Source organism: Variovorax boronicumulans (genome assembly GCF_009811375.1).
GTDB classification, from domain to species: Bacteria; Pseudomonadota; Gammaproteobacteria; order Burkholderiales; family Burkholderiaceae_C; genus Variovorax; species Variovorax boronicumulans.
Genome location: NZ_BKDH01000006.1, coordinates 165,168 through 221,532, shown reverse-complemented (window position 1 = coordinate 221,532; position 56,365 = coordinate 165,168). Strand labels below are relative to the sequence as shown.

At 65.7% G+C, this 56,365-nt stretch carries 54 protein-coding genes and 1 tRNA gene (1 of these 55 running past the window's edge); 45 read left to right on the top strand and 10 right to left on the bottom strand.

The window, feature by feature from the left end:
* Positions 1-1,097 (bottom strand): type VI secretion system Vgr family protein (locus tag VHAB30_RS30040; protein ID WP_174250309.1); only part of this gene is annotated, 1,097 nt, incomplete at its 3' end.
* Positions 1,098-1,122: 25 nt separating this feature from the next.
* A complete protein-coding gene (locus VHAB30_RS30035) occupies positions 1,123-1,848 on the bottom strand; it encodes a hypothetical protein (RefSeq protein WP_159279617.1) in 726 nt (241 codons plus the stop codon).
* Positions 1,849-2,114: 266 nt separating this feature from the next.
* Here VHAB30_RS30035 and VHAB30_RS30030 point away from each other — a divergent pair, with 266 nt between their 5' ends.
* The 6 genes from VHAB30_RS30030 to VHAB30_RS30005 all read left to right on the top strand — a co-directional run bounded on the left by VHAB30_RS30030 (position 2,115) and on the right by VHAB30_RS30005 (position 10,613).
* Positions 2,115-2,957 (top strand): M15 family metallopeptidase, encoded by an 843-nt coding sequence (locus VHAB30_RS30030; RefSeq protein WP_370681903.1) that lies wholly within the window; start codon positions 2,115-2,117, stop codon positions 2,955-2,957.
* Positions 2,958-3,017: 60 nt separating this feature from the next.
* Complete coding sequence (locus VHAB30_RS30025) at positions 3,018-3,311, top strand: PAAR domain-containing protein (protein WP_062481115.1); 294 nt, start codon at positions 3,018-3,020, stop codon at positions 3,309-3,311.
* Between the two features lie 108 nt (positions 3,312-3,419).
* Entirely contained in the window at positions 3,420-4,892 is a 1,473-nt protein-coding gene (locus VHAB30_RS30020) for a hypothetical protein (RefSeq protein ID WP_159279616.1), read from the top strand.
* Between the two features lie 24 nt (positions 4,893-4,916).
* Positions 4,917-8,783 carry a type VI secretion system membrane subunit TssM gene (tssM, locus tag VHAB30_RS30015; RefSeq protein WP_159279615.1) on the top strand — a complete coding sequence of 1,289 codons (3,867 nt, stop codon included), beginning with the start codon at positions 4,917-4,919 and terminating at the stop codon, positions 8,781-8,783.
* Positions 8,780-9,763, top strand: coding sequence for a type VI secretion system-associated protein TagF (gene tagF / locus VHAB30_RS30010; protein ID WP_095950376.1), 984 nt, complete (start codon positions 8,780-8,782; stop codon positions 9,761-9,763). Before tssM ends, tagF begins: the two co-directional genes overlap by 4 nt.
* A 7-nt stretch (positions 9,764-9,770) precedes the next feature.
* Positions 9,771-10,613 carry an OmpA family protein gene (locus VHAB30_RS30005; protein ID WP_159279614.1) on the top strand — a complete coding sequence of 281 codons (843 nt, stop codon included), beginning with the start codon at positions 9,771-9,773 and terminating at the stop codon, positions 10,611-10,613.
* Positions 10,614-10,661: 48 nt separating this feature from the next.
* On the opposite strand, the gene tssA is transcribed toward VHAB30_RS30005, so the two are convergent.
* The 4 genes from tssA to tssJ all read right to left on the bottom strand — a co-directional run bounded on the left by tssA (position 10,662) and on the right by tssJ (position 14,679).
* Positions 10,662-11,822 carry a type VI secretion system protein TssA gene (gene tssA / locus VHAB30_RS30000; protein ID WP_159279613.1) on the bottom strand — a complete coding sequence of 387 codons (1,161 nt, stop codon included), beginning with the start codon at positions 11,820-11,822 and terminating at the stop codon, positions 10,662-10,664.
* Positions 11,819-12,616 (bottom strand): type IVB secretion system protein IcmH/DotU, encoded by a 798-nt coding sequence (gene icmH / locus VHAB30_RS29995; protein WP_062481127.1) that lies wholly within the window; start codon positions 12,614-12,616, stop codon positions 11,819-11,821. Before icmH ends, tssA begins: the two co-directional genes overlap by 4 nt.
* Positions 12,617-12,632: 16 nt before the next feature.
* Entirely contained in the window at positions 12,633-13,979 is a 1,347-nt protein-coding gene (tssK, locus tag VHAB30_RS29990) for a type VI secretion system baseplate subunit TssK (RefSeq protein WP_062481129.1), read from the bottom strand.
* A 79-nt stretch (positions 13,980-14,058) separates the two neighbouring features.
* Positions 14,059-14,679 carry a type VI secretion system lipoprotein TssJ gene (gene tssJ, locus VHAB30_RS29985; protein ID WP_159279612.1) on the bottom strand — a complete coding sequence of 207 codons (621 nt, stop codon included), beginning with the start codon at positions 14,677-14,679 and terminating at the stop codon, positions 14,059-14,061.
* A 217-nt stretch (positions 14,680-14,896) separates the two neighbouring features.
* Here tssJ and VHAB30_RS29980 point away from each other — a divergent pair, with 217 nt between their 5' ends.
* The 21 genes from VHAB30_RS29980 to ubiA all read left to right on the top strand — a co-directional run bounded on the left by VHAB30_RS29980 (position 14,897) and on the right by ubiA (position 43,784).
* A complete protein-coding gene (locus VHAB30_RS29980; protein WP_159279611.1) occupies positions 14,897-15,565 on the top strand; it encodes a tetratricopeptide repeat protein in 669 nt (222 codons plus the stop codon).
* 119 nt (positions 15,566-15,684) lie between these two features.
* Positions 15,685-16,200, top strand: a complete 516-nt coding sequence (gene tssB / locus VHAB30_RS29975; protein WP_070062960.1) for a type VI secretion system contractile sheath small subunit — start codon at positions 15,685-15,687, stop codon at positions 16,198-16,200.
* A gap of 2 nt (positions 16,201-16,202) precedes the next feature.
* Positions 16,203-17,693 (top strand): type VI secretion system contractile sheath large subunit, encoded by a 1,491-nt coding sequence (tssC, locus tag VHAB30_RS29970; protein WP_062474765.1) that lies wholly within the window; start codon positions 16,203-16,205, stop codon positions 17,691-17,693.
* An 84-nt stretch (positions 17,694-17,777) separates the two neighbouring features.
* Positions 17,778-18,290: an Hcp family type VI secretion system effector gene (locus VHAB30_RS29965; protein WP_062474768.1), complete on the top strand. Its 513-nt coding sequence runs from the start codon at positions 17,778-17,780 to the stop codon at positions 18,288-18,290.
* A gap of 109 nt (positions 18,291-18,399) precedes the next feature.
* Positions 18,400-18,891, top strand: coding sequence for a type VI secretion system baseplate subunit TssE (gene tssE / locus VHAB30_RS29960; protein ID WP_062474770.1), 492 nt, complete (start codon positions 18,400-18,402; stop codon positions 18,889-18,891).
* 26 nt (positions 18,892-18,917) lie between these two features.
* Entirely contained in the window at positions 18,918-20,768 is a 1,851-nt protein-coding gene (gene tssF, locus VHAB30_RS29955) for a type VI secretion system baseplate subunit TssF (RefSeq protein WP_159279610.1), read from the top strand.
* Positions 20,732-21,853 carry a type VI secretion system baseplate subunit TssG gene (gene tssG, locus VHAB30_RS29950; protein WP_159279609.1) on the top strand — a complete coding sequence of 374 codons (1,122 nt, stop codon included), beginning with the start codon at positions 20,732-20,734 and terminating at the stop codon, positions 21,851-21,853. Before tssF ends, tssG begins: the two co-directional genes overlap by 37 nt.
* 41 nt (positions 21,854-21,894) lie before the next feature.
* On the top strand, positions 21,895-24,621 hold the full coding sequence (gene tssH / locus VHAB30_RS29945) for a type VI secretion system ATPase TssH (RefSeq protein WP_159279608.1): 2,727 nt from the start codon (positions 21,895-21,897) through the stop codon (positions 24,619-24,621).
* A gap of 38 nt (positions 24,622-24,659) precedes the next feature.
* Positions 24,660-27,461, top strand: coding sequence for a type VI secretion system Vgr family protein (locus VHAB30_RS29940; protein ID WP_159279607.1), 2,802 nt, complete (start codon positions 24,660-24,662; stop codon positions 27,459-27,461).
* On the top strand, positions 27,449-28,444 hold the full coding sequence (locus VHAB30_RS29935; protein ID WP_159279606.1) for a hypothetical protein: 996 nt from the start codon (positions 27,449-27,451) through the stop codon (positions 28,442-28,444). The genes VHAB30_RS29940 and VHAB30_RS29935 overlap by 13 nt, the downstream gene beginning before the upstream one ends.
* Positions 28,441-31,845 carry a T6SS effector BTH_I2691 family protein gene (locus tag VHAB30_RS29930; protein WP_159279605.1) on the top strand — a complete coding sequence of 1,135 codons (3,405 nt, stop codon included), beginning with the start codon at positions 28,441-28,443 and terminating at the stop codon, positions 31,843-31,845. The genes VHAB30_RS29935 and VHAB30_RS29930 overlap by 4 nt, the downstream gene beginning before the upstream one ends.
* A 6-nt stretch (positions 31,846-31,851) precedes the next feature.
* Positions 31,852-32,766: a DUF6708 domain-containing protein gene (locus VHAB30_RS29925; protein WP_159279604.1), complete on the top strand. Its 915-nt coding sequence runs from the start codon at positions 31,852-31,854 to the stop codon at positions 32,764-32,766.
* Positions 32,767-32,804: 38 nt separating this feature from the next.
* Positions 32,805-33,323: a hypothetical protein gene (locus VHAB30_RS29920; RefSeq protein ID WP_159279603.1), complete on the top strand. Its 519-nt coding sequence runs from the start codon at positions 32,805-32,807 to the stop codon at positions 33,321-33,323.
* Between the two features lie 153 nt (positions 33,324-33,476).
* Positions 33,477-36,389 carry a type VI secretion system Vgr family protein gene (locus VHAB30_RS29915; RefSeq protein ID WP_159279602.1) on the top strand — a complete coding sequence of 971 codons (2,913 nt, stop codon included), beginning with the start codon at positions 33,477-33,479 and terminating at the stop codon, positions 36,387-36,389.
* Positions 36,386-38,203 carry a hypothetical protein gene (locus VHAB30_RS29910; protein WP_159279601.1) on the top strand — a complete coding sequence of 606 codons (1,818 nt, stop codon included), beginning with the start codon at positions 36,386-36,388 and terminating at the stop codon, positions 38,201-38,203. Before VHAB30_RS29915 ends, VHAB30_RS29910 begins: the two co-directional genes overlap by 4 nt.
* Positions 38,200-39,306, top strand: coding sequence for a PoNe immunity protein domain-containing protein (locus VHAB30_RS29905; RefSeq protein ID WP_159279600.1), 1,107 nt, complete (start codon positions 38,200-38,202; stop codon positions 39,304-39,306). Before VHAB30_RS29910 ends, VHAB30_RS29905 begins: the two co-directional genes overlap by 4 nt.
* A 36-nt stretch (positions 39,307-39,342) precedes the next feature.
* A complete protein-coding gene (locus VHAB30_RS29900) occupies positions 39,343-40,311 on the top strand; it encodes a PoNe immunity protein domain-containing protein (protein WP_159279599.1) in 969 nt (322 codons plus the stop codon).
* A 22-nt stretch (positions 40,312-40,333) separates the two neighbouring features.
* On the top strand, positions 40,334-41,077 hold the full coding sequence (locus VHAB30_RS29895) for a hypothetical protein (protein ID WP_159279598.1): 744 nt from the start codon (positions 40,334-40,336) through the stop codon (positions 41,075-41,077).
* 67 nt (positions 41,078-41,144) lie between these two features.
* On the top strand, positions 41,145-42,110 hold the full coding sequence (locus VHAB30_RS29890) for a LysR substrate-binding domain-containing protein (RefSeq protein ID WP_062474802.1): 966 nt from the start codon (positions 41,145-41,147) through the stop codon (positions 42,108-42,110).
* A 136-nt stretch (positions 42,111-42,246) separates the two neighbouring features.
* Complete coding sequence (locus tag VHAB30_RS29885; RefSeq protein ID WP_159279597.1) at positions 42,247-42,831, top strand: Dps family protein; 585 nt, start codon at positions 42,247-42,249, stop codon at positions 42,829-42,831.
* Positions 42,832-42,920: 89 nt separating this feature from the next.
* Positions 42,921-43,784, top strand: coding sequence for a 4-hydroxybenzoate octaprenyltransferase (ubiA, locus tag VHAB30_RS29880; RefSeq protein WP_159279596.1), 864 nt, complete (start codon positions 42,921-42,923; stop codon positions 43,782-43,784).
* Positions 43,785-43,798: 14 nt separating this feature from the next.
* Here the strand turns inward: ubiA and proC are convergent, their stop codons facing one another.
* Together proC and VHAB30_RS29870 are read right to left on the bottom strand one after the other, a co-directional pair.
* Positions 43,799-44,656 (bottom strand): pyrroline-5-carboxylate reductase, encoded by an 858-nt coding sequence (gene proC, locus VHAB30_RS29875; protein WP_159279595.1) that lies wholly within the window; start codon positions 44,654-44,656, stop codon positions 43,799-43,801.
* Positions 44,653-45,789 carry an esterase-like activity of phytase family protein gene (locus tag VHAB30_RS29870; protein WP_235926966.1) on the bottom strand — a complete coding sequence of 379 codons (1,137 nt, stop codon included), beginning with the start codon at positions 45,787-45,789 and terminating at the stop codon, positions 44,653-44,655. Before VHAB30_RS29870 ends, proC begins: the two co-directional genes overlap by 4 nt.
* A 257-nt stretch (positions 45,790-46,046) precedes the next feature.
* Between VHAB30_RS29870 and rplN the strand changes: the two genes are divergently transcribed.
* The 18 genes from rplN (at position 46,047) to VHAB30_RS29780 (ending at position 54,979) form a co-directional block, all read left to right on the top strand.
* Positions 46,047-46,415: a 50S ribosomal protein L14 gene (rplN, locus tag VHAB30_RS29865; protein ID WP_009124801.1), complete on the top strand. Its 369-nt coding sequence runs from the start codon at positions 46,047-46,049 to the stop codon at positions 46,413-46,415.
* A gap of 12 nt (positions 46,416-46,427) precedes the next feature.
* Positions 46,428-46,760: a 50S ribosomal protein L24 gene (gene rplX / locus VHAB30_RS29860; RefSeq protein WP_062474813.1), complete on the top strand. Its 333-nt coding sequence runs from the start codon at positions 46,428-46,430 to the stop codon at positions 46,758-46,760.
* Positions 46,761-46,771: 11 nt separating this feature from the next.
* Complete coding sequence (rplE, locus tag VHAB30_RS29855) at positions 46,772-47,311, top strand: 50S ribosomal protein L5 (RefSeq protein ID WP_056576993.1); 540 nt, start codon at positions 46,772-46,774, stop codon at positions 47,309-47,311.
* A gap of 8 nt (positions 47,312-47,319) precedes the next feature.
* Positions 47,320-47,625, top strand: coding sequence for a 30S ribosomal protein S14 (gene rpsN / locus VHAB30_RS29850; protein WP_056576989.1), 306 nt, complete (start codon positions 47,320-47,322; stop codon positions 47,623-47,625).
* Positions 47,626-47,645: 20 nt separating this feature from the next.
* The gene (rpsH, locus tag VHAB30_RS29845) at positions 47,646-48,041 is read left to right on the top strand and encodes a 30S ribosomal protein S8 (RefSeq protein WP_062474816.1); all 396 of its coding nucleotides are present in this window, start codon (positions 47,646-47,648) and stop codon (positions 48,039-48,041) included.
* A 24-nt stretch (positions 48,042-48,065) separates the two neighbouring features.
* On the top strand, positions 48,066-48,599 hold the full coding sequence (gene rplF, locus VHAB30_RS29840) for a 50S ribosomal protein L6 (RefSeq protein ID WP_062474819.1): 534 nt from the start codon (positions 48,066-48,068) through the stop codon (positions 48,597-48,599).
* Between the two features lie 14 nt (positions 48,600-48,613).
* Positions 48,614-48,979, top strand: a complete 366-nt coding sequence (gene rplR / locus VHAB30_RS29835; protein ID WP_056577252.1) for a 50S ribosomal protein L18 — start codon at positions 48,614-48,616, stop codon at positions 48,977-48,979.
* An 18-nt stretch (positions 48,980-48,997) separates the two neighbouring features.
* On the top strand, positions 48,998-49,516 hold the full coding sequence (rpsE, locus tag VHAB30_RS29830) for a 30S ribosomal protein S5 (RefSeq protein ID WP_056576983.1): 519 nt from the start codon (positions 48,998-49,000) through the stop codon (positions 49,514-49,516).
* A 35-nt stretch (positions 49,517-49,551) separates the two neighbouring features.
* Positions 49,552-49,734, top strand: a complete 183-nt coding sequence (gene rpmD, locus VHAB30_RS29825; protein WP_019653974.1) for a 50S ribosomal protein L30 — start codon at positions 49,552-49,554, stop codon at positions 49,732-49,734.
* Between the two features lie 11 nt (positions 49,735-49,745).
* A complete protein-coding gene (gene rplO / locus VHAB30_RS29820) occupies positions 49,746-50,177 on the top strand; it encodes a 50S ribosomal protein L15 (protein WP_056576982.1) in 432 nt (143 codons plus the stop codon).
* A gap of 27 nt (positions 50,178-50,204) precedes the next feature.
* Positions 50,205-51,518: a preprotein translocase subunit SecY gene (gene secY, locus VHAB30_RS29815; RefSeq protein ID WP_056576979.1), complete on the top strand. Its 1,314-nt coding sequence runs from the start codon at positions 50,205-50,207 to the stop codon at positions 51,516-51,518.
* Between the two features lie 66 nt (positions 51,519-51,584).
* Complete coding sequence (rpmJ, locus tag VHAB30_RS29810; protein ID WP_013544106.1) at positions 51,585-51,698, top strand: 50S ribosomal protein L36; 114 nt, start codon at positions 51,585-51,587, stop codon at positions 51,696-51,698.
* 23 nt (positions 51,699-51,721) lie between these two features.
* On the top strand, positions 51,722-52,087 hold the full coding sequence (gene rpsM / locus VHAB30_RS29805) for a 30S ribosomal protein S13 (RefSeq protein ID WP_013544105.1): 366 nt from the start codon (positions 51,722-51,724) through the stop codon (positions 52,085-52,087).
* Positions 52,088-52,099: 12 nt separating this feature from the next.
* Positions 52,100-52,504, top strand: coding sequence for a 30S ribosomal protein S11 (gene rpsK / locus VHAB30_RS29800; protein ID WP_009124825.1), 405 nt, complete (start codon positions 52,100-52,102; stop codon positions 52,502-52,504).
* Positions 52,505-52,634: 130 nt separating this feature from the next.
* Entirely contained in the window at positions 52,635-53,258 is a 624-nt protein-coding gene (gene rpsD / locus VHAB30_RS29795) for a 30S ribosomal protein S4 (RefSeq protein ID WP_056576976.1), read from the top strand.
* 142 nt (positions 53,259-53,400) lie between these two features.
* Positions 53,401-54,390: a DNA-directed RNA polymerase subunit alpha gene (locus VHAB30_RS29790; protein ID WP_056576973.1), complete on the top strand. Its 990-nt coding sequence runs from the start codon at positions 53,401-53,403 to the stop codon at positions 54,388-54,390.
* Between the two features lie 95 nt (positions 54,391-54,485).
* Positions 54,486-54,884, top strand: a complete 399-nt coding sequence (rplQ, locus tag VHAB30_RS29785) for a 50S ribosomal protein L17 (RefSeq protein WP_056576970.1) — start codon at positions 54,486-54,488, stop codon at positions 54,882-54,884.
* A gap of 18 nt (positions 54,885-54,902) precedes the next feature.
* Positions 54,903-54,979: transfer RNA gene (locus VHAB30_RS29780), tRNA-Met, on the top strand.
* Between the two features lie 202 nt (positions 54,980-55,181).
* On the opposite strand, the gene VHAB30_RS29775 is transcribed toward VHAB30_RS29780, so the two are convergent.
* Positions 55,182-55,580 (bottom strand): RidA family protein, encoded by a 399-nt coding sequence (locus tag VHAB30_RS29775; protein WP_056576966.1) that lies wholly within the window; start codon positions 55,578-55,580, stop codon positions 55,182-55,184.
* Positions 55,577-56,365, bottom strand: the end of a protein-coding gene (locus tag VHAB30_RS29770) for an AMP-binding protein (RefSeq protein WP_159279593.1). Its footprint extends 840 nt past the window's final position; only the last 789 of its 1,629 coding nucleotides appear in the window; its start codon lies off the right edge, out of view; it ends in the stop codon at positions 55,577-55,579. The genes VHAB30_RS29775 and VHAB30_RS29770 overlap by 4 nt, the downstream gene beginning before the upstream one ends.

Sequence of the window (56,365 nt, the reverse complement as noted above, 5' to 3'; positions counted from 1 at the left end):
ATGCCCACGTGTTCGACGGTGTCCAGCAGCAGTGCCGGCTTGGCCTGCAGCCCGAGTGCAGGCGCGTCGTCGATCTCGAGGCGCGTGCCCGCGCGCAAGGTGCGCACGGTGCTGTGGCCCAGCATCACGTCGGCGCGGCATTCGGCCGCTTCCATCATCAAGGCGGCATAGCGCTCGACGGTGCGGTTGGTGTCCCAGCCGCGGCTGCGGTCGTTCAGGCCGAGCACGTCGTCGTATTCCAGGCGCGGGGCGTTCTTGCCGCCGACCGGAAAGCGCGCGGGGGCGCTGCCTGTGAGCTGGCGTTTGCCGTCGACGTTCCAGGCGCTCAGGTGCACCTGGGCCACCGACTGGCGCATGCGGCGCACCAGCGCCTGCACGGCGTCGCTGCGCTCCTGCGAGCTTTTGCGGTGAAAGCGAACAGGCGAGCCTGCATCGGCGGGCTGGGCGTCGTTCGACGAGAAGATGACGAGCTTGTGGCCGGTCGGGGCCTGGGCGTCTTCCTCGATGCGCCAGGCCAGGCCTTCTTCGGCCAGCAGGCGTGAGAAGAAGTCGTAGTCGCTCTCGCGGTACTGGGTGCAGTAGGTGCGAACGGGGGCGTCGGCCAGGAAGCTGTTCACTTCGGAGGAGAAGGCCCAGCTGCCCGCATCCGCATACGGCGCGAGCACGCGCTCGATGATGTCTGCCACGCTGCGCTGCTGGAAGACCTGGCTGCGCCCTTGCTGGGTGGCCAGCCAGAGCCAGGGCACCAAGGTCAGGCGGTAGCGGGCCAAGCCGCCATCGGAGCCGAGCGACTCGACGGCGCGGATCAGGCCGGTGCGATGGCCCACAGAGCCATCGGCCAGCACAGTGACCAACGTCAGCGGCTGGTCGATCAGCGAAGACAGCGCCAGGTCCGCGCGCAAGCTCAGGCACACGATGCGCAACTCGAACAGCTGTGACACCGCTTCGCGCTGCACCCAGCCCTCCACGCGCAGGGCGTCGATGCTTTCGCGCGCAGCGGACGAAGACGATGAAGCAGCACTCGGCGCTTCAAGGCGATACAGCCGCGCCGTCTGGCTCAGCTCGGCCCACAGGGCGCTGCGGTCAGCGGAAGGCATCGGGAATTCGCTCAGGTTCGGATGCTCAAGGCTTGCAAGGTGCGCCCGGCTTGCAGTCCGCCGTTGCGGCAGGGGCCTGCGCCGACGGTGCGGGGTCGGAGGTCTTGCTGCGCTTGAGCAGCGCGGTCAGCAGGTCGGTGTCGGGATCGGGTCCCTTCGGCCGTGCCGCCGTTTGCGTGAGGTCGGAACGCGCGGCGGGCTTTGCTGCCTTGCTGGTGTTGGCAGCGGTCTTGACCGGCTTGCCGTTCGCGGCCGTGCGCACGGGCTTCTTCGAGCCCGACGCGATGCGCTCCGGTTTCTTTGCAGCAACGGCGCTGGCCTTGCTGTCGGCGCCTGTCTTCTTCGCGGGGGATGTTGCCGCTGCAACGCGCGCAGGCTTCGCGGCCGGCGGTACGGCCATGGGCTGCGCACCGATGGCTGCGAACGGCGTGGAGGCCTGTTGTTGTTGCTGTTGCTGCTGTGGTGCCGGCGGCGGCGTGCTGTCGCCTTCGATGATGCGCGCGGGCGTGGGCTCCGGTGCCGCGGCTGCAACGGGCGCGTCGGGCTTCGGTGGTTCCTTGGCGACAGGCGCTGCAACCGGCGCAGGCGTTGCTGCCGCCACGGTCGTGGCTGCCGCATCCGCGCGCTTCGATTGAAGGTGGTAGGTCGTGGCACCCGCCACACCGAGCAGCACTGCGAGCGAAGCCCACACGCCGGGCCGTGCGAAGAAGGAGCGCGCGCCGCTCTCGCGGCCACCGAACTGTGCGAGCACCCGCGTGGATTCGCCTCCGGGTGCGGCGGTAGATGTGGCTGCGGTGGGTGCGCTCGAACCAAGCAGGCTCGGGCGATCCTTGTGGGCGTCTGACGCGCCCATCATGGATGGGTGGTCCGGCTGGCTGCGGGCATGTGATTTCTCCCCTCGGCTTTATGTGGCGTGATCAACGCGATATCGCAATTGGGATGCAACAAGGTGCTGCGTGCGATGGGGTTCAAATTTTTATGCGACTCATACAATTGAGTGGCTCTCATTGAACACCGTTGATCTTCTTCACTCTCTTTTGTTATTTTGCCTTGATGGTGGCAGCACTTGCCATCTTCTTGTTCCCTTCTTTTCGTGACCGTGTGTTGCGAGCGACGGTCTCCATTTCTACTGCTATTGCATTCTTTTTTATTGGAATAGGACGCCGCCTCGGCTTTGTGTCCGAAGCAAGTTTTCAGTTGATGCGAGACAGCGGCTCAGGGGTGCGTACTTTTGCCGTAAGGCATCGCTATTTGTTGCTGTCGGGCATGGGCCTGCTTATCGTTCCGGTGTTGTTAAGTGTGACTTTCGGAAGTGGCCGGGTTCTGTTCTTCGACGACTGGGCCGCCACAAGCGATCCGAAGATCGAGGCCTTGCTCAAGGGCGAGCAGCTGGTGCCGCCACAGCCGTTGCCGCCCGAGGTGTTTGCCACTGCAGAGGTCGAGCAGATTCGTCCGCTCACGAAAGAAGGCAGTCGGGACTGGGCTGTTCTCGATGTGGACTTTCGTAATCGTTTGCTGCTCGTCTACAAGATCATGAAAGAAAAGCACGGCTACGACCTCGCATTGCTCGAGGGTTATCGCAGCCCCGAACGACAAGCCAAACTCGCTGCATTGGGCAATACAGTGACCATGGCGAAGGCCAATCAAAGCTATCATCAGTATGGACTTGCGGCAGACAACGCGTTCTATCGCAATGGCAAGCTGGTGATCTCTGAAAAAGATCCATGGGCCATGGAAGGCTATCGCCTCTATGGCGAAGCGGCCGAGTCCGTGGGCTTGGTGTGGGGTGGTCGATGGTCCTTCAGGGATTACGGTCACGTGGAGTACCGCAAGCCGGGATTTAAATTGTCACGCAACTGAATGCCGAGACGACATCTGTCGCACCGGCACACCACGAGGCAATCAAGGGGGAGAGTTCAAATGGGTGAGGATCAACCCGAGGCGGACAACGACCGCCCGTGGATCGTTCTGCATGACAAGACCGACCACGGTGGCTTCGTGATCACCGCGTCCGAAAACACGCACATCGATGAACGGCGTGTGGCGCGCATCGGCGACATGGTGTCGTGCCCGCGGCCCGGCCATGGCATCAACCCCATCGTGACGGGCAGCGACTGCGTGTCGATCGATGGCCGTCGCGTGGCGCGCCACGGCGACCGGGCGGCCTGCGGTTGCAGGCTGTTGTCGAGCCAGATCGCTTCCGCGTCCGAATGACGGCGGTGCACCCTTCTCCGGCTGCAGGCATGGCATGCGGTCACGCGAGCGCGTGGGCCGCTGCCATCGCTATCGCCCTCGCGTGACCCAGGCGTTCGAAAACTCCGGATGCTGTCGCGACTGATCAAGCCCGTTCTTTTGGCCTGCGCCGTGTTCATCACGGTGTGGGTGCTCGTGATCGTCTACTGGCAGTACACGGCGCGCATGCCGAGCACGAGCGACATCGTGCTCTACCTTGTCGTGCTGCCGCTGGCATTGATGCTCTTCTATGTGGTGCTGCGTCGCATCTTCACGGCCGCACCCGCTGCTGCGTTGCCCGCAGCCGGGGCGACAGTGGTCGCAGGCGCCGCCGCCTCATCGAATGCCGCGGCACCCGAAGCCTCGCAAGAGCGCCAGCAGATGGCCGTGCTGGCCTTCGCCCTTCGCACGCCGCGCGGCAGCGATGCCGACACGGTGGCCACCGCGATCGGCCAGGCGCAGACGCCCGAGCTGGTCCCGGAGCTGCGTGATGGCGAAGGCTTCCCCGTCATCGCGGGCCGCGTCGATGGCATCGACGAGAACGAGCTGCGCGAGCACTTGCGTGAAAGCCTGCAACCGGCCGGCGAATCTTTCGATGTCGATGCGCTGCCCGACGACCGGCTGCGCGCCATCCACCTGATGTCCGACGTGCTGCAGGAGCTGCTGGCGTCCGCGGCCGAAGCCATCGCCAACGCGGGCGATGCGCTCGCGGTGCGTGCGCCCGGGCGCTTCGTGTCCAGCGGCGGCGTCATCCCGGGGCCGGCGGCGGCGCCGCAGCTGAACCTCTCGCTGCTGTTGCCGGGCGCATGGAGCGAGAGCGAACGCGCGATCGCCACGCAGTGGGTGCAGCAGCGCGTGCGCGAGGGCGATGCGTCGCAGCGTTGGCTCGTCGACTGCTTCAAGAGCGAAGACGGCGTGTCCGGCATGGCGCTGCTCGACCGCATCAGCCTGTCGCTGCATCGCGAGCAAAGGCCCGCGCTGTGGATCGCGCTGGCGGCCGACTCCTCGGTGTCCGAAGCCAGCATCGCGCGCTGGGAGGCCGACGGCCTGCTGTACACCGCCACGCGCCGCAAGGGCCGCGTGCCCGGCGAAGCCGCCGCGGGCCTGCTGCTCGTGCGCGCCGGCGATGCACTGCTGGCACCGGCCGAGGCCGTGCGCCTGTCGCGCAGCGCAAGCGGCCAGCGCGAGGCCTCGGCCGACACGGCACGCACGCCCGATGCCAGCCTGCTCGATCGCTTCGCCCAACATCTGATGGCTACGTCGGCTCTCGAGACCGCCCAGGTCGACTGGGTCGTGAGCGACGCCGACCACCGCACCAGCCGCGTCACCGAAGTGGCCAAGCTTGTGCAGGAGCGGCTGCCGCACGTGCCCTTCGAAAACAACCTCTCCGTCTGCGCCACCCTGGGTCACCTGGGGGCCGCGGCCGACATGAGCGCCGTCGTGCTCGCGTGCCACCTGGCCGCGCGCGATGCACGGCATGTGCTCGCCATTTCCGTGCAGGACGCGCTCGCGCGGACGGCCTTGCTGGCCGGCCCGGCGAGCCCCGCGTCACCCGCTACTTAAACAGGACCGATTCCAGAAACTTCTATGCGGCGATTCTTCAGTTTCCTGGCCGATCCGCGCACCTTGTCGGTGATCGGCGCCATCGCGCTCGGCGCGTTCCTGCTGCTCGGGGCGCAGACGCTCGAAGTCGGCGCGATCTGGGCCGTCGGCATCTTCGTGGTGCTGCTGCTGTTGTGGCTGCTGGTGTGGTTCGTGCGGCGCATGCGCACGCGCGCGGCCAACCGCAAGCTCGGCGACATGCTCGAGGACCAGGCCGATGCCGCCGTGCGCGACAGCGACCCCGAGCGCAAGGCCGAGATCGACGAGCTGCGCGGGCGCATGGTCGAGGCGGTCAAGACCATCAAGACCTCGAAGATCGGGCAGATGTCGGGCAGCGAGGCGCTGTACGAGCTGCCCTGGTACATGGTCATCGGCAACCCGGCCGCGGGCAAGAGCAGCGCCATCCTGAACTCGGGCCTGCAGTTCCCGTTCGCCGACAAGGGCAACGCGGTGATCCAGGGCATCGGCGGCACGCGCAACTGCGACTGGTTCTTCACCACCGAAGGCATCGTGCTCGACACGGCGGGGCGCTATTCGATTCACCAGGAAGACCGCAAGGAGTGGTTCGGCTTCCTCGACCTGCTCAAGAAGTACCGGCCGAAGGCGCCCATCAACGGCATCATCATCACGGCCAGCATTCCCGAGCTGATCGGCAGCCGGCCCGACTTCGCCATTCAACTCGCGAAGAACCTGCGCCAGCGCATGCAGGAACTCACCGAGCGGCTCGAGGTGTTCGCGCCGGTCTACGTGATGTTCACCAAGGCCGACCTGATCACCGGCTTTGCGGAATTCTTCGGCGACAGCGACAAGATGGAGCGCGACCGCGTGTGGGGCGCCTCGCTGCCCTACGACGGCGACGAGAAGCAGGACGCGGTGGCGCTGTTCGACAAGCGCTTCGACGAGCTCTACATGGGCCTGAAGGAAATCAGCGTCTCGCACTTCGCGAACCACCGCAGCAGCGACCCGTCGCCTGAGCTCTTGATCTTCCCGCTCGAGTTCGCGGCCATCAAGCCCGCGCTGCGCGCCTTCCTGGCCACGCTGTTCGAGAGCAACCCGTTCCAGCACAAGCCGGTGTTCCGCGGTTTCTACTTCACCAGCGCCTTGCAGGAAGGCACGATGCGCAGCCTGTCGACCGAGCGCATCGCCAAGCGCTTCGGTCTCACGCTGAGCAACGCGGCCACCAAGTCCAAGGAAATCTATTCGCAGAACGGGTTCTTCCTGCGCGACCTGTTCTCCAAGGTGATCTTTGCCGACAAGAAGACGGTGCGGCAGTTCTCCAGCCCCGTGAAGGCGCGCGTGCGCTACGTGAGCTTCTTCGCCTTCGTCGCGGTGCTGGGCCTGCTGCTGGGCGGCTGGACCTGGTCGTACCTGGGCAACCGCCAGCTGGTGGAGAACGTGCAGGCCGACCTGGACAAGGTGGTCAAGCTGCAGGCCAGCGACAACGGCCTGCGCACGCGCTTCGAGGCGCTGGGCATCCTGCAGGACCGCATCGAGCAGCTCGAGAAATTCCGCAACGACCGGCCGCTGTCGCTGTCGCTGGGCCTGTACCAGGGCAACCAGCTCGAAGACAAGCTGGTGGCCGAGTACTACGGCGGCGTGAAGCAACTGATGCTCGCGCCGGTGTCGGACAACCTGCAGGCCTTCCTGCGCGAGGTGAACGCGCACCCCGACCGCCTGAAGCGCGCCGACGCGGTGGCCGCGCTGACGGGCGGCACGGCGCCCGCGCCGCTGCCGGTCGCCGGTGCCGCGACCACCACGGCACCCGCCGCAGCGCCGGAAGGCGGCGGCCTGTATGCCGGCTCCTCGCCGGCCGACGTGCAGGACGCCTACAACGCGCTCAAGACCTACCTCATGCTGTCCGACAAGCGGCAGGTGGAAACAGCGCACCTCACCGACCAGATCTCGCGCTTCTGGCGCGGCTGGCTCGAGAGCAACCGCGGCGACATGCCGCGCGCGGCGGTCATCCGCGATGCCGAGCGCATGATCACCTTCTACCTGCGCCGCGTGGGCGACGACAACTGGCCCGCACTGGCCGACACCAACCTGGCGCTGGTCGAGCAGACGCGCGACAACCTGCGCCGCGTGGTGCGCGGCATGCCGGCGCGCGAACGCGTGTACGCCGAGATCAAGGCGCGCGCCTCCACGCGCTTCGCGCCGATGACCGTGGCGCGCATCCTCGGGGCCACGGCCGGCGGCGCCGAAGCCGAAGGCACCCTCGCCGGCAGCGTCGCCATCTCGGGCGCGTTCACGCGCGAGGCCTGGCAGCAGTACGTGGACGACGCGATCCGCGACGCTGCGAACAAGGAAACCTCGAGCAAGGACTGGGTGCTCAACGTCGCCGGCAACGACGACCTGACGCTCGAAGGCAGCCCGGAGCAGATCCGCAAGACGCTGGCCACCATGTACAAGCTGGAGTACGCCAAGGAGTGGCAGCGCTTCCTGCAGGGCATCGCGGTGAAGGACATGGGCAGCTTCGAACAGGCCGTGGTGGCGATGAACCAGCTGGGCGATCCGCAGAACTCGCCGATCCGCAAGGTCTTCGACACCGTGTACGACCAGACCTCGTGGGACAACCCCTCGCTGGTCAACGCCGGCCTGCAGCAGGCGCGCACCGGGGCCTTCAACTGGTTCAAGCGCCTCTTCAGCCGTGCCACGCCGTCGCAGGTGAACGTGAACGTCGACCTCAACGGCGGCGCCACCGAAATCCCGATGGGCCCGATCGGGCGCGAGTTCGCGGGCGTGGCGCGCCTGGTGGTCGAGCGCGACAACACCTCGCTGCTGCGCGGCTACCTGGGCACGCTGTCCAAGTTGCGCGGGCGCTTCAACCAGATCAAGAACCAGGGCGACCCCGGACCGGGCGCGCGCCAGCTCATGCAGCAGACGCTGGAAGGCAACGGCTCCGAGCTGGCCGACGCGCTCAAGTACGTCGACGAGCAGATGCTCACCGGCATGGACGCCGCACAGCGCCAGGCGCTGCGCCCGCTGCTGGTGCGGCCGCTGCTGCAGGCCTACGCGGTGACGGTGCAGCCGACGGCGGTGGAGGTCAACAAGATCTGGAGCGCGCAGGTGCACCAGCCCTTCCAGCAGTCGCTGGCCACCAAGTACCCGTTCTCGGCGAGCGCGAAGATCGAGGCCTCGCCGGCGGAGATCGCGCAGTTTTTCGGGCCTGAAGGCGCCATCGGCAAGTTCGTGACGACCACGCTGGGCTCGCTGGTGATCCGCCGCGGCGACCTGCTGTCGCCGCGCGCCTGGGGCGACCAGGGCCTCACGCTGAGCCCCGACTTCGTGAACGGCTTCGCGCAGTGGGTGGCGCCGCTGTCGGGCGGTGCCGCAGCCGGTGCCGGCGGCAGCGCGCAGCCGCAGACGCTGTTCCAGATCCTGCCGCAGCCCGTGTCGGGCCTGACGGAGTACATGGTGGAAATCGATGGCCAGCAGCTGCGCTACCGCAACACGCCGCCGCAGTGGTCCAACTTCGTCTGGCCCAACGCACAGGGCACGCCGGGCGCGAAGATCACCGCCGTCACCTTCGACGGGCGCACGGTCGAGCTGATCAACGAGCCGGGCAACTTCGGCCTGGAGCGCCTGCTCAGCACGGCGCAGCGCACCAAGTTGCCCGACGGCAGCTTCGAGCTCACCTGGGCGCGCGACAACGCGAGCGTGACCGTCAAGCTGCGCGTGATCCAGAACACGCAGTCGGCCGGTTCGGGCGGCGATTCGCCGCAGGGCAAGGGCCTGCGCGGCACGGTGCTGCCGTCGACGGTCGCGGAGATCGGTGTGCCGCGCGCAGCAGCACCCGCAGCGGTTCAGGCACCGGCCCAGGCGCCGGTGCAGGCAGGGGGAGCAGGCAAATGAGCGCGCCACAACAGCTGTGCTACTTCGGCAAGTTGCCCGGTCGCGGCGACTTCGTGAAGGGCCTGTACAACCCGCAGCTCATCAAGGTGTTCGACCACTGGCTGTCGCAGACCATGGAGATGCTGTCGGAAGACCCGCGCTGGAAGCTGATCTACGACAACGCCGCGCCGATGCACTTCGTGTGCCTGGGCTCGCGCAGCCGCGTCGCCATTGCGGGGCACGTGCGCCCCAGCCGCGACGAGTCGTCGCGCCGCTACCCGTTCCTGGCGGCCACTTCGGTGGACGTGGACGAGGCGCTCGACTTCATGCGCGGCGCGCCGATGCTCATCGGCCCCTACTGGGACCGCATGGCGGTGCAGGTGCAGTCGCTGGCGGCCGGCACCGACCTGGACAACGAGCTGAAGAAGTTCGAGGCCATCGATCCGGCCATCGAGACCGGCTTCAAGAAGTCGGCCTCGCGCGCCACCTATGCGGCGTTCACGCGCGACACCAGCCTGCTGCGCATCGAGCAGATGCTCAACTTCGACGGCCACAAGGTGTCGCTGCGCCGTGCCATCCTGGCGCTGGGTTTGCTGCTGCAGCCGGTGATGGCCAGCGCGGTGTCGCACCTGGAAAAGGGGCTCACGCTGCCGCTGCCGCGCGACCCGGTCGACCGCTCGCTGATCGCCACCTTCTGGCTCGAGATGGTGTCGCAGTTCCTGGCCAAGGCCGACTTCGAGCTGGTGCTGCTGGTCACCGAGATCGACGGCCGCTCTCGGCTGGTGATCGGCTTCAACGGCCTGTCGCCGCGCAGCCTGCAAAGCGTGCTGCATCCGCAGGTCTACACCGAGCACAACATCGACATCGACAACCCGGAGTGGGTCGAGGACACCATCCACAGCAACTACGCGATGTTCAAGCTGGTGAGCTACCTCGACCAGCCGCAGCTGCCGCTGGACATCGTGCTCACCGCCTTTCGCGAAGTCTTCATCGGGGAATGACACGGTCATGAATTGTTCTTTGCGCGTTCTCGTGCTGTCCATGGCCTGCGGGCTCGCGCTCGTGCCGGCCGTGCAGGCCCAGCAACCCCAACAACCACCCGCGGCGGGCGCCACCGCCGCCCGCGTCGAGACCACGCCCGCGGCCGTCGGCAAGGGCGAGCCGGTCGTGGCCGGCGGGCAGGTGCCCGATGAAGCCACGCGCATCGCCGTCATCGAGGCGCTGCGCCGCGTGTACGGCCCCAGCGGCGTGATCGACAAGATCGAGGTGGTGAACACCGTCAGCATGCCGGCCAACTGGAGCGCCAACGTGCAGCGGCTGATCACGCCCTCGCTCAAGGACATCCACCGCGGCCAGCTTCAGATCGAGGGCACGCAGATGGCGCTCAGCGGCGAGGTCGGCAACGAGGCGCTGCGCCAGAAGATCGTGAGCGACATGGCGAATTCGCTCAACCCGACCTACACCATCAAGAACAGCCTGCGCGTGCCCGCGTCGGAGCAGATCGCGGTCGACCAGGCGCTGGCCAACCGCACCATCGAGTTCGAACTGGGCAGCGCCACGCTCACGGGCAAGGGCCGCGCCATCCTCGACGAGATGGCGCCGATCCTGCAGAAGCTCACCAACAAGTCGGTGGCGGTGGTGGGCCACACCGACAACGCCGGCAACCGCACGTCGAACCTGGCGCTGAGCCAGTCGCGTGCCGAATCGGTCAAGGGCTACCTGGTGGGCAAGGGCATCGACCCGATGACGCTCACGACCTCGGGCGTGGGCCCGGACCAGCCGGTGGCGAGCAATGCGACGGACGAGGGGCGTTCGCGCAACCGGCGCATCGAGTTCCGGGTCGGACGCTAAAGAAAAAGGCCCGCAACGCGGGCCTTTTTTCTTTCGCTCAGCGCGCAGTCAACGCGACTCGTCGTCGCCCTTGGGCAGATCGAGCAGGTCCACCAGCTGGGCCAGCTCCTGCTCGTTCTTGATCACGTTGCGCAGCCACGCATGCAGCGGCATGTCGGCCCAGCGCGCGGCCTTGTTCGCCATGTAGGCGGCCGGGCTCGAGGGCTCGGTCTGCTCGAAATACGCCGCCACTTCCTTGAGCTGCGCGATGGCCTGCGCGCGGCTGTGGATGCCGGGTGGCAGCGCGGCGGGCACATGCACCGCCGCGTGGTAGTTGGGAGATGAATGGGGCATGGCGGCGTCGAAGACGGGTTCGATGCGGGTCGGGGCAGCCGGTGCGCTGGCGGCCGGTGCAGCGGCGGTGGCTTGCGGCGCCGCGCCGTTGTCGATCGGCACGCCGGCCTCGCGCGCGAAGCGCTCGACAGCCTGGCGGATGGCCGCGGCGGCGTCCTTCGCGGCGCGAAAGCTCGGGCCGTTGGAGGCGGTGCGTTCGTCGAACACGGCCTCGAACTCGGCCAGCGCCTGCTCGCAGGCCTGCACGTCACGGTGCGTCTTCTGCAGGAACTTCGCGGGCGTGGCGCGGCGCAGGCGGTCGAACTGCTCGAGCGTCACCTTGTTGCGCTGCAGCTCGTCGGCCTGCGCCGGCGTGCGGCGGATGGCCTGGTCGAGCGCCAGTGCGGTCTCCCAGACCAGCGCGCTGTGGCCGGTGTGGCCGTCGCTCACGATGGGCGCGCGCTGCAGCAGCTCGACCGAGCGCGAGATCAGCCAGGTGACGGTGCCGATCCGCATCTCGATGTCGCCGCCCTCGGGCTGCGGATGCAGTTCGTCCCAGTACTGGCGGCACAGGCCGCTGAGCAGGCGGTAGCCGTCGGCCAGTCCCTCGAAGCCGCGCTGGCTGGCCAGCGCGTCGGTGAGCCACACGCCCAGTCGCAAATCCTTGGTGGACGCGCGCAGCAGCTTGTCGCACTCGGCAATCACGAAGGGCCAGTTGGCCTCCTTCAGCTCGATGACCCATTCGCCCTGTTCGAGCGAGGGGTCGTCGTGCTTGCGCGCTTCCTGGATGGCGTCGAACTCGCGCGAGAACAGCATGTCCTCGCCGCAGGGCTTGGCCTCCGAGATCGGGGCCAGCAGGGCCGCGAGGTCGAGGCGGTTCGTCGCGGCCGTGGTCATGGCAGCGAGATCGTCAGGTTGGCCTGGCGCGGGCCGAGCTTCACGATGTCCTGGTAGCTCGCGAGCGCGCCCTGCGTGGTGCTGCCCAGGTGTGCCGACAGGCCGATGAAGCCCAGCAGCCCGATGAGCGCGAACAGCGCGGCCACCACCCACTGCGGCGCCTCGCGCTTGAGCGAATGCGAGATGAGGTCGGGCAGCGGCCAGTGCGGCGCGAAGGGCGTGCGCTTGCCGCGCGCGTTGGCGATCTCGTCGCCCACGCGCGCCGTGAGGTAGGCCAGCTTCTCGGTGCCGTCGATGGCGTACTTGCCCTGGAAGCCCAGCAGCAGGCACATGTAGAAAACCTCGAGCGTCTGGATGCGCGCGGCGCCGTGCGCCCGCTCGACCTCGAGCATGTTGAAGAAGTTCTCGCCCGCCAGCTGGTCGCCGAACAGCGTGAGCTGCAGCGGCCGGCGCTCCCACTCGGAGCGGATGGCGAACTCGGGCGCCGAGAGCACGAACTCGTCGACCGTGGCGCAGAACGCGTACTTGGCTGCGTGGATTTGCTCGGCCGTGGCGTCGAGCTTGCGCGCGTTGCGCTCGAACTCGCCCAGGTAGTTGCGGATGCCCGTGAGGAACTGCTCGGTGGTGGCCGGCTGCTGCTTCTTCTTCAGAAGGAACAGCATCACGAAGCCGTCGTACAGCAGGTCGAGCAGGCTCGAATCGGCGTCGGGCGCCACGCCGGCCGGCGTGAACGAGGCGGGCGGCGCGTCGGCACCCAGCAGGGAAGGGGCCTTGTTGAGGGTGGTGGTGTTCATACGATCGGGCGGGTGATCAGCCGGTCACGGCGATCAGTTCGAGTTGCATGTCGGGGATGCCGGCCGGCGCATAGATGGTGACGCTTTGCGCCTGCAGCATGCGGTCGTACAGCTGGCTCTTGCTGTCGATGGAGAAGTAGCACGCGCCCGCGCGGATCGGGATGGCCGGCGGCACCTGCGGCGCGTAGACGATGCGCACGCCCGGCATGGCCGAGAGCACCAGCTTGTCGACGTCTTCGGGCGCGCCGATCTTGAAGCGCTGCGGCACCACCTCGGCCAGCTCGGCGGCCGGCATGCTGGCGGTGACCGACATGTAGAACACGGTCTTCTCGTCGATCTTTCCGGAATCGAGGCGCCCCAGGTAGAAGGCGTTGCGCGTCTCGGTGAGCGCAATGGCGAAGTAGCGCGTGGAGATGACGGTGTCGAGCAGGTCGCGCACGATGCGGTCGAGCTCGGCGAAGGCCGGGCCGGGCTTCTCGTGGTCGTACACCGGCAGGTCGTTCAGCGAGTAGGTCTTGGCGAACGTCATCAGCGCGCCGGCCAGGCTCAGCAGTTCCTGGAACAGCCGCTCCGGGTGCAGCGATGGGTGATGGAACAGGTGCGAGAGCGACGCGAACGCCGAGTTGGCCGTGTGCAGCAGCCAGAACGAGGCGATGTCGCCCGAGCGGAACTCGATGATGTTCTTGCTCGGTTCGCGGTGGATGCCGTACAGCGAATTGACCTTGGCCTGCAGCACGTCGAGCAGCCGGCGCAGCTGCTGGAACACGGTGGGCGAGGCGTCGATGCTGGTGCACGGCGGCACGAAGCTGCGGTCGATCTCGAAGCCGCCCGCGGCGGTGCGGCGGATGCGGATCACGGGGATCGACACGAACTGCTCGCGCGGCTCGGTGTCGGCCAGGAGCTTCACGCTCTTGCGCAGGAACACCACCTCGGCGCTCACGGCGTTGGTGTACAGGTCGAGCGACTGCGTCGCGTCGCTGGTGTAGCGCGCGGCAAAGCCTTCTTCGTTGGGGTCGGTGTAGTTCTTGCCGAGCTCCTTCACCGGGTGCAGCACCAGGTAGAAGGTGATCTCGTTCTGGCCCGGGCTCAGCGTGTCGAGCGAGATGGGCGGCGGCAGCGCATCGGCCTGCGGCGCCGCGTACGGTTCGCCGTCGGGGAACACCAGCGACAGCTGCGAGGCGCGCAGCATGCCGCTGGCCAGCGCATCGAGGTCGAAGCTGATGGAGCGCACGCCCCAGAAGTACGGATGCAGCGTCTGCGCCGTGGCGCGCAGGCGCGCCTCGTGGTACGCGTCTTGGCGCTGGAAATGCTGGGGGCGTAGAAACAAGCCCTCTCCCCAGAGGACCTTGGCTGCATAGCTCACGTCGGATCAACTCCCCACAATTTTTTTTGAATGTATCGCATCGTCGTGTCGACTCGGACAGGCCCGCCGTCGCTGCAGTTCAGGCGGGCGAGGGCCGGCAAGTCACCGGCCCCAACAGGTTGAGCGCGCCCGTGGGGGCGGCGCCTTGTGCGTTCTGCTGGCCCACCACCGCGCCTGTCGTGACGGTGAGCGCGCAGGCATGCGCGCCCATCACGATGCCGGTTTTTTCGGCGTCCGCGGCGTTGAAGGCGAAGCGCCAGCGCTGTGCATCGGGCGAGTGGAACAGCACCACCACGGCCACCGCGTTGGCGCTGCGCGGAACCATCTCGGTCCAGGTGTATTGCTGGTCGGGAATGAGCGTGATCTCGCGGCTCTCGACGAGGTCGTCGCCCAGCTGCGCCTTGTCGCGTCCCGGCGTGACGAAGGCGTCGAAGGACGACTGGTAGAAGCCCGTCGTTTCCTTCAGCTTGTAGATGCGCATCACCACGGACAGCGGGCGGTTGCGGCCGTCGGCGTTGAGGTTCTTGCCCGCGGCGATCGACATCGTCACCTTGCGCGGGGGCTTTTGCGACTCGGGCAGCTCGGGCTTCTTCAGTCCGCTCGCCTCGAGCGCGATGTTGGCGATCGTGAGCGCCGGCGAGCTGCACCCGCCGAGCATCAACGCGGCCAGCAGCGCGCCAGATGTAATTAATATTTTCATTAAAAGCGAGTCGTAACAATATTTCGATGGACCAAATAGGATTAACCGATTTCGAAAATGACTTTCGATTAGGAAATTAGCATTAATCCGCCCCCGTCATTTGCCATCCACGCGGCTGTAGTATCGTGTATTGTTATTGTCAACGGTCGCAATTTAATGAATGATTGCGGCCTGCTAAAAAGTCAGATCAGGGGGGAATGTGTCGATTCGAAAAATCATGTCGCGCACGATGATTGCCGGTGCCATTGCGAGCACCGTCTTTTTGTCGGCCTGTACCACCACGCCGGACGCGGCCGTTGCCCAGGCCACCGCGGCCTACAACAAGAGCCTGGCCGAGGTCGATGCCGCCGCGGCAGCCGCCACCGGCGACAAGGCGCCCGTCATCCGCCAGTACCAGCAGCTCGCCACCGACAACCCGACCCGCGGTGAGCCGTGGTCGCGCATCGCGCAGATCTACTTCAACGAAGGCCGCTACAGCCTGGCCATCTCGGCCGCCGAGGAGTCGCTGCGCCGCGACCCCTCCAGCCGGCAGGCCAAGAGCATCACCGCCGTGGGCGGCCTGCGCCTGGCGGCCCGCTCCATCGAGGACCTGGGCAAGGACAGCAGCCTGAGCGGCGACGCCAACGCCGACGCCTACCGCCTGGCCGCCCTGCTGCGCGAAACCCTGGGCCTGTCGGTCCTGGTGCCCGCCGGCCCCGAAGCCCGGCCGGCGCCCACGCGCCGCGCCGCGGCCCCCAGCCCGGCACCCGCGCCCTCGTCGTCATCGTCCGCCGCGCCGACCCCGGTCGCCGCCGCACGGCCCGCCCCGGTCGCCGCGCCGCGCCCGGCACCTGCCGCGCCCGCCCCGCGCGCGGGTGGCGGCAATCCATTTGACGCGCTCAAGTAATTGTCCGGTTTTTGAATTGGTTTTAAACCAATGTATTAACGAATGGGCGTGCGATCCGGAAATGGGTCGTACAACTTTTTAATTCGTTTCTCAGTCCTATTGCGAAGGTATTGAAGCTTATGGCGACCAAAAGACAGAGCGTGCAGAAGCGTCTCCAAAAAGTGCGCCCGCCGCGCGTGCAACTCACGTACGACGTGGAACTCGGTGACGCCATCGAGAAAAAGGAATTGCCTTTCGTCGTCGGCGTGATCGCCGACCTGGCGGGCCAGTCCGAGGTCGAGCAGCCCAAGCTCAAGGACCGCAAGTTCGTCAACATCGACCGCGACAACATGGACGACGTCATGAAGGGCGTGGCCCCGCGTGCCGCCTTCCAGGTGCCGAACAAGCTGGACGGACGCGGCGGCAGCTTCGGTGTCGACCTCACCTTCAACTCGATGGACGCCTTCTCGCCCGAAGCCGTCGTCGAGCAGATCGAGCCGCTCAAGCGCCTGCTCGACGCGCGCACCAAGCTGGCCGACCTGCGCAACAAGATGGCCGGCAACAGCAAGCTCGAAGACCTGCTGGCCGACGTGCTGAACAACACCGAGCAACTCCAGCGCCTGGGACAGAGCGCCGGCAAGAAGGACGAAAGCTGAACATGACCGCGCAAGCACTTTCGGCATCGAGCGGTGCCGCTTCGTCCGAGGCCTCGGTCGACCTGCTCGACCAGATCGTCGAGAAGAGCAAGGTCGCCAAGTCCGACGTGGAGCACACGCGCACCAAGGACCTCATCGGCGAACTCGTCAGCCAGGTCCTCGAAGGCTCGGTGATCGTCTCCGACAACGTGTCGGCCATGATCGACGCGCGCGTGGCCGACCTGGACGCGCTCATCTCCGCCCAGCTCAGCGCCGTGATGCACGCGCCCGAGTTCCAGAAGCTGGAGAGCACCTGGCGCGGCCTGGAGTACCTGGTCAAGGAAACGCCGACCGGCACGATGCTGAAGATCAAGGTCATCAACGCCACCAAGCGTGACCTGATCCGCGACTTCAAGGCCGCCGTCGAGTTCGACCAGAGCGCGATGTTCAAGAAGGTCTACGAAGAAGAGTTCGGCACCTTCGGCGGTGCGCCGTTCGGCGCGCTGGTGGGCGACTTCGACGTCACGCGCCAGCCCGAAGACATGTACTTCCTGGACCAGATGGCGCACGTGGCGGCCGCCGCCCACGCGCCCTTCATCGGCGCGGCCTCGCCCGAGCTGCTGGGCCTGGAGAGCTTTGCCGACCTGGGCAAGCCGCGCGACATGGCCAAGGTGTTCGACACCGTCGAGTACGCCAAGTGGAAGTCGTTCCGCGATTCGGAAGACTCGCGCTACGTCGGCCTCACGCTGCCGCGCTTCCTCGGGCGCCTGCCCTACCACCCGCGCGAAGGCACGGTGGTCGACAGCTTCAACTTCGTCGAGGACGTCGACGGCACCGACCACGCCAAGTACCTCTGGTGCAACGCCGCCTGGGCCTTCGCCACGCGCCTGACGGCCGCATTCGACGACTTCGGCTGGTGCGCGGCCATCCGCGGCGTGGAAGGTGGCGGCCTGGTCGAAGACCTGCCCACGCACACCTTCAAGACCGACGAAGGCGAGATCGCCCTGAAGTGCCCGACCGAGATTGCCATCACCGACCGGCGCGAAAAGGAGCTCAGCGACCTGGGCTTCATTCCGCTCGTGCACTGCAAGAACTCCGACTACGCGGCGTTCTTCGGCGCGCAGTCGCTGCAGAAGGCCAAGAAGTACAACACCGACAGCGCCAACGCCAACGCGGTGCTGTCGGCGCAGCTGCAGTACATCTTCTCGGTGTCGCGCATCGCGCACTACCTCAAGGCCATGATGCGCGACAAGATCGGCAGCTTTGCCTCGGCGCACAACGTCGAACAGTTCCTGAACCGCTGGATCGCGCAGTACGTGCTGCTCGACGACAACGCGACGCAGGAACAGAAGGCCCAGTTCCCGCTGCGCGAAGCCGCCATCCAGGTCGGCGAAGTGCCCGGGCGGCCCGGCGTGTACCGCGCGGTCGCGTTCCTGCGCCCGCACTTCCAGCTGGATGAACTGTCTATTTCACTGCGCTTGGTCGCCGATCTGCCGAAGTCAGTGAATAAGTAAGGAGGCAGATCGGGTGCGCGGCCGAGGGGCCGTGCTGCAACACGTTAACTGTCAGTAATCAATCAATCAAGAAGGGGAAGAAACATGAAAGATATCTACGTCAAGTTCGGCAGCCCGGCCATCAACGGCGAGTCGCAGGACAAGGACCACAAGGACTGGATCGAAGTCAGCTCGTGGCAGCACAGCATCGTGCAACCGCGCTCGGCCACCGCGTCGACCGCCGGCGGCCACACCGCCGAGCGCTGCGAGCACGGCGAGATGATCTTCACGAAGGACATGGACGTCGTCAGCCCGCTGCTGTACCAGCACGCGTCGGGCGGCACCACCTTCGACGAAGTCACGGTGCAGTTCTACCGTGCCGACGGCGAAGGCAAGCGTGTGCAGTACATGGAGATCAAGCTCAAGTACGTGCTGATCGCCAGCGTGAACCCGAAGGTCGTGAGCACCGACGTGGCCAGCGTGCCGAGCGAGACCTTCTCGCTGAAGTACGCCGCCGTGCAGTGGAAGTACACGCAGCAGAAGATCGGCGGCAACCAGGGCGGCAACTCGCAAGGCGCCTGGAGCCTCACGAAGAACGACAAGACCTACTCGGTCTGACGCCAGTCGGGCAATGACGACCGCGGCGCAGGCCGCGGTTTCTTTTTGGCGCCGCGCCCCTCGCGCGGCGCCGTGCCCGTTGTCCGACGCGAGAGACAGGGAGTGACCCATGACAGGATTCGAACCGGGCCTGCTCGACAAGCTGTTCGATGACGACTGGCGCGGGCCGGCCTCGCCGGTGCTGCGGCACTTGTCGCTTGACGAGGTCAAGAACGTGGTCGCACGCGACCTCGAATCCCTGCTCAACACGCGCATGGTCTTCGACGACGCCAAGCTCCAGGCCTACCCCGAGTGCCGGCGTTCCGTCATGACCTACGGCCTGAGCGATTTCTCGGGCCTGAGCCTGGCCAGCCACTACGACCGTTCGTTCATCTGCCGCTCGCTGGAGCAGGCCATCGCCCGCCACGAGTCGCGCCTGCGCGATGTCTCGGTGTCGCTCGAGGTCGACGGCCAGGCCAGCACCCACATGCTCTATTTCGGAATCACCGCCCTGCTCGTGCTGCCCGAGCTGGCCGAGCCGGTGAACTTCGACGCCATGCTGCAGCCCACGACGCTGCAGTACTCCATCACCCGCGGCACCGGCAAGAGCCGGTACGCCTAGCGCCACGCCGGACCCCGACGCCCACCATGGACGAGTTGCTGCCCTTCTACGAACGCGAGCTGGCCTTCCTGCGCGGCTACTCGCAGGAGTTCGCCAAGGGCTACCCGAAGATCGCCGCGCGCCTGGCCATCTCGGCCGACGCCAGCGAAGACCCGCACGTCGAACGCATGATCCAGTCGTTCGCGTTGCTCACGGCCCGCATCAGCAAGAAGCTCGACGACGACTACCCCGAGCTCACCGAAGCGCTGCTCGAGGTGATGTACCCGCACTACCTGCGGCCCTTTCCGTCGTGCTCCATCGCGCAGTTCGACGCCGGCGGCGCGGCGCTCGCCAAGCTCAGCAAGCCCGTCACCATCGCGCGCGGCACCGAGCTCACCTCGCAGCCGGTGCGCGGCGGCGCCTGCCGCTTTCGCAGCGTGTACGACGTCACGCTGGCGGCGGTGCAGGTGTCGAACGTGGTCTATCACTCGGTGGTGAATGCGCCCGCGCAGGCTTCGCTGCCGCGCAACGCCACGGGCTGCCTGTCGGTCACGCTCGAGGCCACCGGCGAGCAGAAGTCGCTCGGCACCCTGGCGCTCACGCTGGCGCGCCTGCGCACCTTCATCGACGCCGAGCCCTCGCTGGCCACGGCGCTGGCCGACGCCATCTTTTTGAAGACGGCCGCCGTCTTCGTGGAGCCCGAGCGCAGCGGCAAGTGGACGCTCGTGCAGGGCGAGGCGCTGCACCCCGTCGGCTTCGAGGAGGCCGATGCGCTCATCGAACTGCCGGCGCGCTCGCACCCCGCGTACCGCCTGCTCAGCGAGTACTTCGCGTTCCCCGAGAAGTTCAACTTCGTCGACATCGACCTGGCGAACGCGCTGCGCCACATCGGCTCGTGCCGCTCGATCACGCTGCACCTCGTGATGACCGGCGTGCGTGCCGATTCGCCCACGGCGCGGCTGCTCGAGGGCGTGTCCAGCCGCAACCTGCGCCTGGGCTGCACGCCCGTCATCAACCTCTTCAAGCAGCGCAGCGACCCGATCCGCGTCACGCACGCCGCCGCCGCGTACCCCGTGGTGGCCGATGCGCGCCGCGCCTTCGGCTTCGAGGTCTACAGCATCGACTCGGTCAAGCTCGTGAAGCAGACCGCCGAGGGCGACGCCTACATCGAGTTCCGGCCCTTCTACTCGCTGCACCACGGCGAGCATCCGAAGGAGGCCGAGCACTACTGGTTTGCGCGGCGCAACGAACTCGTGGCGCAGCGCAGCCCGGGCTACGAGACCGAGCTCTCGATCGTCGACATCGACTTCCAGCCCTCGCTGCCGCAAACCGAGACGCTGAGCATCGACCTCACCTGCACCAACCGCGACCTGCCGCATTCGCTGGCCTTTGGCCTGCCCGGCGGCGACCTGTTCATCGAGGGCAACTCGGTGGCGCGCTCGATCCGCATGCTGCGCCGCCCGACGCAGACGCTGCGCATGCCGCGCGGCAAGGGCGTGCAGTGGCGGCTGGTGTCGCACCTGTCGCTCAACCACCTGTCGCTGGCCAACAGCGGGCTGCCGGCGTTGAAGGAAATGCTGCGGCTGTACGACCTGGGCCGCTCGGCCGTGTCGGCGCGGCAGATCGAGGCCATCACCGCGATCGAGCAGCAGGCCACCACCCAGTGGTTGCCGGGCAAGCCCTTCGCGACCTTCGTGCGGGGCATCGAGCTCAAGCTCACGGTCGATGAGACCGGCTTCGTGGGCAGCAGCCTGCAGGCCTTTGCCCGCGTGATGGACCATTTCTTCGGTCTCTATGTGCACCTGAACAGCTTCACCCAGTTGGTGATCGTTTCGGCGCGCGACAAGGAGGAGCTGGTGCGATGCAAGCCCCGCAGCGGCGAATCGATCCTCCTGTAGCCGAAAGGCTGCTGCGCGAACCCTACCGCTTCGAGTTTTTCCAGGCGGTGCGGCTGATCGAGCTCATGCTGCTCAAGCGGCAGGAGCGCGACGTGCACCAGCGCCTGGTGCCCGGCGAGCGCATGGTGCCGCGCTGGGTGCGCTTTCGCAGCTCCACGAGCCTGAACTTCCCGCCCAGCGAGATCGAGGCGCTGGCGGTGCGCGACGCCGTGGGCGAGCTGATGTCGGGCGCGCAGCTGTGCGAGCCGCCGCTGCCGCATGAGGACGAGCACGGCCTGAGCCGCATCGAACTCACGCCCGCGTCTTTCGGCATGCTGGGCGTGTCGGGCGCCTTGCCCATCGTCTACACCGAGATGCTGATGCGCCGCGAGCAGCATCTGCGCGACAGTTCGGCGCGCGCCTTTCTGGACGTGTTCAGCAACCGCGCCGCCGCGCTCTTCTATGCGGCCTGGCGCAAGTACCGCCTGCCGCTGCACTACGAGCACGAGCGCAGCCGCGCCTACCTGCCGGTGCTGCTGTCGATGGCCGGGCTGGAGCACACGGCCCAGCGCGACCCGCTGACCGACGGCACGGGCACCGTGTTCGACGAGACCGTGGCCGGCTACGCCGCCGCGGTGCGTCACCGGCCGATGTCGGCGGCGTACCTGCAGCGCGTGCTGTCCGATTACTTCCGCAGCCACATCCGCATCGAGCAGTTCCTGGGCAAGTGGTACGACATGCCCGTGCAGCAGCGCTCCAGGCTCGGCGAAGGCAACGTGAGCCTGGGCCAGAACGCGATGGCCGGCGAGCGCATCTGGCAGCGCGACCTGCGCATCCGCCTGTGGATCGGCCCGCTCAAGCGCAGCGCGCTGCGCGAGTTCTTTCCGGGCCGCGCGCATGCGAAGGCGCTCGAAAAAATGCTGGCGTTGCTGGCCGGCGTGACCTGCGAATACGAAGTGCGCCTGATCCTGGCGCGCGAAGAAGTGGCCGCCGTGCAGCTCAGCGACAGCGGTGGCAGCCACCTCGGCTGGGACAGCTTCATCACCACCCGCGAGGCCGAGGGCGACCGCAGCGACACGCAGTACGAGCTTCAGCCCCTGCAGTGACCCTTTCAACGAACACGACCGACAGAACAACACCACCGCTCATGAGCACCTCGCTGAAGACACTGATCACCAAGCTCAACGCCAGCGCACGCATGGCCACGCAGCGCGCTGCCAACCTGTGCCTGGCCCACGGCCACTACGAGGTCGACCTGGAGCACCTGTTCCTGGCGCTGCTGGAGCAGACCGACAACGACCTCGCGCGCGTGCTGCGTGCCAACCGCATCAGCGCCACCGCGATCCAGTCGGACCTGGAGCGCGAGATCCAGACCTTCAAGAACGGCAACACGCGCACGCCGGTGTTCTCGCAGCACCTGCAGCAGCTGTTCCAGCAGGCGTGGCTCTTGGCCTCGCTCGACGCGCATGCGGCGCAGATCCGCTCGGGCCACCTGCTGCTCGCACTGCTCACGCAGCCCGACCTCGCGCAGCTGGCGCAGCGCGGCTCGCCGTTGTTCGCGAAGATCCGCCTCGAAGACCTGAAGCACGACTTCGACAAGCTCACCGACGGGTCGAGCGAAGCGGCGGAAGCCGGCGCCTCGGGCGAGGCCGCCGAAGGCGATGCGCAGCAACCGGCGGCCGACCCGCTGGCCGCGGGCGTGCCCGGCAAGACGCCCGCGCTCGACCAGTTCACCACCAACCTCACGCAGCGCGCGAAAGACGGCGCGCTCGACCCGGTCATCGGCCGTGACACCGAGATCCGCCAGGTCATCGACATCCTGATGCGCCGGCGCCAGAACAACCCCATCCTCACGGGCGAAGCCGGCGTCGGCAAGACGGCCGTGGTCGAAGGGCTGGCACTGCGCATCGCCGCGCAGGACGTGCCCGAGTCGCTGCGCGCCGTGGCGCTGCACACGCTGGACATGGGCCTGCTGCAGGCCGGTGCCAGCGTGAAGGGCGAGTTCGAGAACCGCCTGAAGAACGTGATCGCCGAAGTGAAGAAGAGCCCGCACCCCATCGTGCTCTTCATCGACGAGGCCCACACCATGATCGGCGCGGGCGGCCAGGCCGGGCAGAGCGATGCGGCCAACCTGCTCAAGCCCGCGCTCGCGCGCGGCGAGCTGCGCACCATCGCCGCCACCACCTGGGGCGAGTACAAGAAATACTTCGAGAAGGACGCGGCGCTTGCGCGGCGCTTCCAGGTCGTGAAGGTCGAGGAGCCCAGCGAGACGCTGGCCGCCGCGATGCTGCGCGGCATGGTGCCGCTGATGGAGAAGCACTTCAACATCCGCGTGCTCGACGAAGCCATCACCGAGGCCGTTCGCCTGTCGCACCGCTACATCAGCGGGCGGCAACTGCCCGACAAGGCGGTGAGTGTGCTCGACACCGCGTGCGCGAAGGTCGCGCTCGGCCAGAGCGCGACGCCGGCGTTGATCGAGGAAGCGAACCGCGGCCTTGAACGCATCGAGGCCGAGAGCGCTGCGCTGGTGCGCGACACCGCGGCCGGCGGGCGCCATGAAGCGCGCCTGGCCGAACTGGCGGAACAGAAGAGCGCACTGCAGGCCGAGCTGGCCGCGAGCCAGCAACGCCTGGCCGAAGAGAACGCGCTGGTCGAACGCATCCGCGCGCTGCGTGCACAACGCGACGAGTCGGCCGCGCAGCAGTCCGAGGCCGCACCCGCCGTGGCGGAGAAAGCGCCGGCCCGCGCCGCCAGCCGCAAGAAAACCGCTGCCGCCGCCGACCCCGCACGCGACGAACTCGATGCCCTGCTCACCGAACTGCGCGCACTGCAAGGCACGACGCCGATGGTGCCGCTGCAGGTCGACGGCCACGTCGTCGCCGAGATCGTCTCCGCATGGACCGGCGTGCCGCTCGGTCGCATGGTCAAGGACGAGATCAAGACCGTGCGCGCCCTCGACACCCTGCTGGCCGAGCGCGTGATCGGCCAGGACCACGCGCTCGCCGCCGTGGCCCAGCGCGTGCGCACCGCCAGCGCGCGCCTGGAAGACCCCAACAAGCCGCGCGGCGTGTTCATGTTCGTCGGCCCCTCGGGCGTCGGCAAGACCGAGACCGCGCTCGCGCTGGCCGACATCCTGTATGGCGGCGAGAAGAAGCTCATCACCATCAACATGAGCGAGTACCAGGAGGCGCACAGCGTCTCGGGCCTGAAGGGCTCGCCGCCCGGTTATGTGGGGTATGGCGAAGGCGGTGTGCTCACCGAGGCCGTGCGCCGCCAGCCCTACAGCGTGGTGCTGCTCGACGAGGTCGAGAAGGCCCACCCCGACGTGCTCGAGATGTTCTTCCAGGTGTTCGACAAAGGCATGATGGACGACGCCGAAGGCCGAGAGATCGACTTCCGCAACACGTTGATCATCCTCACCTCGAACATCGGTTCGTCGCAGATCATGCAGGCGTGCCTGAACAAGGCCGACGACGAGCGCCCCGCGCCCGACGCGCTGGCCGACGCGCTGCGCCCCGTGCTCATGAAGGCCTTCAAGCCGGCCTTTCTCGGCCGCATGAAGGTGGCGCCGTTCTATCCGATCACTGATGCGGTGCTCGAGCAGATCATCGCGCTCAAGCTGGGCCGCATCCGCGACCGCATCGCGACCAACCACAAGGCGGTGTTCGAGTGGGACGACGCGCTGGTGGAGGCCGTGCTCGCACGCTGCACCGAGGTCGACTCGGGCGCGCGCAACGTCGACCACATCCTCAACGGCACCTTGCTGCCCGAGATCGCCGAGGCCGTGCTCACGCGCATGGCCGACGAGACGCCGCTGGCCAAGATCAAGGCCAGCTGCGGCAAGGGCGGCGAGTTCCGCTACCGGATCACCTAGGCGCAGCCGCCGCGCGTGCCCACGGGAGAACAAAAACAATGACGACGACCTTCACATCGGCCTCGCTCGGCGGGCTCATGCGCGCGGGCACCACGCAGCGCGATCGCCTGCTGGTGCTGCACACGCCGCTGGGCGAGAACAAGCTGCTGGCCGAGCGCCTGGACGGCGTGGAGTGCATTGACGGCGGCGGCTTTCGCTTCGAGCTCACCGCGCTGAGCGACGACGCGCACATCGAACTCAAGACCCTCATCGGTCAGGGTGTGCGGCTCGATCTGCAGACCGCGCAAAGCCGCACCGAGCTGCGCCCCTTCCACGGCCATGTGAGCGAGGCCGAGTGCGTGTCGAGCAACGGCGGCATGGCGCGCTACCGGCTCGTCATCGAGCCATGGATGGCCTTCCTGCGCTATCGCCAGGACAGCTGCCTGTTCCAGCACCAGAACGTGTTCGACATCGTCGATGCCGTGTTCAGTCGCTGCCAGAGCCAGGGCCAGCTCGTGCCCCAATGGCGCTGGGAGATCGCCCAGCGCGACATCTACCCCGTGCGCGGCATCACCACCCAGTACCAGGAAAGCGACTTCGACTTCGTCGCGCGGCTGCTGGCGGAAGAGGGCCTGTGCTACTGGTTCGAACACGCCACGGGCAAGGACGGTGCGCTGGGCAGCCACACCCTCGTCATCGCCGACCACAACGGCGCCTTTCGCGCCAATGCCCAGCCCACCATTCGTTTCCACCGCGCCGATGCCAGCGAGCGCGAAGACACCATCCAGCAGTGGCGCGGCCATCGCCAGCTGCAGACCAACAGCCTCGCGCAGCAAAGCTGGGACTACAAGAGCGTGAACGCACGCCCCGTGCAACAGCAAAGTCGCGCCGCGGGCCAGCGCACCCTGCACTGGAGCGACGACCCCGGCGCCTACGGCTGGGAGACCTCCGCGCAGGGCGAGCGCCTGCTCGCCAACGCCCTGCAGGCGCTGGAGCTGCGCAACAAGCGCTTCGAAGGCCGCAGCGCCGTGCGTACCCTGGCGCCCGCCACGACGTTCACGCTGAGCGGACACGAGCAGCACGACAAGGACAGCGAGCAGGACCGCCGCTTCGCCGTGCTGGCCGTGCGCCACATCGCACGCAACAACTTCGACGAAGACCTGAAGACCGGCATCGGCGAGCGACTGGGTTTGCCCGACATCGCCACCGAGCTCGACAGCGGCAATGCCGACGCAAAGGCAGACGCCGTCACCCACTACCGCAACGAATTCACCACCGTGCGCGCGGCCATCCCCTACCGGCCGCTGAGCCTGGACGGCCACGGCCAGCGCATCCATCCCAAGCCCAGCGTGCACGGCAGCCAGAGCGCCATCGTCATCGGCGTGGGCGGTGCTGACGCGCCGGTGCACACCGACCGCGACCACCGCATCAAGGTGCAGTTCCACTGGCAGCGCGGCAGTGCGTCGAGCGCGCGCCAGTCGCGCACCGACGGCCAGGACAACGCGCCCGCCGCCGACCGCCTGGGCGCGTGGGTGCGCGTGGCCGCCAGCGCCGCCGGCGACAACTGGGGCCAGATGAGCTTGCCGCGCGTAGGCCAGGAAGTGCTCGTGGAATTCCACCACGGCGACATCGACCGCCCCGTGGTCGTCGCCGCGCTGTACAACGGCGCCGGCCAGGTCGACGCCCAGCACAACCAGAAACCCGCGGGCGCCGCCCAGTCCACCGGCAACGCGCCCGCGTGGTTCGCCGGCGAAGGCAAGGGCGCCAAGGAGCACGCGCACAACGCCGTCTTCAGCGGCATCAAGACCCAGGAACTGAGCGCCAGCCAGAGCGGCGACGGGGGCTATAACCAGCTCGTCTTCGACGACACCCCCGGCCAGGGCAGCACCAGCCTGGCCACCACCCAGGCCAGCAGCCGCCTGCACCTTGGCCACCACAAGCAGCAGGACGACAACGCCCGCGGCAAGGGCCGCGGCCACGGCGCCGAACTGGCCACCACCGCGCAAGGCGCCATCCGCGCCGGCGCGGGCCTGCTCGTGAGCGCCTATGCCCAGCCGAACGCCAAGGGCGCGTTCATGGCGAGCCGCGAAGCGCAGCAGCAGACGAAACAGGCGGAAGAACTCGCCACCTCACTCGCCCAGAGTGCGCAGACGCAGAAGGCGCAGATCAAGGGTGAAGGCGCTCCTGGCGAACTGCCGGCGATTGCTGCGCTGAAGCATGTGGCCGAAGTGCTGGAGGCGAAGCAGGAAGGTGGTGCTGCGGCATCGGGCAGCAACGCTGGTTCAGGCGGCGGCGACATCAAGGCCACCGAAGGCGGCCACGGCAGCGTCACCGCGTACAGCGAGCCGCACCTGCAGTTCAGCGCGCCGATGGGCATCGGCTTCGTCACGCCGAAGGAAGTGATCGCCGTGAGCGGGCAGCACACCGCGATCGTCGCGAGCCAGGATGTCGACATGCCCGCGCAAGGGCAGATCGCGGTGAGCGTGGCCAAGGGGGCGAGCCTGTACACAGTCGGGGCGAAGGCCGGTGAAGGCGGCGAGCCGAACCAGGAGCGCGGCATCACACTGCACGCGGCCAGCGGCAAGGTGAGCCTGCAGAGCCAGGCTGGCGCCACGAAGATCGCGGCGGACAAGAAGGTGACGATCGCCAGCACGGCGAAGGACGTGGCCGTGGAAGCGCCCAAGCACGTGCTGCTGACGAGCGCGGGGGCGTACATCAAGCTGGAAGGATCGAGCATCAAGATCCATGCGCCGGGGAAGGTGACGTTCAGGGGGATGCATAACTTTGTCGGACCGGCCGGCTCGGCGGCGCAAGCGGCGGTGCCATCGGGCACGCTGGACCCCTGCGAATGGAAGACATGAGCGAAGCGGCGGAGATGGGCGAGCACCTCGCCGTGGCGCAGGCACTGCGGGAGCAGCTGTGGCCTCACCTTGATACCGATGCGCCGCGGTGGGTGCTGGCGCTGCTCGATCCCAACCATCCGGTGGCGGTTCACGACCCACTGCATGTGACGCGTCTCGCCCAGCGCCAACCGCCCGTCGAATGGCTGCCGGTACGTCGCGAAGACTTTCTTTCGTCACCCGAGCTGTGGCCCCAACTGCTGGTGCTGCGCGCGCCCGATCGCAGTGGCTGGATCGACGGGCCCCTGCTCGACCTGACGGTGGCCCACGCGCTGGAACGTCGCACCAGCATCAACGGCGCTTACGTCTGCGGATGGCTGGTGACGGACCGAGACCCGGCGGACATCGCCAGGCAAATGAAGCGCGCCTTGCAGCAACGCATGTCGTTCCTGCAGCAGCGTGCACTCGCCTGGTTCGAGCCGCACCGCTGGGCGTTGCTCATGGCTTCGGAAGATGCCCGCGCGTGGCTACGTACGGCGATGGCCGGCGTGCACAGCTGGAGCTGGATCGACCTGGCCGGGCATCTGAACGAAACCTTGTTCACCGGACACAACGAAGCGCCCGTCGCCGGGGCATTGACCGGTGCGGACTGGGCCCGGCAGCAAAGGGTGCCGCAGGCGCGGCAGGTGGTGCTCGCCCTGACCAAGGCCGACATCGATCTTCCCGCCGATGCCGAGCGCCACATCGATCAGGCCCTGCTGCAAGCGGACGTGCTGGGGTTGATCCTGCTGGAAGACCGGCTGTGCTTTGCGCTGCACAGCATCGGGATCGGCCCGCAGTGGCATCGGCATCCGGCAGCCACCGCATGCATCGAGTGCGCAACGAACGGCGAGTCCACGCTGGCGGATGCGCTCGACGCGCTGGACGACGAAACGCTGCACCGGATCGCCATCACTGCCGGCGAACACGTCGGCACGAAGACAAGCAAGGAGTTCATGGCATGAATGCAACAGCAAGGGGAGTCAAGGCCAGAGGCGGCGCTCACGGCGTCCGCCAGGCCAACGCCGCATCGCGGCAGGTCGCCAGCTGCACGGGCGGCGGCAATTGCCCGCTCTGCCAACGCCTGGGGCTGCCTGTGCTGCTTCTGCGGCACGCGGTGGTGCACAACTATGTCAGTGGCGGTCGCGGCTATGCGAAGTATCCGGGGCAGTTGGGGGAGAAGGTCGACGACAAGAAGCTGAACCACCACAGCTACGCCCTGCGCACGCTGCGCCAGGGCTTCGTCTACGTCTACTTCGGCAAGGCCGGGCATTGGCACGTCTATGCGGTCACGCCCAACGGCTACCTGCGACTGCTGCCCGATCCCGACGACATCGACTGCAAGACGCACCGCGACCTGTCCGTGCAGTGCGAACGCAAAGGGGACGGCATCCCTGCCAGCTTCATCCACCTGCCGACCAAGGTGGTCGAGAAGGGCGGCAACATATGGATCGCCTTCAGCACCGCCGCGTGGACGAAGGCCGTGCGCACCCGCTACGAAAAAGATCCCGGAAAGCGGATGCAGGTGTTCGACGTGGCCAAGCTTGCCAGCACACCCGGCGGGCAGGCGCACACCTTCGCACCCACGGCGCAGATGCTGCACGATCACGTCGAAGAATACGCAGCCGACCAGACGGAACTCACCAGCCGTCGGACCTACCAGGCCATCGAGGTCTACACCGCGAAGAAGCTGAACCTGACCTGGGAAGACGCCACCCCGCTGACCGCGGCGCGCATCGGCAAGGCGCCGGAGACCGGCAACTACGTCACCGCGTACGAGGCAGCCAGCGGCGGCAAGAAGATCTCCGGCGTGGCCCTGATCGACGCCGTCGGCATCGTGCAGGAGCTCAATGCCAGCCGGTTGTATTTCGTCGAAGGCCGCAGCAGCTACTGCGCGATCTGGGAGCGGCCCCTCACCATCTCGCGTTCCATCCTGGGTCTGAAGGCCTTGACGGAACAGAACGCCTTGCAGTCCCGCGAGGTGCAGGAGGCGGCGAGCAAGAAGCCCGACGTACAGACCGAGACCTACCATTTCCCGGACGACCTGGGGGGGCAGACCGCCACGGTCACCACCACCCGCGCCCAGCGCGCGGCGGACGACGCCCGCCAGATGTGGGGCCGGCTCGCAAGCAACTACGACGAAGCCAAGCGCAAGAGCTTCCAGGACAAGTTCGATGAGGGGCTGCGCGTGCTCTGGACGCTGGTCGAGAATTGCGACACCGACTGGGTCGCATGGGCGAGAGACCCGCAGTGGAAAACCTGGTTCGACGACTTCGACCCCGAGAGCGCGGAACAGCAGGCCGAACTGGTCAAGGCCTTTGCGCCCTGCCTGGCCGGCGGCATCGTCGAGTCGCTGCTCGCGCCGAAGGCCTCCGGCCCCGCCGCGGTCACGGGCAAGGGGACTGCCTCGGCGGCCGGCAAGGCGGCGACGACAGCCACCAAGAACGCGGCCGCCGCGCAAAACACAGCCGGCTATATCTTGTGGAAGGAATGGCTGGCAAAGCAGCCGGCAGCGCCCGACAACCCCGTGTACCGCGCGCTGTTCGGCAATCGCCAGGCAATCCTTGACAACCTATTGCCCGACGGCGGCGACGTCAAGAAGGGCGACAAGATCTACGACACCGTCAAGGGGCTGGTCGGCTCCGACGAGTTCGAGCGGTTCCTGCTCGCGCCGGTCAAGCAGGCGGCGGGCCTGACCAAGCTGGCGATCACCACGGCGATGAACCGGCTCGGCGACCAGCTCCAGGAAGCGGCCCATCAGGGCATCATGCGTGCGCAGGCGGCGGCCTTCAAGCTCTACGACAAGGTCGACGTCCTGATCTTCACCGCCAACATCACCGTGCAGGAATACGTCGACCTGCTGTCGACGCAGGCCTTCAACAAGGCGCAGGCGGTCACGAAGGCACTGAATCTCCAGGGCAAGCAAGCGGTGCGCTCGATCCTGGTCGGCGGCATGGGGGTGCTTCGCATCCGCAACCCGCTGGCGCGCAACACCGTCATGACCGTCACCTTCTGCCTGGTGATCGAAAGCGAGCAACTGGCCCGGATCGCCTCTCTCAAGGGCGAGGAACTCAAGAACTGGCTGCGTGAAAAATCCGGCCTCAAGACGATCTCCGAGAAGGCAAAAACGGCCGCCCGGATGGCCTCCGCGGAAGTCGGCAAGCTCAGGCTCAGCACGATGACGCTGGGCGTGCGTGCCGAGCAACTGCTGACGGAGCTGTCGCAAGGGCTCAGCTTCAGCGGCCACGAGGTCAACGAAATGATCGGCGGCATGCTCACCCGCAGCCGCACCCTGCTGGCCGGCAGCACCGAAATCGGCTGGTCGGCCGGCACGGCATTTTTCCAGTGGTGGGTGCTTCGCCAGTCGTTGAACGACTACCGCAAGGCGTTCGGCGAGCGGCTGCCCGATGCCCAGATGGCGATGGCCTCGGCCGTCACGGGAACCACGGGCGCGACCATCGAGGCCTTCGGGCAGGGCATGAAACTGATAGCCAAGGTATCGAGCCAGGAGGCAGGGACCGCGTTGGCGCTCTCGGGCGCGAAATGGGCCTTGCGCGGCAGCGTGGTCGCGGCGGGAGCAGCGATGTTCGATGCCATGATCGAGGCCAACGCGGCACAGCGCAGCGGCGCCAAGGGTGACCACACGGCCAGAGTACTGCACACGGCCGCGGCACTCGCCTTCACTGCCGCAGCGGTGACGGGCACGGCGGCTGTCCTGAGTGGATCGACGGCCATCTTCGCGACAGGCACGCTGCTTGGGCCCTTCGGCTGGGCCATTGCGCTGGTCGCCATCGGCGTGCTGTTCGCCATGGCCGCCGCCAATGCCGAGCGCAGCGTGGCCGAGGTCTGGCTGGACCGCTGCTACTTCGGCAAGCACGAGCGCACGGAAGGCGCCTGGACCGACGCGCAACACGCCGACGAACTGGCCGGCCTCAACGCCATTGCACTGGGCCTGGATGGCAGCGTGGGCTACAACGACGACTGGCTGGGCGTGGGCGCCGTGCGTGGCTATGACACGGTCAAGATGATGGTGCGCGTGCCTGCATTCGAGCAGGAGACCTCGGCCTTTGCGGTCACGCTCTCGCTGCTTCATAAAAAGCGGGGCTGGATCCAAGCGATTCAGTTGCGCTCGCCGAACCTTGCCCACCTGCCGTCGCAAGACTGGAAGAAGGACTATGGCCGGGAGTCGGACGACTGGATGCATCAGCCCGTGGCCGATTGGAATATGGCCAGGAAGACGCTGACCGGCGAGGTGGAAGCCAGCACCAAGTACTTCCAGAAAGTGCACCTGCGCATCGACTACTGGCAGGACTACGTGGCGTCCCCGGATGCCTATGCCCTGTTCGAACTGGCCGATGAGGACTGACCGGCCATGATGCAAAAGCAGGGTCGCCTGCTGCCACCGGTGACGCACTGGTTCGAAGACCAGCCCGACGGCGATGCGCCGGCGCGCGGCGTGCCATCGACGTGCGGCAATCTCAGGCATGTCGATGCGAACTACCTGGAGATCTCGCGCACCGAGACGCTGATGCGGGGCGTGGGGATCTGGGCCGGATGTTTTTCGCTGGCGGCCTATTTGTATTTCCTGTTGTCCACGCCGTTCGATTTCTGGAGCCTGGTGCTGCTGGCCATCGCCCACATCCTCGTCGTGTTTGCCTTGTTCTTCTTTCGTCTGGACACGAGGGTTCCTTCCGACACGCCCGTTCGCTTCAATCGCGCCCTAGGGAAAATCTACGCCTACGAATTCAAGTGGAAACCCAACCCGCTGGTCCGTTGGCCCCAGAGCATCAAGGTCTTCGATTGGGCCCACGTGCATGCCGAAATCACCCGGCAGGCCGGCAACAGCGGCACCACCTACGCGGTGCGCTACGCGTTGTTTCTCAGTCATTGCAAGCCGGGCACGCTGGAAGTGCTGGACCGCATCCAGCTGGGCGGCAACACGCTGGATGAAGCCGACATGCGGCGCCTGTGGGACTACTGCCGTCTCTACATGCTGCAAGGCCCCGATGCCTTGCCGACGCAGACGCCACGGCTTGACGACGTGAGTTTTCGGCGCTGCTTCTTCTTCTTCATGCCATTCCTGGACCCGACGACAGAAGGCCGCGCCTATCGCCAGCAGATGCATATCGTCGAATGGATCGCCAGCATCTTTCTGATGATGCCCGTGTGCTGGCTGCTGTTGCCTCTGGGCCTGATGCGCTATGTCGCCTTGAAGCTGGCGCCCAGGGCGACATGGCCGGTGGAGCTGGATGTTGAATCGCGTGGGGCACTCACAGCGGCCCGCTGACTATTTCTTGTGCGACGACGCGCCCTCATTTTTTACTCATGAAGCGACTGTTTTTATTCTTGGCGTTGGTGGTTGTGGTCGTTGTGCTGGCACTGGTGGCTTACCGGGGCTATCGGGTCAACGCAAGCACCTCCGATGTGTCGACCGCGGTATCGAGCGACGAGAGCCGGGCCCAGGGAAGGCTGTTGGCCACGCTGCGTTTCGATGCATCGTCTTTTGGCGATTGCTCGGTCCATGACGCGTGGCTGGAAAAGTCCTCCACGTTCGTGACGCGCAGCTGGTTCGGCATCCGTCTTGGAAATGAAACCATTCCCACCGCCGCCATTCATGTGGTCCTCGACATGCCCAAAGATCCGTTCCTGCCTGCGCAGATCTTGAGCTTCGATGAGACGAACCCGACCGCGTCCAGCCTGGGACTGACCGGCTCGTTCACCCAGACCGTCACGATCAATGCAAAGCGCTACCGGCTGTTCGGATCGAACACCGTGTTTCCGCCGCCTGCGGTCATGACATTCAGCTGTGGCACAGCAAACGCACATGCAACGTTGGCGAACTAGGATTTTTCCGGTCCATGCGATGTCGATCGGCCAGCCCCTGAACCGACAGGGCGGGAAGATCGCGCGCGGCCATGCATCGAACGAAGACCGGCACGACCGGCACTGACACCAGGGAGGTGGATATCCATGTCATCAGACACATCAAGCAGCTTCATGCCGACGCCATGGAAGCTCGAAGGCCTGAACGTCGCGCGGCTTTCGGAGCAGGCGCGGCTCATCAAGCTGCAGCTGCCCGCGTCGGCGCCGCAGAACGCCGTCGTCGTCGAGCGCTTCACCGGCACCGAGGGGCTCAATGAACTCTTCGACTTCACCATCGACACCCTCGCCACCTCGAGCGAGTTCGACCCGTTCGCGCTGATCGGCGAAGAGCTGAGCCTGCGCCTGCTGTTGGCCAACGGCAGCTTTCGCACCTGGCACGGTTACCTCACGGCCGTCGATGCGCTGGGCGGTGACGGCGGTCTGGCGCGCTACCGGCTGCATCTGCAGCCCTGGCTCGCCGCGCTGGGCTTGCGTCGCGACAGCTTCGTGTACGCCGCCAAGCACGTGCAGGACATTGTCAGTGAAGTGTTCGCCGACCACACGACCGCAAGCTTCAGCTTCGAAGTCACGCAGGAGATGACCGTGCGGCCCACCTGCGTGCAGTACCGCGAGTCGGACCTGGCCTTCGTGCTGCGCCTGCTGGCGGAAGAAGGCCTGAGCTTTCGCTTCGAGCACGAGCAGCAACAGCCGGCGGGTGGCGGGGGCGGCGCTGGGAACAACACCACGCCCTCGCACCACCGCCTGGTGATCTTCGACCGCGCGGCAACCCCGCCCGACTGCGCCTTGTCGCAGATCCGCTTCCACCGCGTCGACGCCACCGAAGCGACCGACGCCATCACCGCTTGGAGCAGCCGGCGCCAGGTCACTACCAACGCCGTCATGCGCAACGCCTGGGATGCCAGCGTGCTTCAGGCCCCCATCGGCGCGGTGCAGAGCGCGCTGGCCATGGGCGACGTGCCCGTGCTGGAGCACTACGACGGCGCCGGCGCGCAGCGCTATGCCGACAGCGCCACCGCCGCCCGCCGCGCCGAGCAACAGCTGGTGGCCTTCGAGTCGCGCATCAAGCGCTACGGCGCCGCAAGCAGTGTGCGACAGCTCGGTGCCGGCGAGCGCTTCACGCTCACGCAGCACGACCGCTACGAAGGCCGCAAATTCCTCGCACTGCGCGTGCGCCACGAAGCGGCCAACAACCTCGGCGCACAGGCCGCGCAGGTGCTCGAGGCTGGCGAGCTCGAGAAGGGCAGCTACCGCAACGGCTTCGAGGCCCAGCCGGCCGAGGCGCAGGTCGTGCCGTTGTGGCGCCCCAAGCCCACGGCCCCCGAGGCCATGGTCGCGCTCGTGGTCGGCGGCGATGACGACGAGGCACCGACCGCTGTCCACACGCAACGCGACCATCGTGTGCAGGTGCGCTTCCATTGGCAGGCCCAGCGTGCGGGCCAGCAGCAATCGACGAGCAGCGGACAAGGCAGCCTCGTCGCTGCCGGTCGCCACGCCAGCAACCGCCAGTCGGTCTGGCTGCGCGTGGCTGCCCCTGTTGCCGGCCCGAACTGGGGCGCACATCACCTGCCGCGCGTGGGCTCCGAAGTGCTCGTGTCCTTCATCGAAGGCGACATCGACCGACCGGTGGTCGCCCAGCAGCTGTACAACGGACAGGATCTTCCGCCTTGGTCGGCTGGCACCGATTCATCGGCCAACCATGCGGGTGTGCTCTCGGGCTGGCACAGCCGCGCGCTCGACGGCAGTGGCTACAACCAGTGGATCGCCGACGACGCGCCCGGACAGGTGCGCACCCGCCTGGCCAGCTCGCACGCGGCCAGCCAGCTCAATCTGGGCCACCTCAACGCCCAGTCGCCCGACGAGAGCAGCCGCGGCGCCTGGCGCGGCTGCGGCGCCGAGCTGCGCTCCGACGCCTGGGTCGCGACGCGCGCCGGCGAGGGCCTGCTGATCTCCACGCTCGCCCAGGAGCGCGCGACGGGCAGCGTGCAGGACACCACCAGCTTGCGCGGCCAGCTCGCGGGTGCGCTGCGCGAGGCGCAGAAGCTGTCCGATGCGGCCGGCGGCGCGAAGGCGCTGGCGCTGAGCGCCACGGCGCTGCTGCAGCCGCTCATCGACGACATCGATCCGCAGAAGAACGGGCACTATCCCGGCAGCGTCAACGGACAGGATGCGCGCGAGCCGAAGGGAGGAGAAGGTGCAGGTTCGCGCGAAGGACAAGACCCCGTGCCCGCCTTTGCCCGCCCGCTCATGGTGCTCGATGCGGCCATGAGCCTGAACATGGCCACGCCCGCCAGCGCGACTGTGTACGCAGGCGAGGCGATCCATTGGACTGCGCAGGCGCAGGCCCACATCGCAGCGGGCAAGACCGTGAGCTTTGCGGCCGCTAAATCCGTGGGGCTGTACAGTCACAAGGGCGGCATCCAGGTCATCGCGCAGGACGGGCCGGTGAGCGTGCAGGCGCACACCGACGAACTCGAATGGCTGGCCAAGGAAGGCTTCACGGTCACCAGCAGCAATGACGAGATCCACGTGCTGGCGAAGCAGAAGATCACGCTCAAGGGCGGGCAGACGAGCATCGAACTGGATGGGGCGAACATCACCTTGAAGATGCCGGGGCTGTTGGATGTGAAAGGGACGAGCAAGAGCTTTGTGGGGCCGAAGGGGAATCCGGCGGAGTTGCCGGCGTTGCCGGTAGGACTCTCGGAGTTCAAGCAAGCCATCGAACTCAGCTACCAATACGACGATCTGGAGCCGGTCGAAGGCGCACCGTACAAGGTCATCTTCAGCGACGGCAGTACGCGTGAGGGCCTGCTCGACAAGCAGGGCTTCGCGCGCCTCGAAGGCACGCCCCCTCTGCCGTATCACGTCGAACTTGGCGAAGACCAGCGGGCATGGAAACCACCGCCGCTGGAGCCTTTTGATCCGCACAAGGAAGTAGAGGACGAGGTCCGGCGTCAGCTCGATGCCGCGCGTCAGAGCCTGGATCCGTCCGTGGGGGCCGACGGCGGCAGCGAGGGAGTCACCGCATGAGCGAAGTGCTTGTTCAAAAAAGTGAAGGCGGCCTGCTCGACACGATCGGCAAGTTCTGCATGGATTTGATCCTCGGTGATTTCGAGGAAAACCCCAGCAACGCCGCGATGGTGGTCAACGGGCTGATCCAGCTGATTCCCATTGCCGGACAGGTGCTGGCGGCGCGCGACGTCTGCGGAATGATCTTCCGGATTTCGCGCATCGGACCGGCCAAATGTGGCAAGAACGAGTGGATGGAACTGGCGATTGCCGCCTTTGGCTGCATCCCGGAGGTCGGCGCACTGTTCAAGAGCATCGTCAAGCCGCTGTGGCGAGGCAGCGCGGCCCTCAAGGGCTCGGTGCGCGGGCAGGCCTTCATCAGCGCGATGCTGGGCAAGTCCAAGGGCGCCGCCATCACCTTCATCAAAACCTTCAACTGGGCCGGACACACGCAGGCGGCGATCCAGCAGGTCGACCAGGGGTTGACGCTGTGCGACCAGTTCCTGGCCTACCTCGAGCAAGAGCATTGGTGGGAGCCTGCCGCGCTGCAAGGTCTGGCACATGACATGCGACCGCAGCTCAAGGGTCTCAGTGGCCCCCTGCACACCGGCCTGCGGGAGGGCACCGAGGCACTGCGCGAATTCCTCGTCACGCTGTTGGGCGAAGACGGTTACGCCGTGGCGCAGGCGGCCGCTGCCGCAGCATCGACGTCGTCGAGGGGCGCGCGCGGCGGTGCCACCCCCACGAGCCATGCACGCGCCGCGCCCGCCACTCCTCACGCGAAGAAGTCGGCAAAACCTGCCGAAGAGCAAAACAAGCAGCACGACCCTGCTGCTACAACCCGGCGCCAGAACGCAGAGGCAGGAGGCGGTCCCAAGACCATCGCAAGGCGCATCACCCGGGCCGCATGGGCGGAAATCGGCAGCCGCTACAAGGGCCTGCTCGGTGAACACATGGCTCACTACCACCACATGAAGCTGCACGCGCCCGGGAGCTGGCCGCACGGCACGGTGAAGGACCGACATCCCAATGCCCGGTGGACGGGCGAAAAAAAGCTGGTGACGGAGCTGGGCAAAGAGGCCACGCCGACCGAACTGGTGCCCGAACATCTGGTCCGCATCAACCAGAGCGGTGTGGACGGCGTATGGGCACTGGGCAACAAGACCTATCATTTCGTGGAAGCCAAGGCGAACGAATCGGCTGGAGCGATGTTCGGCCAAGGGGCCTCGGATTGGAAGGAACTTGCCAAGGAAGAACCGCCTGCCAGCACCGAGGCGAAGCCAAAAGGCAAGGGCACCAAAAGAAAGAGCACCGCTCCACGCGCGCCAAAAAAGCTGCGGCCCCCGCCCGGCATGACAGAACGAGAGGTGGCCCTGTGGTGCATGCTGTCGCAGCCAAAGAAGGGGCTGCAGATGTCGGAGGAGTGGGCGAAGGCCACGGTCTCGTCGTTGATCTGGGATCGCAATGAAGCTAACCGTTGGGTTTACGGGTACTTTGCAATTCCTGGTACTAGCCCGCCCAAGGACTACACGCCAGCAGCGGGCGGGCCGCTGAAGAAAGAAATGGCCCCGGGCATGCCGGAGCACGTCGCTGTCAGCGCCGAGGTGGCGAGGCGCGCGGTGGCCGGGGGCGACCTCTACGATCTGGCGCTTCACGATCAGCACAAAGCCGATCACACCCCGTCAGATATCTTCACCGCAGGAGAGATTGACGCAGTCTCAGAGCGCTATGACCGAGTCAAGACTGCGGCTGCAACCAAGCAATCGCCATCGGCACCTCCAACACAGCAGCCACTCCCATCACCGGGTCGGCGTACTGGCAGAAATCGTCAATGAGCAAACCAAAGAAACCTACCTTGATGTCAGAGCCTGACGACATGCATCTGCGTCGTCGCCAACAGTTCCTTTACAAGGCGCTGTATGAGAACGTGCGAACTCTACAACTGGAGTCCATTGATGTATCAGTTGCTGGGGTTGAACGAAAGCAACCTGGCACGCAAACGTACGTCGTCGCACAGGCATTTGTCTACCATGAAAAATTCTGGCTCTGGATGCTCGACTACACAGCGGGTGTTGATCTGGACACGCTGGCCCCGCAACTTGCTGGCATCGTGGACGAATTCGTGCGCTGGAATGATGCCAACGTTCCCTATCGAAAATATCTCAAAGAAAAATACGCGGAAGAGGACAAGCAGCAGGGCATCACCACGCGTCTAGATGTGTCTGCTGTCGATTTTGACAATCAGATTTGGTTCGAAGACGCCCTGCAACTCGTCAGCGTCGCCATCCTGTTGCGTGATGCGCGCTCGGTCAAGCGCATCGTCAAGGCGATGGTCTTCAACCGCTACGCCGATGCACTGTACGAACAACTGATTGCAGATTTTGTGGATGACCCGCAGGAAGACATGCAGGCGGTGCTGCATGATGCGCCCTACAGCACGCTGGTCGAGGCCTACTTCGAGGACGATGACGCCAAGGCCGTCGCACTGGTGAAGGACTACCTGAAGAATTGGTACAAGCATCAGGACGGTGCGCGTTGGTACAACGCCCACCTCAAGATCGAAGACGATCTGTCGTTCTACTACGGCTACTGGGCCTTCGAGGCTGGCGCGACGTGCTTCCTGCTGGACCTCGACGACAGCACGATCGACCACATGGTGTATCCGAAGGACCTGGTGGCCTACGCCCGCAAGCTGCAGGCCGACGGTCGTTGGACGACAACGAAGGACGCGCCACTGGAAACGGAAGCTGCGGCGTCGACCATGCTCAATTGCCCTGGTGGTGAGGCCTGCCCGAAATCAGGCTGGTGGTTCACACCTGCGAAAGTCGGAAGTCGTCGCTATTTCGAAGCTGGGGAGACCATGCCCGTCATCGAAGGAAGCGACTACGGCGCCACCTTCTGGCAGTGGGATACCGATCAGACCGGGCCCAACCCCTGATCCACCGCCGGGCCGGCGAACTGGCAGGAATCGTCTATGAACAAACCCGAGAAACCAGCCCTGTCGCCAGAGCCCGACGACATGCGCCTGTGCCGGCGTCAGCAGTTTCTCTATACGGCGCTGTACGAGAACGTGCGGACTGTTCAGCTTGAAGCCATCGAAATTACAAGATCTCAAGTCTCAAAAAGACGCCCTGGCACCGATGACAACGTGTTGGCCCATCGAGCTCATTACAACGAGAAGTTTCGTCTCTGGATGCTCGACTACACCGCAGGTGTCGAATTGGATGTACTTGCGCCGCAACTCGCCGGCATCGTGGATGCGTTTGTCCGCTGGAATGATGCGAACGTGCCGTTCCGAATCGCCTTGAAGGAGGAGTTCGCAGAGCACCACAAGGAGTACGGAGGCACGACCCATCTGGACGTTTGCGCCGTCGATTTCGAAAACCAGATCGAGTACGAGAACGCGTTGCAACTGCTCAGCGTCGCCATCCTGTTGCGCGATGCGCGCTCGGTCAAACGCATCGTCAAGGCGATGGTCTTCAATCGCTACGCCGATGCACTGTACGAACAACTGATTGCGGATTTTGTGAGCGACCCGCAGGAAGACATGCAGGCGGTACTGCACGATGCGCCCTACAGCACGCTGGTCGAAGCTTACTTCGAGGACGATGACGCCAAGGCCGTCACGCTGGTGAAGGACTACCTGAAGAATTGGTACAAGCACCAGGACGGTGCGCGTTGGTACAACGCCCACCTCAAGATCGAAGACGATCTGTCGTTCTACTACGGCTACTGGGCCTTCGAGGCTGGCGCGACGTGCTTCCTGCTCGGCCTCGACGACAGCACGATCGACCACATGGTGTATCCGAAGGACCTGGCGGCCTACGCCCGCAAGCTGCAGGCCGACGGTCGTTGGACGACAACGAAAGACGCGCCACTGGAAATGTCAGCCACAGCCTCGACGAGGCTCGATCGTCCTGATGCCGGGGTTTGCCCGAAATAAAGCTGCTGGTTCAACCTGTCCCATGTGGCTCTACCTGCATCACACCGCCTCCGACCTCATCGACCTGGACCCCACAACCGGCCATTGGCGCCCCGTCGACGACGCCGAGAAACCGCCAGGCGCCTCGGTACTCGCCGACCTCCCGGTCACAGGCGGCTACACGATCGAGAACGACAAGCGTTACTACAGCTACTGGACGTCCGACGAGAAGTTCGTCTTTCGCGCCGACGACGGTGCCGTGTTCGAGATCTGCCAGAAGCGCGGCGACGGCTCCGTGGTGATATTCTTGCCCGTCCTGCGCAGCGAGATCGCGCCTTCGCGGTATGGCGATGGGCGTTTGCGGCAGGGCTTCAGCCAGTTCCGGCTGATGGATGCTGCAACAGGCCAGGTCGTCTTCGAGCTGGACTACAACGCCGAGCGCTATCAACGCCTGTACCAGGCCGACTTCACCGCCGCGGCGGCGGAGCAGGATCTGTCCGACTGGGATTTCTTCATCGCCTTGCAAGGCGCCATCGAGATCTTCGAAGAGCGTGCCGCGTCCGGCCGCGTCGCGTTCACCGCGGAGGTCGATGGCTCGGCGCAGATCCAGGGGCATCGCATGCGCCGCGATGAGCTGCTGTTTGCGGACACGGGCCAAACCTGCCCCCGCTCGGGCATCTGGGCCTGCCTGATCGACCTGCGCGTGAGCGTGGCGGTCACACAGGGCGAGCCGATGCCCTCGAACGGCGGGCAGCCGGTGCAATGGGTCTGGAGCCGCGCCGACTGAGCGCAGCCGCGGCTTTTAACCCCGCCCCAGCCGGGTCACAGACCCTTGCGCATAATTGACGCAAGCTATGACTCTCACCGAACTCAAATACATCGTCGCAGTCGCCCGCGAGCGGCACTTCGGCAAGGCGGCCGAGGCCTGTTATGTGTCCCAGCCGACGCTTTCGGTGGCCATCAAGAAACTCGAGGACGAACTCGAGGTCAAGCTCTTCGAGCGCAGCGCCGGTGAAGTGACCGTGACGCCGCTCGGCGAGCAGATCGTCCAGCAGGCCCAAAGCGTGCTCGACCAGGCCGCCAGCATCAAGGAGATCGCCAAGCGCGGAAAAGACCCGCTGGCCGGCCCGCTGAACCTGGGCGTGATCTACACGATCGGCCCGTACCTGCTGCCCGACCTGGTGCGCCAGGTGATCGCGCGCACACCGCAGATGCCGCTGGTGCTGCAGGAGAACTTCACGGTCAAGCTGCTCGAGATGCTGCGCGCCGGCGAGATCGACTGCGCGATCATGGCCGAGCCCTTTCCCGACACGGGCCTGGCGATGGCGCCGCTGTACGACGAGCCCTTCATGGCGGCGCTGCCCGTGAAGCACAAGCTGGCCGACCGCGAGTCGATCACGTCGGAAGAGCTGCAGAGCGAGACGATGCTGCTGCTGGGCACAGGCCACTGCTTTCGCGACCACGTGCTCGAAGTGTGTCCCGAGTTCGCGCGCTTCTCGAGCAACGCCGAGGGCATCCGCAAGAGCTTCGAGGGCTCGTCGCTGGAGACCATCAAGCACATGGTGGCCTCGGGCATGGGCGTGACACTGGTGCCGCGCCTGTCGGTGCCGGCCGAGGCGCTCAAGCCGAAGGTCAAGGGGCGCAAGGAGCCCGAGCAGATGGTGCGCTACCTGCCCGTGCGCGACGCGCAGGACCGCGACCCGCCGATGCGCCGCGTGGTGCTGGCCTGGCGCCGCACCTTCACGCGCTACGAGGCCATTGCGGCGCTGCGCAACGCGATCTACGCGTGCGAGCTACCGGGTGTCAAACGCCTCTCCTAGCGATTCGGGGCCTTCGCCTACGCGCGGGCTGTTTGGGATCGCTGATCGCTGGGATAGAGTGAAGCTGTTGCGAAGCCGCCTGCCGGCTTTCAGAATTTCGGTGTTGTCACCCAACTTCAAGAAAGACCCCTCCGCCATGGCCAAACCCTCGAAGAAAACCAAGTCCCCGTCGCCCGCAGCTTCCGCCGGCAAGGTGCCCAAGAAGGGCGGCGCCGTCGTCGCGCAGGAGTCGGGCAGCCGCAACGCGCCGATCATCAACATCGGCATCGAACGCCAGGACCGCGCGGCCATCGCCGAAGGCCTGAGCCGCGTGCTGGCCGACACCTACACGCTGTACCTCACGACGCACAACTTCCACTGGAACGTGACGGGGCCGCACTTCAACTCGCTGCATGCGATGTTCATGACGCAGTACACCGAGCTGTGGGGCTCGACGGACGTGATCGCCGAACGCATCCGCGCGCTGGGCCACTACGCGCCGGGCTCGTACGCCGAGTTCAGCAAGATCGCCACCGTGCCCGACGTGCCGCAGACCCCGCCCAAGGCGATGGAGATGGTGCGCATCCTCGTGAAGGGCCACGAAACGGTGTCGCGCATCGCGCGCGAGTTCATCCCGGTGGCCGAAGAGGCCGGCGACGACCCGACCGCCGACATGCTGACCGCGCGCTGCACGGTGCACGACCAGACGGCCTGGATGCTGCGATCGCTGCTCGAGGACTGATGACGTCGTCCTGATGCTCTCCCGGTGCGCCGGGAGTCCCTTCAAGAGCGGCACAATGGCCGCTCTTTTTTCGCCTGCCCGTCCGCCGCATGCCTCTCGCCCGCCGTTTTGCGCTCTACCTCGATCTGATCCGCTGGAACCGGCCGGCCGGCTGGCTCTTGCTGCTGTGGCCCACGCTGGGCGCGCTCTGGTTCGCGGCCGACGGCTGGCCCGGCTTGCACCTGCTCGTGGTGTTCACGCTCGGCACCTTCCTGATGCGCAGCGCGGGCTGCTGCGTCAACGACGTGGCCGACCGCGACTTCGACCGGCATGTGAAGCGCACGGCCCAGCGGCCGGTGACGAGCGGCGCGATGTCGGTCAAGGAGGCGTTGGGGCTGGGCGCGGTGCTGGCGCTGCTGTCCTTCGGGCTGGTGCTCACCACCAACCGCACAACGGTGCTGTGGTCGTTCGCGGCGCTGGCGATCACGCTGATCTACCCGTTCGCCAAGCGCTTCGTGTCGATCCCGCAGGCGGTGCTGGGCATCGCCTTCAGCTTCGGCATCCCGATGGCCTTTGCCGCGGTGCAGTCGACGGTGCCGGCCTTTGCCTGGTGGCTGCTGGCGGGCAACCTGTTCTGGGTGCTGGCCTACGACACCGAGTACGCCATGGTGGACCGCGACGACGACCTGAAGATCGGCATGAAGACCTCGGCGATCACCTTTGGTCGCTTCGACGTGGCGGCGGTGATGGCCAGCTACGCGATCTTCCTGGCGGTCTGGATCTGGGCGGGTGCCAGCCGGTCGCTGGGGGTTCTCTTCTATGTAGGCATTGCCGCGGCGGTGGCCCAGGCACTCTGGCACTGGCGCCTGATCCATGACCGCACGCGCGAGGGCTGCTTCAAGGCCTTCCGCGAAAACCACTGGCTGGGTTTCGCGGTGTTTGTCGGCATCGTGGCGGGCTACACCGTCCGGTAGCCCACCTGCTGGTTTCAGCCGCGCCCGAATTCCTCGCCCAGCTCGGCCGCGCGCTTCTGTGCGGCGCGGATGGCGGTCTTGAACTGGCCCTTCACATCAGAGGCTTCGAGCGCGCTCAGGGCCGCGTAGGTCGTGCCGCCCTTGGAGGTCACGCGCTCGCGCAGCACCGAAGGCGGCTCGGTGGCGCTGTGCGCCAGCGCCGAGGCGCCGGTGAAGGTGCCGATGGCCAGCCGCTGGGCCTGGTCGGGCGTGAGGCCCATCTCGACGCCGGCCTCGGTCATCGCCTCGATGAAATAGAACACGTAGGCCGGGCCGGAGCCCGACATGGCGGTCACTGCGTCGAGCGCGGGCTCGGCGTCGACCCAGATCAGCTCGCCGGTCGGTGCCAGCAGCTGGCCGACGCGTGCGCGGTCGGCGCTTTCGACACCCGCCCGCGCGAAGAGGCCGGTCATGCCCTTGCCGACCAGGGCGGGCGTGTTGGGCATGGCGCGCACCACGCGCTCGGTGCCGAGCCAGCGGGCGATGCTGTCGGACGGGATACCCGCCGCCACGCTCAGGTGCAGGGCGCCGCCAGCAAAGGCGCGCACAGGGCGTGCGGCTTCCGCAAAAGTCTGGGGCTTGACCGCCCACACCACCACGGCGCAGCGCGCGAGGGCCTCGCTGGCCTCGGCCCTGGCGACGATGCCGTAGGACTGGGCCAGCTTGGTGCGGGCCTCCTCGAAAGGCTCGACCACTTCGAAGTTGTCGGCCGCGACGCCTTGCTGGATCAGGCCGCCGATGATGGCGCTGGCCATGTTGCCGCCGCCTATGAAGGCGATGGGGGGCAGGGGGCCCGGCGCGGTGCGGGGCAGGAAGGTCACGGCGATGGTCATGGTCGGTCGGTGTAGGCGAAGGCGGCGAACTGCGTCACTTGCAGCGGGTTGAAATTGTCGTCGCTCACGACCACCAGCAGGCGGCGGCCGTCGGGCAAAGGTGGGCCCCAGCACATGCCCTCGCTGTTGTCGAGGCGCGAGAGGCCCAGGGTGGCGAAGTCGGCCACGAGCGTCTTGGCGGCCGGGCGATGATTGCCGGGGGCGAGGGCGTCGATGGCGAGCACGTCGTCGGCGGCCCGGGTGTCTATTTCATACAGGCGCAGCGAATTGCCGGCGCCGGTGGCGTAGGCCCGCTCCAGCACCAGCATCCGGTGGGCGTCGAGCATCAGCACCTCGCTCACGCCGTTGTCGGCGTAGGTGCCCGGCACCAGCGGGCGCAGCGGGATGGCGTCGGGCACATAGGCGATCTGTCGCACGGCGCGGCCGGTCGCGAGGTCGACCAGGGTGAAGCGGCAGGGGCCGCCGGGGGCGGTGGTGGTCGGGACGGGGCCGTCCTGGACCAGGGCGTTTTCCATCGCGAGCCAGGCCGACCGGTCGTCGGGCGTGAGGGCCAGGCCCTCGAGTGTCTGGTTGTCGCGCGGGCCGCGGCGCTGGGTCGGGTCGGGGGCGAACATCGCCGGCAGGGCGAATTCGCGAAGGAAGCGTCCGTCGCGCGCCGATTCATACAGGGCGGGGCCGAAGCCGCGGGCCAGGTCGCCTTCGCTGGTCCAGAGCAGGGTGCCGGCCGAGGGGCGCAGGCGCAGGGCCTCGGGATCGGGAACGGGCAGACCGTCGATGGCCTGGCGCCGCCCGGGCCACGGGCCGCCCCCGGGGCGTTGCAGTTGGACAACGCCGGTGGGCTCGGGCGCGGCGTCGGCCGGCTGGGGCCAGCGTGCGGTGTAGCAGCGCACAGGGGCCAGGTCTGACCGGTCATCGCTGAGAAGCAGGTACTCACCTTTGGCGGGGTCGTAGTCGATGCCCGACAGGCCGCCCGCCGTGGTGTTCTCTATAGAGCGTCGGTGCGCCCAGCGGGCTTCCCCCAGGCGCTGCAGCCGGCCGGTGTCCGGCGCCGGTGTTGCGCTGCGGCAACCCGCAAGCCCCAGCGATCCCAGCCCGAGCAGGCCCGCGCCGCCTGCCAGCAGGCGTCGGCGCAGCACGGAAGGCGACGAAACGAGGGGGGGGATGGGGGCGCGCACGCCACAAAGTCTAGCGGCTGTCGAAGTTCGCGTGATGAGGCAGTTGACATCGCCCGGCATGGGTGCCACAATCGCGGGCTTCGCTTTCAAAAGGCGAAGCTTTCAGCCCAAAGCGGAAGCGTCTCGAGTGGTTCGGGGCGTGGACGACGGGCCCAAGACTGACCGCGGTGTCTCCCTCCTGGAGGCTCATCGGTACAAGTTGGGAATATCAAGAAATGATCCAAACTGAATCCCGGCTCGAAGTGGCCGACAACACGGGCGCGAAATCCGTCCTGTGTATCAAGGTGCTCGGTGGCTCCAAGCGGCGTTACGCCAGCGTGGGCGACGTCATCAAGGTCAGCATCAAGGAAGCCGCTCCGCGTGGTCGCGTCAAGAAGGGCGAGATCTACAGCGCGGTGGTGGTCCGCACCGCCAAGGGCATCCGTCGTGCTGACGGTTCGCTCGTCAAGTTCGACGGCAATGCCGCCGTGCTGCTCAACGCCAAGCTGGAGCCCATCGGCACCCGCATCTTCGGACCGGTCACGCGCGAACTGCGCACCGAGAAGTTCATGAAGATCGTGTCGCTGGCACCCGAAGTTCTCTAAGGACACAACGCCATGAACAAGATTCGCAAAGGCGACCAGGTCATCGTGTTGGCCGGTCGTGACAAGGGTAAGCGCGGCGTCGTGTCGCTGCGCGCAGACGATTCGCATGTGATCGTCGACGGCATCAACCTCGTCAAGAAGCACACCAAGCCGAACCCCCTCAAGGGTACGACCGGTGGCATCGTCGAGAAGACCATGCCGATTCACCAATCCAACGTGGCGATCTTCAATGCCGCGACCGGCAAGGCCGATCGCGTGGGCATCAAGGTCACCCAAGGTGCCGACGGCAAGCGCGTGGCTGTTCGCGTCTTCAAGTCGAGCGGCGACGAAATCAAGTTCGCCTAAGAGGTACTCACATGGCACGTCTCCAACAACACTATCGCGAAAAGATCGCGAAAGACCTGACGGAAAAGTTCGGCTACAAGTCGCCGATGCAAGTTCCGCGTCTCACCAAGATCACCCTGAACATGGGTGTGGGTGAAGCAGTCGCCGACAAGAAGGTCCTCGACAACGCCGTCGCCGACCTGACCAAGATCGCCGGCCAGAAGCCCGTGGTCACCAAGTCGAAGAAGGCCATCGCCGGCTTCAAGATCCGCGAAAACCAGCCGATCGGCTGCATGGTCACGCTGCGTGGCGTGCACATGTACGAGTTCCTGGACCGTTTCGTCACCGTGGCCCTGCCCCGCGTGCGTGACTTCCGTGGTATCTCGGGTCGCGCATTCGACGGCCGTGGCAACTACAACATCGGCGTCAAAGAGCAGATCATTTTCCCTGAGATCGAGTACGACAAGGTCGACGCCCTGCGCGGTCTCAATATCAGCATCACGACGACGGCCAAGACCGACGAAGAAGCCAAGGCGCTTCTCGCTGGCTTCCGTTTCCCGTTCAAGAACTGAGGTGATCTGTGGCTAAAGCATCTTTGATCCAGCGCGAACTCAAGCGCGACAAGCTGGTTGCCAAGTTCGCTGCGAAGCACGCAGAACTGAAGGCAACTTCCAACGACGCGAAGAAGAGCGACGAAGAGCGCGCAGCGGCCCGCCTGGCCCTGCAGAAGCTCCCGCGCAACGCGAACCCCACGCGCCAGCGCAACCGTTGCGAAATCACCGGTCGCCCCCGTGGCACCTTCCGTCAATTCGGTCTGGCCCGCGCCAAGATCCGCGAACTGGCTTTCAACGGCGACATCCCCGGTGTCACCAAGGCCAGCTGGTAAGCCAGGCAGGAGCAAACAACATGAGCATGAGTGATCCCATTGCCGACCTGCTGACGCGTATCCGTAACGCGCAGATGGTGGCGAAGCCCACCGTGTCGGTCCCGTCTTCCAAGGTGAAGATCGCGATCGCACAAGTCCTGAAGGACGAGGGCTACATCGACGGCTTCCAGGTCAAGACCGAAGCCGGCAAGAGCGAACTTGAAATCTCGCTGAAGTACTACGCTGGCCGTCCGGTCATCGAGCGCATTGAGCGCGTGAGCCGCCCCGGCCTGCGCGTCTACAAGGCCAGCACTTCCATTCCGCAAGTCCAGAACGGCCTCGGCGTTGCGATCGTCACGACCCCCAAGGGCGTGATGACCGACCGCAAGGCGCGCGCCACCGGTGTCGGCGGCGAAGTTCTGTGCTACGTCGCCTAACCGAGACATCGAGGAGTTACTGAAATGTCCCGAGTAGGAAAAATGCCGGTCGCCATCCCCGCAGGCGTGGATGTGTCGATCAAGGAAGACCAGATCAGCGTCAAGGGCACGGGCGGCACGCTCAGCCTGGCTCGCAACGCGCTGGTGAATGTCGTCAACAAGGACGGCAAGCTGAGCTTCGAGCCCGCCAACGATTCGCGTGAAGCGAATGCGATGAGCGGCACGATTCGCCAGCTGGTGAACAACATGGTGGTTGGCGTGACCAAGGGCTTCGAGAAGAAGCTCAACCTGGTCGGCGTCGGCTACAAGGCTGCGGCGTCCGGCGCCAAGCTGAACCTGCAAGTCGGTTACTCGCACCCGGTCAACATCGACATGCCGCAAGGCATCACGGTGACCACCGCGACCCCGACCGAAGTGGTGATCAAGGGCGCTGACCGTCAACGCGTCGGCCAGATCGCCGCTGAGATCCGCGCTGTTCGTCCGCCAGAGCCCTACAAGGGCAAGGGCATCCGCTATGCGGACGAGAAGATCGTGATCAAAGAGACCAAGAAGAAGTAAGGGGCAGCAAAATGATGTTGACCAAAAAAGCACAGCGTCTTCGCCGCTCGCGCCAGACCCGCATCCGCATTGCGACGCAGGGCGTGGCTCGCCTCACGGTGAACCGCACCAACCTGCACATCTATGCCACCGTCATCTCCGACGACGGCACCAAGGTGATCGCAACCGCATCGACCGCCGAAGCCGAAGTGCGCGCAGCACTCGGCGCCTCGGGCAAGGGTGGCAATGCCGCCGCTGCCACCGCCATCGGCAAGCGCATCGCTGAAAAGGCGAAGGCTGCCGGCGTCGAGAAGGTCGCTTTCGATCGCGCAGGTTTCGCCTACCACGGCCGCGTCAAGGCGCTGGCCGAGGCAGCCCGCGAAGCCGGTCTGCAGTTCTAATCGGACACGAGATTCAAAATGGCAAAGATTCAAGCAAGAACGCAGAACGAAGGTCCTGAGGACGGTCTGCGCGAGAAGATGATCGCGATCAACCGCGTCACCAAGGTGGTGAAGGGTGGTCGTATCCTCGGTTTCGCAGCGCTGACCGTGGTCGGTGACGGCGATGGCCGCGTCGGCATGGGCAAGGGCAAGTCCAAGGAAGTGCCTGCTGCCGTGCAGAAGGCAATGGAAGAAGCCCGCCGCAACCTGTTCAAGGCTCCGATCAAGAACGGTACGCTGCACCACCAGGTGCAAGGTCACCACGGTGCTGCCACCGTCGTGATGTACCCGGCTCCCAAGGGTACCGGCATCATCGCCGGCGGCCCGATGCGCGCCGTGTTCGAAGTCATGGGCATCACCGACATCGTGGCCAAGAGCCATGGTTCGTCGAACCCCTACAACATGGTTCGCGCCACGCTCGACGGGTTGAAGAACTCGACGACGGCCGGCCAAGTGGCTGCCAAGCGCGGTCTCACCGTCGAAGAAATCTTCGCCTGAGCGCAAGCTCTCGCAAGGCTGAAGGAAGCATTCAAATGACGCAACAACAAACCCTCAAGGTGCAGCTGGTGAAGAGCCCGATCGGCACCAAGGAATCGCATCGCGCGACCGTGCGTGGCCTCGGCCTGCGCAAGCTCAACAGCGTGAGCGAGCTGCAAGACACGCCCGCAGTGCGCGGCATGATCAACAAGATCAGTTATCTGGTCAAAGTTCTGTAAGAGAGACTGATATGGAACTCAATGGCATCAAGCCGGCAGCTGGCGCCAAGCACGCCAAGCGTCGCGTTGGCCGCGGTATCGGCTCCGGCATCGGCAAGACCGCAGGTCGCGGTCACAAGGGCCAGAAGTCGCGCGCAGGCGGTTTCCACAAGGTCGGCTTCGAAGGCGGTCAAATGCCGCTGCAGCGTCGCCTGCCCAAGCGCGGCTTCAAGTCGCACCTGCTGAAGTACAACGCCGAAGTCACGCTGACTGCTCTCGAGCAGCTCGGCCTGGCCGAAGTCGATGTCCTGGCACTGAAGCAAGCCGGCCTCGTGGGCCAGCTCGCCAAGGTCGTCAAGATCATCAAGACCGGCGAACTCACCAAGGCCGTCAAGCTGACGGGCGTGGGTGCGACCGCTGGTGCCAAGGCTGCGATCGAAGCAGCCGGCGGCAGCCTCGCCTGATCACCATCGGACTGAAAGAAGTTCTTCGTGGCAACTAACGCGGCAACGATCGCAAAAACAGGCAAGTTCGGCGACCTCCGTCGTCGGCTCGTCTTTTTGCTGCTCGCGCTCGTGGTCTACCGGATTGGCGCGCACATTCCTGTGCCGGGTATCAACCCGGACCAGCTGGCAGCGTTGTTCCAGGGCCAGCAGGGCGGCATTCTGAGCCTGTTCAACATGTTCTCGGGCGGGGCGCTGTCGCGTTTCACCGTGTTCGCGTTGGGGATCATGCCGTACATCTCGGCGTCGATCATCATGCAGTTGATGACCTACGTGCTTCCGACCTTCGAGCAATTGAAGAAGGAAGGCGAGGCCGGTCGCCGCAAGATCACGCAGTACACGCGCTATGGCGCGCTCGGCCTGGCCCTGTTCCAGTCGTTCAGCATCGCAGTGGCCCTCGAATCGTCGGCCGGTCTGGTGATCGCCCCCGGTTTCGGCTTCCGCCTGACCGCCATGGTGAGCCTGACGGCAGGTTCGATGTTCCTGATGTGGCTCGGCGAGCAGATCACCGAACGCGGCCTGGGCAACGGCATCTCGATCCTGATCTTTGCAGGTATCGCGGCCGGTCTGCCCGGTGCGATCGGCGGCCTGGCTTCGCTGGTGACGACCGGTGCGATGAACCCCATCGTTGCGCTCTTCATCATCGCGGTCGTGGTGCTGGTCACCTACTTCGTGGTGTTCGTGGAACGTGGTCAGCGCAAGATCCTCGTGAACTATGCGCGGCGCCAGGTTGGCAACAAGGTCTACGGCGGTCAGTCGTCACACCTGCCCCTGAAGCTGAACATGGCCGGTGTGATTCCTCCGATCTTCGCGTCGTCGATCATTCTGCTGCCGGCAACGGTGGTGGGCTGGTTCAGCGCCGGTGACGGTGGCTTCCGCTGGATCAAGGACATCGCCAGCGCACTGCGTCCGGGCGAGCCGATCTACGTGCTGCTGTATGCCGCTGCGATCGTTTTCTTCTGCTTCTTCTACACGGCACTCGTGTTCAACAGCAAGGAAACGGCCGACAACCTGAAGAAGAGTGGTGCGTTCATTCCTGGCATTCGCCCGGGTGACCAGACCGCTCGCTATATCGACAAGATTCTGGTTCGCCTGACGTTGGCTGGCGCGGTGTACATCACCTTCGTCTGCCTGCTGCCCGAGTTCCTGATCCTGAAGTACAACGTGCCGTTCTACTTCGGTGGTACCTCCCTGCTGATCATCGTGGTCGTCACGATGGACTTCATGGCCCAGGTGCAAAACTACATGATGTCCCAGCAGTACGAATCGCTGCTGAAGAAGGCGAACTTCAAGACATCGTAGGGCTGTGAGTTTCAGTATTGAGTCCGGGCGGTAGACCGCCACGTTAAACAGTTTTAGGAGAATGAAATGAGAGTTTCGGCTTCGGTCAAAACCATCTGCCGTAATTGCAAGGTCATCCGCCGTAAAGGTGTGGTGCGTGTGATTTGCACCGACCCGCGCCACAAGCAGCGCCAGGGTTGATTGAAGAGTATTAGAGGACGCACATGGCACGTATTGCTGGCATCAACATCCCGCCGCACAAGCACGCTGAAATCGGCCTGACCGCCATTTTCGGTATCGGTCGCACCCGCGCCCGTCAAATCTGCGAAGCGAGCGGCATCGAATATTCGAAGAAGATCAAGGATCTGACCGACGCCGATCTCGAAAAGATTCGCGACCAGATCGCTCTGTTCACGATCGAAGGCGATCTGCGTCGCGAGACGACGATGAACATCAAGCGTTTGATGGACATCGGCTGCTATCGCGGCTTCCGTCACCGTCGCGGCCTGCCGATGCGCGGCCAGCGCACGCGCACCAACGCCCGCACCCGCAAGGGTCCGCGCAAGGCTGCGCAGTCCCTGAAGAAATAAGGATAGACAAGCATGGCTAAAGCACCTGCAAACAACGCCGCACAGCGCGTTCGCAAGAAGGTTCGCAAGAACGTTGCGGACGGTATCGCCCACGTGCATGCCTCGTTCAACAACACCATCATCACGATCACCGATCGCCAGGGCAACGCCTTGTCGTGGGCTTCGTCGGGTGGCCAGGGCTTCAAGGGCTCGCGCAAGTCGACCCCGTTCGCTGCGCAGGTCGCTTCCGAAGTGGCCGGCCGTGCTGCTGTCGAACAAGGTATCAAGAACCTCGACGTCGAGATCAAGGGCCCCGGTCCTGGTCGCGAGTCGTCGGTGCGCGCCCTGGCTGCGCTCGGCATCCGGATCAATTCCATTGCCGACGTGACGCCCGTTCCGCACAACGGCTGCCGTCCCCAGAAGCGTCGCCGCATCTGATCGTCAGTCCGCAAGGCGCAGCCAGCTTTCGAGCGGCTGCGCATTTGTTTTTTCACTAAGCCCACCGCCATCGGCACATCCGCCGACGGCTCCCGCAGGCAACTGCGGCAGATGACACCAAGGAAATACCGTGGCACGTTACCTCGGCCCCAAGGCCAAACTTTCCCGCCGTGAAGGCACCGACCTGTTCCTGAAGAGCGCCCGCCGTTCGATCCAGGACAAGGCCAAGTTCGACTCCAAGCCCGGCCAGCACGGCCGCACCTCGGGTCAGCGCACCTCCGACTACGGTCTGCAGCTGCGTGAGAAGCAGAAGGTCAAGCGCATGTACGGCGTGCTCGAGAAGCAGTTCCGCCGCTACTTCGAAGAAGCCGATCGCCGCCGTGGCAACACCGGCGCCAACCTGCTGTTCATCCTCGAGTCGCGCCTGGACAACGTGGTCTACCGCATGGGCTTCGGCTCGACGCGCGCCGAAGCACGCCAGCTCGTGTCGCACAAGGCGATCACCGTGAACGGCCAGTCGGTCAACATCCCGTCGTACCTGGTCAAGACCGGTGACGTGATCGCCGTGCGCGAAAAGTCGAAGAAGCAGAACCGCATTGTCGAAGCGCTGCAACTCGCCCAACAAGTCGGCATGCCGGCTTGGGTCGATGTGAACGCCGACAAGGCCGAAGGCACCTTCAAGAAGGTCCCGGATCGCGACGAATTCGCAGCCGACATCAACGAATCGCTGATCGTCGAACTGTATTCGCGTTGATTTTCTCTACCCGCCTGCGCGTCTTTGCGCCGGCGGGAGATTGATATTGTTGTTCACGTTCCTGCTCCGCACTCTGTTGCGGATCAGGCGCTTCACCAGCCTTACCGGTGTAACGAGCCGGGGGTATTGAGAGGAAGTCTGCATGCAAACCACCCTGCTGAAACCCAAGACCATCCAGGTCGAGCAACTTGCCGCCAACAAGGCCAAGGTCACGCTCGAACCTTTCGAGCGCGGCTACGGCCACACGCTCGGCAACGCGCTGCGTCGCGTTCTGCTGTCGTCCATGGTCGGCTACTCGGCCACCGAAGTCACGATCGCTGGCGTTCTGCATGAGTACTCGTCGATCGACGGCGTGCAGGAAGATGTCGTCAACATCCTGCTGAATCTCAAGGGCGTGGTGTTCAAGCTCCACAACCGCGACGAAGTCACGCTGAGCCTGCGCAAGGACGGCGAAGGCCCGGTCCTCGCATCGGACATCCAAACCCCGCACGACGTCGAGATCATCAACCCCGACCACGTGATCGCGCACCTGTCGCAAGGCGGCAAGCTCGACATGCAGATCAAGGTCGAAAAGGGTCGCGGCTACGTGCCCGGCACGATGCGCCGCTACGCGGACGAGCCGACCAAGTCGATCGGCCGCATCGTTCTCGACGCGTCGTTCTCGCCCGTCAAGCGCGTGAGCTACACCGTCGAAAGCGCCCGCGTCGAACAGCGTACCGACCTGGACAAGCTGCTGGTCGAGATCGAGACCAACGGTGCGATCAGCGCCGAAGATGCCGTTCGCGCATCGGCTAAAATCCTGGTCGAGCAGCTCGCCGTGTTCGCGCAGCTCGAAGGCGGCGAACTCGCTGCATTCGATGCACCCGCACCGCGCAGCGCCCAGCAGTTCGATCCGATCCTGCTGCGCCCTGTCGACGAACTCGAACTGACGGTGCGTTCGGCCAACTGCCTGAAGGCCGAAAACATCTACTACATCGGTGACCTGATCCAGCGCACCGAGAACGAGCTGCTCAAGACCCCGAATCTGGGTCGCAAGTCGCTCAACGAAATCAAGGAAGTGCTCGCCTCGCGCGGTCTCACCCTTGGCATGAAGCTCGAAAGCTGGCCGCCGGCTGGTCTCGACAAGCGTTGATTTGAATTTTTGAGAAATCGGCCCCCTGAAAAGGGCCAGTGCACCGGACAGTACCTGACACGGCTGTCTGTTTTTATAAAGCAAAGGAAAGCACCATGCGTCACGGACACGGACTCCGCAAACTCAACCGCACCAGCTCGCACCGCCTCGCGATGCTGCAGAACATGATGAATTCGCTCATCGAGCACGAAGTCATCAAGACCACGGTCCCCAAGGCCAAGGAACTGCGCCGCGTCATCGAGCCGATGATCACCCTGGCCAAGAAGCCCACGCTCGCCAACAAGCGCCTGGCCTTCGACCGCCTGCGCAGCCGCGACAGCGTCGTCAAGCTCTTCGGCGAACTCGGCCCGCGTTTCGCCGCGCGTCCGGGCGGCTACACCCGCATCCTGAAGATGGGTTTCCGCGTGGGCGACAACGCGCCGATGGCGCTCGTCGAACTGGTCGACCGTGCTGAAATTAAAGATGCTGGCGCTGAGCAAAACGCCGCTGAATAAGCTATAATTTATACTTGCCGCGCGATGGAGCAGCCTGGTAGCTCGTTGGGCTCATAACCCAAAGGTCGCAAGTTCAAATCTTGCTCGCGCAACCAATTTAAAAGGCTCTTTGAGAAATCAAAGGGCCTTTTTCTTTGGCCGAATTCTTTTGGAAATTCCTGGTCGAAATTCGACACAAAAAAAGCCCTCGCGAAGAGGGCTTTTCTGTTTCCGGGCCAGCCCCGCGAAGAGGCCGGTCTTGAGAACGCGCCGCAGCGGCGCCTGACGATTGCGCTGACGCGCAGCCCAAGCGCAGGATCAGTCCGGAATGACCGCCGTCACCTCGATCTCCACCTTCGCGCGGTGCTCCACCAGCGCCGCCACCTGCACGCAGGTCATGGCCGGGAAGTTGCGGCCCAGCGCGTCGCGGTAGACCGGGCCGAGCTCGGACAGGCGGCGGCTGTACTCGTCGCGGTCCGTCACGTACCAGGTCATGCGCACCATGTGCTCGGGGCCGGCACCGGCTTCGCGCAGCACCTCGGCGATGTTGCGCAGCGCCTGGCCGCACTGGTCGATGAAGTCGTCGGATTCGAACTGCTGCTGGGCATTCCAGCCGATCTGGCCGCCGACGAACACCTGGGTGCCGCGCGCCGCGATGCCGTTTGCATAGCCCTTCGGGGGCAGCCAGCCCGGAGGCTGAATGAGTTTGTTCGTCATGATGGTGTGTTGCTGTTGAGTTGTCTCAATTTGAAGCGCTGGAGTTTGCCGGTTTCGGTGCGCGGCAGCGCCGTCACGAACTCGATCTCCCGCGGGTACTTGAAGGGGGCGATGGTGGCTTTCACGTGGTCCTGGAGGGCCTTCACCATCGCTGCGTCGCCGGTGCTGCCGGGCTTGAGCACGCAGAAGGCCTTCACGATCATGCCGCGGTCGGTGTCGGGCTTGCCGATCACGCCGCACTCGGCCACGGCCGGGTGCTTGAGCAGCGCATCCTCCACCTCCGGGCCGCCGACGTTGTAGCCGGCCGTGATGATCATGTCGTCCGCACGCGCCTGATAGAAGAAGTAGCCGTCGTCATCCTGCACGAACGAGTCGCCAGGGTAGTTCCAGCCGTTCTTCACATAGTCGCCCTGGCGCGGATCGTCGAGGTAGCGGCAGCCGACCGGGCCTTGCAGCGCCAGCTTGCCGACCGTGCCGCGCGGCACTTCGTTGCCCTGGTCGTCGACGACCTTGGCCGTGAAACCCGGCACCGCCTTGCCGACGGCGCCGCGGCGCACTTCGTCGCCGGCGGCCGAGATGTAGATGTGGAACACCTCGGTGCCGCCGATGCCGTCGAGCATCTCGATGCCGGTGGTCTCCTTCCAGAGTTGGCGCGTGGCGTCGGGAAGCGCCTCGCCTGCGCTCACGCAGATGCGCAGGCTCGGCGCCCCGTGCTGCCGGACGAAGGGCGCCATCTGGCGATAGAAGGTGGGCGCGGTGTAGCAGATGGTCGCGCCGACCTCGTT

What these genes read in the sequence shown, in the direction of transcription:
- VHAB30_RS30005 (WP_159279614.1), top strand. Translation starts at nt 9,771, where the DNA reads ATGAATTGTTCTTTGCGCGTTCTCGTGCTGTCCATGGCCTGCGGGCTC.
- tssB (WP_070062960.1), top strand. Translation starts at nt 15,685, where the DNA reads ATGGCGACCAAAAGACAGAGCGTGCAGAAGCGTCTCCAAAAAGTGCGC.
- rpsM (WP_013544105.1), top strand. Translation starts at nt 51,722, where the DNA reads ATGGCACGTATTGCTGGCATCAACATCCCGCCGCACAAGCACGCTGAA.
- ubiA (WP_159279596.1), top strand. Translation starts at nt 42,921, where the DNA reads ATGCCTCTCGCCCGCCGTTTTGCGCTCTACCTCGATCTGATCCGCTGG.
- rplN (WP_009124801.1), top strand. Translation starts at nt 46,047, where the DNA reads ATGATCCAAACTGAATCCCGGCTCGAAGTGGCCGACAACACGGGCGCG.
- VHAB30_RS29935 (WP_159279606.1), top strand. Translation starts at nt 27,449, where the DNA reads ATGGAAGACATGAGCGAAGCGGCGGAGATGGGCGAGCACCTCGCCGTG.
- rpmD (WP_019653974.1), top strand. Translation starts at nt 49,552, where the DNA reads ATGACGCAACAACAAACCCTCAAGGTGCAGCTGGTGAAGAGCCCGATC.
- VHAB30_RS29775 (WP_056576966.1), bottom strand. Translation starts at nt 55,580, where the DNA reads ATGACGAACAAACTCATTCAGCCTCCGGGCTGGCTGCCCCCGAAGGGC.
- tssJ (WP_159279612.1), bottom strand. Translation starts at nt 14,679, where the DNA reads ATGAAAATATTAATTACATCTGGCGCGCTGCTGGCCGCGTTGATGCTC.
- rplQ (WP_056576970.1), top strand. Translation starts at nt 54,486, where the DNA reads ATGCGTCACGGACACGGACTCCGCAAACTCAACCGCACCAGCTCGCAC.
- VHAB30_RS29930 (WP_159279605.1), top strand. Translation starts at nt 28,441, where the DNA reads ATGAATGCAACAGCAAGGGGAGTCAAGGCCAGAGGCGGCGCTCACGGC.
- tssF (WP_159279610.1), top strand. Translation starts at nt 18,918, where the DNA reads ATGGACGAGTTGCTGCCCTTCTACGAACGCGAGCTGGCCTTCCTGCGC.
- VHAB30_RS29920 (WP_159279603.1), top strand. Translation starts at nt 32,805, where the DNA reads ATGAAGCGACTGTTTTTATTCTTGGCGTTGGTGGTTGTGGTCGTTGTG.
- VHAB30_RS29895 (WP_159279598.1), top strand. Translation starts at nt 40,334, where the DNA reads ATGTGGCTCTACCTGCATCACACCGCCTCCGACCTCATCGACCTGGAC.
- VHAB30_RS29910 (WP_159279601.1), top strand. Translation starts at nt 36,386, where the DNA reads ATGAGCGAAGTGCTTGTTCAAAAAAGTGAAGGCGGCCTGCTCGACACG.
- tagF (WP_095950376.1), top strand. Translation starts at nt 8,780, where the DNA reads ATGAGCGCGCCACAACAGCTGTGCTACTTCGGCAAGTTGCCCGGTCGC.
- VHAB30_RS29890 (WP_062474802.1), top strand. Translation starts at nt 41,145, where the DNA reads ATGACTCTCACCGAACTCAAATACATCGTCGCAGTCGCCCGCGAGCGG.
- rplE (WP_056576993.1), top strand. Translation starts at nt 46,772, where the DNA reads ATGGCACGTCTCCAACAACACTATCGCGAAAAGATCGCGAAAGACCTG.
- tssA (WP_159279613.1), bottom strand. Translation starts at nt 11,822, where the DNA reads ATGACCACGGCCGCGACGAACCGCCTCGACCTCGCGGCCCTGCTGGCC.
- tssH (WP_159279608.1), top strand. Translation starts at nt 21,895, where the DNA reads ATGAGCACCTCGCTGAAGACACTGATCACCAAGCTCAACGCCAGCGCA.
- tssC (WP_062474765.1), top strand. Translation starts at nt 16,203, where the DNA reads ATGACCGCGCAAGCACTTTCGGCATCGAGCGGTGCCGCTTCGTCCGAG.
- tssG (WP_159279609.1), top strand. Translation starts at nt 20,732, where the DNA reads ATGCAAGCCCCGCAGCGGCGAATCGATCCTCCTGTAGCCGAAAGGCTG.
- VHAB30_RS29965 (WP_062474768.1), top strand. Translation starts at nt 17,778, where the DNA reads ATGAAAGATATCTACGTCAAGTTCGGCAGCCCGGCCATCAACGGCGAG.
- rpmJ (WP_013544106.1), top strand. Translation starts at nt 51,585, where the DNA reads ATGAGAGTTTCGGCTTCGGTCAAAACCATCTGCCGTAATTGCAAGGTC.
- icmH (WP_062481127.1), bottom strand. Translation starts at nt 12,616, where the DNA reads ATGAACACCACCACCCTCAACAAGGCCCCTTCCCTGCTGGGTGCCGAC.
- rplO (WP_056576982.1), top strand. Translation starts at nt 49,746, where the DNA reads ATGGAACTCAATGGCATCAAGCCGGCAGCTGGCGCCAAGCACGCCAAG.
- proC (WP_159279595.1), bottom strand. Translation starts at nt 44,656, where the DNA reads ATGACCATCGCCGTGACCTTCCTGCCCCGCACCGCGCCGGGCCCCCTG.
- rplR (WP_056577252.1), top strand. Translation starts at nt 48,614, where the DNA reads ATGTTGACCAAAAAAGCACAGCGTCTTCGCCGCTCGCGCCAGACCCGC.
- rpsH (WP_062474816.1), top strand. Translation starts at nt 47,646, where the DNA reads ATGAGCATGAGTGATCCCATTGCCGACCTGCTGACGCGTATCCGTAAC.
- tssE (WP_062474770.1), top strand. Translation starts at nt 18,400, where the DNA reads ATGACAGGATTCGAACCGGGCCTGCTCGACAAGCTGTTCGATGACGAC.
- VHAB30_RS29925 (WP_159279604.1), top strand. Translation starts at nt 31,852, where the DNA reads ATGATGCAAAAGCAGGGTCGCCTGCTGCCACCGGTGACGCACTGGTTC.
- VHAB30_RS29790 (WP_056576973.1), top strand. Translation starts at nt 53,401, where the DNA reads ATGCAAACCACCCTGCTGAAACCCAAGACCATCCAGGTCGAGCAACTT.
- rplX (WP_062474813.1), top strand. Translation starts at nt 46,428, where the DNA reads ATGAACAAGATTCGCAAAGGCGACCAGGTCATCGTGTTGGCCGGTCGT.
- rplF (WP_062474819.1), top strand. Translation starts at nt 48,066, where the DNA reads ATGTCCCGAGTAGGAAAAATGCCGGTCGCCATCCCCGCAGGCGTGGAT.
- VHAB30_RS29940 (WP_159279607.1), top strand. Translation starts at nt 24,660, where the DNA reads ATGACGACGACCTTCACATCGGCCTCGCTCGGCGGGCTCATGCGCGCG.
- VHAB30_RS29980 (WP_159279611.1), top strand. Translation starts at nt 14,897, where the DNA reads ATGTCGCGCACGATGATTGCCGGTGCCATTGCGAGCACCGTCTTTTTG.
- tssM (WP_159279615.1), top strand. Translation starts at nt 4,917, where the DNA reads ATGCGGCGATTCTTCAGTTTCCTGGCCGATCCGCGCACCTTGTCGGTG.
- rpsK (WP_009124825.1), top strand. Translation starts at nt 52,100, where the DNA reads ATGGCTAAAGCACCTGCAAACAACGCCGCACAGCGCGTTCGCAAGAAG.
- VHAB30_RS29915 (WP_159279602.1), top strand. Translation starts at nt 33,477, where the DNA reads ATGCCGACGCCATGGAAGCTCGAAGGCCTGAACGTCGCGCGGCTTTCG.
- VHAB30_RS30020 (WP_159279616.1), top strand. Translation starts at nt 3,420, where the DNA reads ATGCTGTCGCGACTGATCAAGCCCGTTCTTTTGGCCTGCGCCGTGTTC.
- rpsE (WP_056576983.1), top strand. Translation starts at nt 48,998, where the DNA reads ATGGCAAAGATTCAAGCAAGAACGCAGAACGAAGGTCCTGAGGACGGT.
- VHAB30_RS30025 (WP_062481115.1), top strand. Translation starts at nt 3,018, where the DNA reads ATGGGTGAGGATCAACCCGAGGCGGACAACGACCGCCCGTGGATCGTT.
- VHAB30_RS29905 (WP_159279600.1), top strand. Translation starts at nt 38,200, where the DNA reads ATGAGCAAACCAAAGAAACCTACCTTGATGTCAGAGCCTGACGACATG.
- VHAB30_RS29900 (WP_159279599.1), top strand. Translation starts at nt 39,343, where the DNA reads ATGAACAAACCCGAGAAACCAGCCCTGTCGCCAGAGCCCGACGACATG.
- VHAB30_RS29885 (WP_159279597.1), top strand. Translation starts at nt 42,247, where the DNA reads ATGGCCAAACCCTCGAAGAAAACCAAGTCCCCGTCGCCCGCAGCTTCC.